The organism is Mycobacterium sp. SMC-18, from assembly GCF_045310895.1.
In the GTDB taxonomy this organism is placed as follows: Bacteria; Actinomycetota; Actinomycetes; order Mycobacteriales; family Mycobacteriaceae; genus Mycobacterium.
On record NZ_JBJIAL010000003.1, the window covers coordinates 170,000 to 226,756 of the forward strand.

Annotated in this window: 50 protein-coding genes and 1 tRNA gene (2 of these 51 only partly in view); 20 read left to right on the forward strand and 31 right to left on the reverse strand. The window is 67.6% G+C overall.

Annotated elements, in window-relative coordinates; all coding sequences use genetic code 11:
* A protein-coding gene (locus tag ACJH6J_RS03955) for a crotonase/enoyl-CoA hydratase family protein (RefSeq protein WP_406803563.1) crosses the window boundary here: on the forward strand, positions 1-520 show its 3' portion. 275 nt of this gene lie to the left of the window's left edge; only the last 520 of its 795 coding nucleotides appear in the window; its start codon lies off the left edge, out of view; it ends in the stop codon at positions 518-520.
* Here ACJH6J_RS03955 and ACJH6J_RS03960 read toward each other — a convergent pair.
* From ACJH6J_RS03960 to ACJH6J_RS03980, 5 genes are read right to left on the reverse strand one after another with little or no spacing between them, the layout of a single operon-like run.
* Positions 454-1,572 (reverse strand): hypothetical protein, encoded by a 1,119-nt coding sequence (locus tag ACJH6J_RS03960; protein WP_406803542.1) that lies wholly within the window; start codon positions 1,570-1,572, stop codon positions 454-456. The two genes, ACJH6J_RS03955 and ACJH6J_RS03960, sit on opposite strands and share 67 nt — an antisense overlap.
* Before the next feature lie 55 nt (positions 1,573-1,627).
* The gene (locus ACJH6J_RS03965; protein WP_406803543.1) at positions 1,628-2,092 is read right to left on the reverse strand and encodes an RrF2 family transcriptional regulator; all 465 of its coding nucleotides are present in this window, start codon (positions 2,090-2,092) and stop codon (positions 1,628-1,630) included.
* Between the two features lie 58 nt (positions 2,093-2,150).
* Complete coding sequence (locus ACJH6J_RS03970) at positions 2,151-3,371, reverse strand: acyl-CoA dehydrogenase family protein (protein WP_318984158.1); 1,221 nt, start codon at positions 3,369-3,371, stop codon at positions 2,151-2,153.
* A 1-nt stretch (position 3,372) separates the two neighbouring features.
* A complete protein-coding gene (locus tag ACJH6J_RS03975; protein WP_406803544.1) occupies positions 3,373-4,401 on the reverse strand; it encodes a phosphotransferase family protein in 1,029 nt (342 codons plus the stop codon).
* On the reverse strand, positions 4,401-5,156 hold the full coding sequence (locus ACJH6J_RS03980) for an SDR family oxidoreductase (protein ID WP_212806520.1): 756 nt from the start codon (positions 5,154-5,156) through the stop codon (positions 4,401-4,403). The genes ACJH6J_RS03975 and ACJH6J_RS03980 overlap by 1 nt, the downstream gene beginning before the upstream one ends.
* 110 nt (positions 5,157-5,266) lie before the next feature.
* Between ACJH6J_RS03980 and ACJH6J_RS03985 the strand changes: the two genes are divergently transcribed.
* Positions 5,267-5,899: a QsdR family transcriptional regulator gene (locus ACJH6J_RS03985; RefSeq protein WP_406774159.1), complete on the forward strand. Its 633-nt coding sequence runs from the start codon at positions 5,267-5,269 to the stop codon at positions 5,897-5,899.
* Positions 5,900-5,914: 15 nt separating this feature from the next.
* On the opposite strand, the gene ACJH6J_RS03990 is transcribed toward ACJH6J_RS03985, so the two are convergent.
* Together ACJH6J_RS03990 and ACJH6J_RS03995 are read right to left on the reverse strand one after the other, a co-directional pair.
* Positions 5,915-7,054 carry a Rieske 2Fe-2S domain-containing protein gene (locus ACJH6J_RS03990; RefSeq protein ID WP_406803545.1) on the reverse strand — a complete coding sequence of 380 codons (1,140 nt, stop codon included), beginning with the start codon at positions 7,052-7,054 and terminating at the stop codon, positions 5,915-5,917.
* Positions 7,055-7,074: 20 nt separating this feature from the next.
* Positions 7,075-7,719: a TetR family transcriptional regulator gene (locus ACJH6J_RS03995; RefSeq protein WP_406803546.1), complete on the reverse strand. Its 645-nt coding sequence runs from the start codon at positions 7,717-7,719 to the stop codon at positions 7,075-7,077.
* A 119-nt stretch (positions 7,720-7,838) separates the two neighbouring features.
* On the opposite strand from ACJH6J_RS03995, the gene ACJH6J_RS04000 reads away from it, so the two are divergent.
* Genes ACJH6J_RS04000 through ygiD form a run of 3 tightly spaced genes read left to right on the forward strand, consistent with a single transcriptional unit; the run spans position 7,839 to position 10,608 of the window.
* Positions 7,839-8,339: a VOC family protein gene (locus ACJH6J_RS04000; RefSeq protein WP_406803547.1), complete on the forward strand. Its 501-nt coding sequence runs from the start codon at positions 7,839-7,841 to the stop codon at positions 8,337-8,339.
* Positions 8,339-9,793, forward strand: a complete 1,455-nt coding sequence (locus ACJH6J_RS04005; protein WP_406803564.1) for an FAD-binding protein — start codon at positions 8,339-8,341, stop codon at positions 9,791-9,793. Before ACJH6J_RS04000 ends, ACJH6J_RS04005 begins: the two co-directional genes overlap by 1 nt.
* A 20-nt stretch (positions 9,794-9,813) precedes the next feature.
* Positions 9,814-10,608, forward strand: coding sequence for a 4,5-DOPA dioxygenase extradiol (gene ygiD, locus ACJH6J_RS04010; protein WP_406803548.1), 795 nt, complete (start codon positions 9,814-9,816; stop codon positions 10,606-10,608).
* Positions 10,609-10,615: 7 nt separating this feature from the next.
* Here ygiD and ACJH6J_RS04015 read toward each other — a convergent pair whose 3' ends face one another.
* Both ACJH6J_RS04015 and ACJH6J_RS04020 read right to left on the reverse strand, forming a co-directional pair.
* Positions 10,616-11,998 carry an NAD(P)/FAD-dependent oxidoreductase gene (locus tag ACJH6J_RS04015; protein ID WP_406803549.1) on the reverse strand — a complete coding sequence of 461 codons (1,383 nt, stop codon included), beginning with the start codon at positions 11,996-11,998 and terminating at the stop codon, positions 10,616-10,618.
* Between the two features lie 383 nt (positions 11,999-12,381).
* Entirely contained in the window at positions 12,382-13,263 is an 882-nt protein-coding gene (locus ACJH6J_RS04020) for a cutinase family protein (protein WP_406803550.1), read from the reverse strand.
* A gap of 353 nt (positions 13,264-13,616) precedes the next feature.
* Here ACJH6J_RS04020 and ACJH6J_RS04025 point away from each other — a divergent pair, with 353 nt between their 5' ends.
* From ACJH6J_RS04025 to ACJH6J_RS04035, 3 genes are read left to right on the forward strand one after another with little or no spacing between them, the layout of a single operon-like run.
* Positions 13,617-14,951 (forward strand): MFS transporter, encoded by a 1,335-nt coding sequence (locus ACJH6J_RS04025; protein WP_406803551.1) that lies wholly within the window; start codon positions 13,617-13,619, stop codon positions 14,949-14,951.
* Complete coding sequence (locus tag ACJH6J_RS04030) at positions 14,948-16,255, forward strand: ABC transporter substrate-binding protein (protein WP_406803552.1); 1,308 nt, start codon at positions 14,948-14,950, stop codon at positions 16,253-16,255. The genes ACJH6J_RS04025 and ACJH6J_RS04030 overlap by 4 nt, the downstream gene beginning before the upstream one ends.
* Positions 16,256-16,273: 18 nt before the next feature.
* Complete coding sequence (locus ACJH6J_RS04035) at positions 16,274-17,422, forward strand: NAD(P)/FAD-dependent oxidoreductase (RefSeq protein WP_212806530.1); 1,149 nt, start codon at positions 16,274-16,276, stop codon at positions 17,420-17,422.
* 65 nt (positions 17,423-17,487) lie between these two features.
* Here the strand turns inward: ACJH6J_RS04035 and ACJH6J_RS04040 are convergent, their stop codons facing one another.
* The gene (locus tag ACJH6J_RS04040; RefSeq protein ID WP_212806531.1) at positions 17,488-19,920 is read right to left on the reverse strand and encodes an Ig-like domain-containing protein; all 2,433 of its coding nucleotides are present in this window, start codon (positions 19,918-19,920) and stop codon (positions 17,488-17,490) included.
* A gap of 184 nt (positions 19,921-20,104) precedes the next feature.
* Complete coding sequence (locus ACJH6J_RS04045; protein WP_406803553.1) at positions 20,105-20,860, reverse strand: IclR family transcriptional regulator; 756 nt, start codon at positions 20,858-20,860, stop codon at positions 20,105-20,107.
* A 139-nt stretch (positions 20,861-20,999) separates the two neighbouring features.
* On the opposite strand from ACJH6J_RS04045, the gene ACJH6J_RS04050 reads away from it, so the two are divergent.
* Positions 21,000-21,896 carry an IclR family transcriptional regulator gene (locus tag ACJH6J_RS04050; protein ID WP_212806533.1) on the forward strand — a complete coding sequence of 299 codons (897 nt, stop codon included), beginning with the start codon at positions 21,000-21,002 and terminating at the stop codon, positions 21,894-21,896.
* Between the two features lie 6 nt (positions 21,897-21,902).
* Here the strand turns inward: ACJH6J_RS04050 and ACJH6J_RS04055 are convergent, their stop codons facing one another.
* From ACJH6J_RS04055 to ACJH6J_RS04080, 6 genes are all read right to left on the reverse strand, one after another.
* Entirely contained in the window at positions 21,903-23,090 is a 1,188-nt protein-coding gene (locus ACJH6J_RS04055) for a cytochrome P450 (RefSeq protein WP_212806534.1), read from the reverse strand.
* Positions 23,091-23,221: 131 nt separating this feature from the next.
* Positions 23,222-23,689 (reverse strand): hypothetical protein, encoded by a 468-nt coding sequence (locus ACJH6J_RS04060; protein ID WP_212806535.1) that lies wholly within the window; start codon positions 23,687-23,689, stop codon positions 23,222-23,224.
* Positions 23,690-23,693: 4 nt separating this feature from the next.
* A complete protein-coding gene (locus tag ACJH6J_RS04065) occupies positions 23,694-24,941 on the reverse strand; it encodes a DUF58 domain-containing protein (protein ID WP_406803565.1) in 1,248 nt (415 codons plus the stop codon).
* Positions 24,942-24,946: 5 nt separating this feature from the next.
* Positions 24,947-25,915 carry a MoxR family ATPase gene (locus tag ACJH6J_RS04070; RefSeq protein WP_212806536.1) on the reverse strand — a complete coding sequence of 323 codons (969 nt, stop codon included), beginning with the start codon at positions 25,913-25,915 and terminating at the stop codon, positions 24,947-24,949.
* The gene (locus tag ACJH6J_RS04075; protein ID WP_133426860.1) at positions 25,912-26,394 is read right to left on the reverse strand and encodes a hypothetical protein; all 483 of its coding nucleotides are present in this window, start codon (positions 26,392-26,394) and stop codon (positions 25,912-25,914) included. The genes ACJH6J_RS04070 and ACJH6J_RS04075 overlap by 4 nt, the downstream gene beginning before the upstream one ends.
* Positions 26,391-27,359: a DUF4129 domain-containing protein gene (locus tag ACJH6J_RS04080; protein ID WP_212806537.1), complete on the reverse strand. Its 969-nt coding sequence runs from the start codon at positions 27,357-27,359 to the stop codon at positions 26,391-26,393. Before ACJH6J_RS04080 ends, ACJH6J_RS04075 begins: the two co-directional genes overlap by 4 nt.
* A 183-nt stretch (positions 27,360-27,542) precedes the next feature.
* On the opposite strand from ACJH6J_RS04080, the gene ACJH6J_RS04085 reads away from it, so the two are divergent.
* The 4 genes from ACJH6J_RS04085 to ACJH6J_RS04100 are packed head-to-tail and all read left to right on the forward strand — an operon-like array spanning position 27,543 to position 32,738.
* Positions 27,543-29,162, forward strand: coding sequence for an ABC transporter substrate-binding protein (locus tag ACJH6J_RS04085; protein WP_371824473.1), 1,620 nt, complete (start codon positions 27,543-27,545; stop codon positions 29,160-29,162).
* Positions 29,163-29,165: 3 nt separating this feature from the next.
* The gene (locus ACJH6J_RS04090) at positions 29,166-30,092 is read left to right on the forward strand and encodes an ABC transporter permease (protein WP_406774156.1); all 927 of its coding nucleotides are present in this window, start codon (positions 29,166-29,168) and stop codon (positions 30,090-30,092) included.
* Positions 30,085-31,044, forward strand: a complete 960-nt coding sequence (locus ACJH6J_RS04095) for an ABC transporter permease (protein ID WP_212806539.1) — start codon at positions 30,085-30,087, stop codon at positions 31,042-31,044. The genes ACJH6J_RS04090 and ACJH6J_RS04095 overlap by 8 nt, the downstream gene beginning before the upstream one ends.
* On the forward strand, positions 31,044-32,738 hold the full coding sequence (locus tag ACJH6J_RS04100) for a dipeptide ABC transporter ATP-binding protein (RefSeq protein WP_406774155.1): 1,695 nt from the start codon (positions 31,044-31,046) through the stop codon (positions 32,736-32,738). Before ACJH6J_RS04095 ends, ACJH6J_RS04100 begins: the two co-directional genes overlap by 1 nt.
* A 63-nt stretch (positions 32,739-32,801) precedes the next feature.
* Here ACJH6J_RS04100 and ACJH6J_RS04105 read toward each other — a convergent pair whose 3' ends face one another.
* From ACJH6J_RS04105 to ACJH6J_RS04120, 4 genes are all read right to left on the reverse strand, one after another.
* Positions 32,802-33,158 (reverse strand): cupin domain-containing protein, encoded by a 357-nt coding sequence (locus tag ACJH6J_RS04105; protein ID WP_212806541.1) that lies wholly within the window; start codon positions 33,156-33,158, stop codon positions 32,802-32,804.
* 121 nt (positions 33,159-33,279) lie between these two features.
* A tRNA-Met gene (locus tag ACJH6J_RS04110) sits at positions 33,280-33,353 on the reverse strand.
* Positions 33,354-33,497: 144 nt separating this feature from the next.
* On the reverse strand, positions 33,498-36,485 hold the full coding sequence (locus ACJH6J_RS04115; protein WP_212806542.1) for a UPF0182 family protein: 2,988 nt from the start codon (positions 36,483-36,485) through the stop codon (positions 33,498-33,500).
* Positions 36,486-36,575: 90 nt separating this feature from the next.
* Positions 36,576-37,601, reverse strand: coding sequence for a PDZ domain-containing protein (locus tag ACJH6J_RS04120; protein WP_318984135.1), 1,026 nt, complete (start codon positions 37,599-37,601; stop codon positions 36,576-36,578).
* Between the two features lie 89 nt (positions 37,602-37,690).
* Between ACJH6J_RS04120 and ACJH6J_RS04125 the strand changes: the two genes are divergently transcribed.
* From ACJH6J_RS04125 to ACJH6J_RS04135, 3 genes are read left to right on the forward strand one after another with little or no spacing between them, the layout of a single operon-like run.
* Positions 37,691-39,085 (forward strand): zinc-dependent metalloprotease, encoded by a 1,395-nt coding sequence (locus ACJH6J_RS04125; RefSeq protein ID WP_318984134.1) that lies wholly within the window; start codon positions 37,691-37,693, stop codon positions 39,083-39,085.
* A gap of 54 nt (positions 39,086-39,139) precedes the next feature.
* Entirely contained in the window at positions 39,140-39,997 is an 858-nt protein-coding gene (locus tag ACJH6J_RS04130) for a TOMM precursor leader peptide-binding protein (protein ID WP_406803554.1), read from the forward strand.
* 42 nt (positions 39,998-40,039) lie between these two features.
* Positions 40,040-41,365: an ABC1 kinase family protein gene (locus tag ACJH6J_RS04135; protein WP_406803555.1), complete on the forward strand. Its 1,326-nt coding sequence runs from the start codon at positions 40,040-40,042 to the stop codon at positions 41,363-41,365.
* Positions 41,366-41,488: 123 nt separating this feature from the next.
* Here the strand turns inward: ACJH6J_RS04135 and ACJH6J_RS04140 are convergent, their stop codons facing one another.
* The 3 genes from ACJH6J_RS04140 to ACJH6J_RS04150 all read right to left on the reverse strand — a co-directional run bounded on the left by ACJH6J_RS04140 (position 41,489) and on the right by ACJH6J_RS04150 (position 44,439).
* Positions 41,489-41,752, reverse strand: a complete 264-nt coding sequence (locus ACJH6J_RS04140) for a WhiB family transcriptional regulator (protein ID WP_029105582.1) — start codon at positions 41,750-41,752, stop codon at positions 41,489-41,491.
* Between the two features lie 152 nt (positions 41,753-41,904).
* Positions 41,905-42,165, reverse strand: coding sequence for a hypothetical protein (locus ACJH6J_RS04145; protein ID WP_406803556.1), 261 nt, complete (start codon positions 42,163-42,165; stop codon positions 41,905-41,907).
* Between the two features lie 162 nt (positions 42,166-42,327).
* Positions 42,328-44,439, reverse strand: a complete 2,112-nt coding sequence (locus ACJH6J_RS04150; protein ID WP_406803557.1) for an ATP-dependent DNA helicase UvrD2 — start codon at positions 44,437-44,439, stop codon at positions 42,328-42,330.
* Positions 44,440-44,522: 83 nt separating this feature from the next.
* On the opposite strand from ACJH6J_RS04150, the gene mrx1 reads away from it, so the two are divergent.
* A complete protein-coding gene (gene mrx1 / locus ACJH6J_RS04155) occupies positions 44,523-44,759 on the forward strand; it encodes a mycoredoxin (protein ID WP_212806548.1) in 237 nt (78 codons plus the stop codon).
* 48 nt (positions 44,760-44,807) lie between these two features.
* Here mrx1 and nudC read toward each other — a convergent pair whose 3' ends face one another.
* Both nudC and ACJH6J_RS04165 read right to left on the reverse strand, forming a co-directional pair.
* Entirely contained in the window at positions 44,808-45,734 is a 927-nt protein-coding gene (gene nudC / locus ACJH6J_RS04160; protein WP_212806549.1) for an NAD(+) diphosphatase, read from the reverse strand.
* 8 nt (positions 45,735-45,742) lie between these two features.
* A complete protein-coding gene (locus tag ACJH6J_RS04165; protein ID WP_212806550.1) occupies positions 45,743-46,822 on the reverse strand; it encodes a TrkA family potassium uptake protein in 1,080 nt (359 codons plus the stop codon).
* 60 nt (positions 46,823-46,882) lie between these two features.
* Between ACJH6J_RS04165 and ACJH6J_RS04170 the strand changes: the two genes are divergently transcribed.
* Entirely contained in the window at positions 46,883-47,290 is a 408-nt protein-coding gene (locus ACJH6J_RS04170; RefSeq protein ID WP_318984129.1) for a hypothetical protein, read from the forward strand.
* On the opposite strand, the gene ACJH6J_RS04175 is transcribed toward ACJH6J_RS04170, so the two are convergent.
* Both ACJH6J_RS04175 and ACJH6J_RS04180 read right to left on the reverse strand, forming a co-directional pair.
* Positions 47,273-50,530: an ATP-dependent DNA helicase gene (locus tag ACJH6J_RS04175; protein ID WP_318984128.1), complete on the reverse strand. Its 3,258-nt coding sequence runs from the start codon at positions 50,528-50,530 to the stop codon at positions 47,273-47,275. The two genes, ACJH6J_RS04170 and ACJH6J_RS04175, sit on opposite strands and share 18 nt — an antisense overlap.
* Entirely contained in the window at positions 50,521-53,652 is a 3,132-nt protein-coding gene (locus ACJH6J_RS04180; protein WP_318984127.1) for an ATP-dependent DNA helicase, read from the reverse strand. Before ACJH6J_RS04180 ends, ACJH6J_RS04175 begins: the two co-directional genes overlap by 10 nt.
* A gap of 58 nt (positions 53,653-53,710) precedes the next feature.
* Between ACJH6J_RS04180 and ACJH6J_RS04185 the strand changes: the two genes are divergently transcribed.
* Together ACJH6J_RS04185 and ACJH6J_RS04190 are read left to right on the forward strand one after the other, a co-directional pair.
* Complete coding sequence (locus ACJH6J_RS04185) at positions 53,711-54,517, forward strand: alpha/beta hydrolase (RefSeq protein ID WP_318984126.1); 807 nt, start codon at positions 53,711-53,713, stop codon at positions 54,515-54,517.
* Between the two features lie 2 nt (positions 54,518-54,519).
* Positions 54,520-54,816 carry an MGMT family protein gene (locus tag ACJH6J_RS04190; RefSeq protein WP_318984125.1) on the forward strand — a complete coding sequence of 99 codons (297 nt, stop codon included), beginning with the start codon at positions 54,520-54,522 and terminating at the stop codon, positions 54,814-54,816.
* Between the two features lie 7 nt (positions 54,817-54,823).
* Here ACJH6J_RS04190 and ACJH6J_RS04195 read toward each other — a convergent pair whose 3' ends face one another.
* The 3 genes in view from ACJH6J_RS04195 to ACJH6J_RS04205 are tightly spaced (each overlapping or abutting the next) and all read right to left on the reverse strand, a layout consistent with a single transcriptional unit that may run on beyond the window.
* Entirely contained in the window at positions 54,824-55,783 is a 960-nt protein-coding gene (locus tag ACJH6J_RS04195) for a 2-oxoglutarate and iron-dependent oxygenase domain-containing protein (RefSeq protein ID WP_318984124.1), read from the reverse strand.
* Positions 55,780-56,220 (reverse strand): nucleoside deaminase, encoded by a 441-nt coding sequence (locus ACJH6J_RS04200; protein ID WP_318984123.1) that lies wholly within the window; start codon positions 56,218-56,220, stop codon positions 55,780-55,782. The genes ACJH6J_RS04195 and ACJH6J_RS04200 overlap by 4 nt, the downstream gene beginning before the upstream one ends.
* A protein-coding gene (locus tag ACJH6J_RS04205) for a cytosine permease (protein ID WP_318984122.1) crosses the window boundary here: on the reverse strand, positions 56,217-56,757 show its 3' portion. The gene runs 854 nt beyond the window's last position; only the last 541 of its 1,395 coding nucleotides appear in the window; its start codon lies beyond the right edge, outside the window; the stop codon is at positions 56,217-56,219. The genes ACJH6J_RS04200 and ACJH6J_RS04205 overlap by 4 nt, the downstream gene beginning before the upstream one ends.

Genomic DNA, 56,757 nt, shown 5'->3' on the forward strand with positions numbered 1-56,757 from the left:
GGCCTGCTGGGCTTGGCGTGAGTTGCCGGTACCGGTGATCGCGGCCGTGCATGGCCACTGTTACGGCGGCGGACTGCAGGTCGCCCTGGCGGCGGACTTCCGGATCGCGACGCCGGACTGCAAGCTGTCGGTCATGGAGGCGCGGTGGGGCCTGATTCCGGACATGACCGGGTCGGTGACTCTGCGTGAGCTCCTGCCGATGGATGTGGCCAAGCGGCTCACCATGACCGCGGAGGTGTTCTCCGGCACCGACGCGCTGGGCTACGGCCTGGTCACCGCCGTCGCCGACGACCCGCTGCTGGCCGCCGAGGAGCTGGCCGCACAGCTGATCGAACGGTCGCCCGACGCACTGGCCGCAACCAAGAAGCTGTTCGACTCGACCTGGACGTCGACGCCGCGGTGGGCATTCTGGTCCGAGTCGCTGTTGCAGCTACGACTGCTGCGGGGGCGCAATCACCGGTTGGCACGCAAGGCCGGCCGTGACGGCAGTCCGGCCTGGGCGCCGCGTTCGCTGGGCTGACTTCCGGACTTGTCGTCTCGCTTCGGCTTGGCGTTGGGCTTGGGCGTCAGCGCCTTCGTCGCTTTCGTCAGCTCCTTTGCCACACTGGACAGCGGGTTGGGCAACTGCCCGACTGTCTGCGCCGGCAACGTCTTCTTCGGTTTCTTCGGCGTCGTCTGGGTGACGCTGACACCGGGGGCGACCGCCGCGGTCGTGACGGACTTCGGCGCCGCCACCGGTGTCGAGGCACCGGGCTGCATCGCCGCGGCGCGGACCTTGTTCGCCTCGGTGACGACGGCGTTGGCCACGACGTTCACGGCGTTGGTCACCACGCCCCCCGCGGTCTGGACGCCCGCCAGGAACGCGCGCAGCGGATTGCCGCTCTTCGCCAGTTCCTGAGCCACGGCATCGGGCACGTGGAACGCGCCGGCGAGGAAGAAGTTGAAGCCCGGGAAGATCACTGCCGCAACCACATTGATGACGCCGATCACCGCGACCTGGAACACGCCGCGCGGCATGACCGTCGGCTCCGGGTTCCGGACGACGGGCGCGTTGAGCGCGTCGTAGGTCTGCTGGCGGAACTGCTGGAACGCGTCGACCACCGCGCCCGGGCCGGCGGGGATCGCGGGAGGAATGTTGAGCAGGCCCACCACGCCGACCTCGAAGGCGTTGAGCGCCCGCTTCGCCGGAATGGCGGCGTCGGCGTCGATCGCCTTGTCCATGGCGGCGGCCGTGGGTCCCGTCATCGACGCGGCGGCGATGCCGAGGGCCTTGAGCGGTCCGTTGGCCGGCAGCGCGGCGAGGAAGACGCCCGGCTCCTGCAGCGTGGTGGTGACACCTGTCGTGACGGTCTGCGCCAGCAGTGGACAGATGATGGAGCAGTAGATGCCCTGGTTCTTCACGAAGCTGGTGAGCAGTCCGCCCGGCGGAACCGTTGCGGTCAAACGGATTTCCCGTGTCACAGTCGGCGAAGGATGGCCGGCGGCCGGAACAGTGGCCGCCGGTGGCGCGATGACGGCCGCGGCAACGGCGGTCGCGGCGAGAGCGGCGGGCAGGCGTGCGGACAGTTGCATCGTGATCCCCTTGCGCAGCGGTGTACGGGTACCACGATCCGGCGGGCCGTTCGGTTCAATCGGCGCGGGAATCGATCTGCGCGGTCAGTGCGCCGAGGCTGATGAGCAGGTTCCTCGTCGGCGGTTGCGCGAGGTCAGCGACCGTGGTGGTGTTCAGCGACGCATAGAACGCCGCTTTGGCCTGCGCCAACGCCGAGCGGAGCCGGCATGCCGACTGCAGCGGGCAATCCAGCCCGCTGCAGTCGACCAGCTCGGTGTCACCGTCGTCTTCCAGCGACCGCACCACATCGCCCAGGCGGGCGGTACGGCCGGTGGCGGTGAGGGCAAGCCCGCCGCCGCGACCGCGGTCCGCGTCCAGCCACCCGGCCGCCGCCAGATGCGCGCACGCTTTGGTCGCGTGCGTGTAGGAGATCTGCATGTCTTCGGCGATCTGCCGCGTCGAAATCCGCTGTCGGCCGTCTTCGGCGGCGAGCCGGATCAAGATCCGCAGCCCGACGTCACTGAAACCGGTCAACCGCACACGGCCACGCTATTTAATCGCCATTTCCGATGCAAATAAAGCGTGGCCGCATGCCCGATCAGCTCACCAGGTGCTTCTTGAGCTCCGTGCGAGCCAGGGCGTTCTTGTGCACCTCGTCGGGCCCGTCGGCGAAGCGCAGGGTGCGGATGCCCGCGTACATGGCCGCGAGCGGGAAGTCCTGCGACACCCCGCCGGCGCCGTGCACCTGGATGGCCTTGTCCAGAATCCACTGCACGGTGAGGGGCGTGGCGATCTTGATGGACTGAATCTCGGTGTGCGCGCCGCGATTTCCGACGGTATCCATCAGCCAGGCGGTCTTGAGCACCAGCAGGCGCAGCTGCTCGATGCGGACACGGGATTCGGCGATCCAGTCGCGGATCACGCCCTGCTCGGCCAGCGACTTGCCGAACGCGACCCGGCTCGCGGCCCGCTGACACATCATCTCGACGGCGCGCTCGGCGACGCCGATCGCCCGCATGCAGTGGTGGATGCGGCCCGGCCCGAGACGGGCCTGGGCGATGGCGAACCCGCCGCCCTCCTCACCGATCAGGTTGGACACCGGCACCCGCACGTCGGTGAACCGCAGTTCGGCGTGCCCGCCATGGTCGTGGTCGTCGTACCCGAACACCTCCATGCCGCGCAGCACCTCGAGGCCCGGGGTGTCGCGAGGAACGAGGATCTGCGACTGCTGGCGGTGACGTTCCGAGCTGGGATCCGTCTTGCCCATGACGATGAACACCTTGCAGTTGGGATTCATCGCGCCGGTGATCCACCACTTGCGACCGTTGATGACGTACTCGTCGCCGTCACGGACGATGGACAGCTCGACGTTGGTGGCGTCCGAGCTTGCCACGTCGGGTTCGGTCATGGCGAAGGCCGACCGAATCTCGCCGTCCAACAACGGTTCCAGCCACCGGCGCTGCTGCTCCTCGGTGCCGAACTCGTTGAGCACCTCCATGTTTCCGGTGTCCGGGGCCGCGCAGTTGAACACCGCGGGTGCCAATTGGATACTGCGGCCGGTGATCTCGGCCAGCGGGGCGTACTGCAGGTTGGTCAGACCCGCACCTTTCTGCCCCGGCAGGAACAGATTCCACAAACCGCGACGACGGGCCTCGGAGCGCAACTCGGTGAGCACCGGGACGCTGTCCCACGCCCACCGGTTGTCCAGCGCGGCAAGCTGCTCGTGGAACGTCTTCTCGGCGGGATAGACGTGGCTCTCCATGAACGCCGTGAGTTCGGCGACCATCTCGTTGGTCTTGGCGTCGTAGGCGAATTCCATATCAGTGCTCCTTGAGTGCGTTGAGGCCGGCGTCCAGCAGGAAGTGCACCGCGTCACCGGCGAACGAGAACCCGTCACCGACGGTCTGTCCGTTGACGTAGCGGTAGTGGATACCCTCGAAGATGCCCGCCATCTTGAAGAAGGCGAGGCCCAGGTAGAACCCGAAATCGCCGAGCGGGCGGTCGATTCCGGCGCGGTAGCGGTCGATGATCTCTTGTTCGGTGAGGAAGCCGGGGGCTTCGCTGACATCGGAGACCTCCCCGTTGCCCGATGCGGCCAACCGCCCGTAGGCCACCATCAAGGCCAGGTCGGTGAGCGAGTCGCCGATGGTGGCCAGTTCCCAGTCGATCACCGCGGCAGGACGGTCCCCGGCGTCGAAGAGCACGTTGTCCAGCCGGTAGTCACCGTGCACGATGCCCGGTGCCGAGTCGGCCGGAACCCGCCCCGCCAGAGCCTGATAGAGCTGCTCCATGACGGGCAGGTCCCGGGTGTGCGCGGCGAGGAACTGCTTGTGCCACCGGCCGACCTGGCGCCCGAGGAAGCCTTCGGGCCGGCCGAAGTCGGCCAGCCCCACCGAGGCGGGGTCGACGGAATGCACCGCGACCAGCGTGTCGATGAGCCGCTCAGAGATGCGCCGCGTGCGCTCGGCTCCCAGGTCCTTCAGTTCGGCGGCTTGCCGGTATGGCGTGCCGTCGATTTCGGCCATCACGTAGAACGGGGCGCCGAGCACGGATGCGTCGTCGCAGAAGCCGTACATGACGGGCACGGGTACCGCGGTGGGCGCCAGTGCCGACATCATCCGGTATTCGCGGCTCATGTCGTGCGCCGTGGCGAGCAGTTCGCCGACCGGGGGCCGACGGACGATCCAGGACGAATCACCGTCTGTGACACGGTAAGTCAGATTGGACTTGCCGCCGGCGATCAACGTCGCCGACAGCGTGGCGCCGGCGCCGGGCACGGTGGACGACAGCCACGCGCCGAGGCGATCCAGGTCCAGCCCCGGCAGTTCGACATGTGCACCGGCAGCCATCAGACGCCACCGCCGAGGAGCACGCCGCCGTCGATCGTCAGGGTCTGGCCGGTCATCCAGCCGGCGTCATCCGACAGCAGGAACGCCACCACCGAACCGATATCCTCCGGCACGCCAAGACGTTTGAGCGCATAGTGCGCGCTGACCTCTTCTTCACGGCCTTCGTAGAGCGCGGTCGCGAAGCGGGTCTTGACGACGGCGGGCGCAACCGCGTTGACGCGGATGTTCGGACCCAGCTCGACGGCCAGCTCCTCGGTGAGGTGAATGACCGCGGCTTTCGACACTCCGTAGAAGGCGATGCCCGGCGCGGGCCGCAGCCCGGCGATCGATGCGACGTTGACGATCGCGCCGCCGTGTTCGCCCTGCCAGGCCCGGTTCACCTTCTGCACCCACGAGAGCGCCGACAACACGTTGACTTCGAGAATCTTGCGCGCGGCGTCCATGTCGATGTCCATGAGCGGTCCGTACACCGGGTTGATGCCGGTGTTGTTGACGAAAAGGTCGGCACTGCCGAAGGTTTCGATCGCCTTGGCCACCACGGCATCCTGATGCTCGGTGTCGTCGCCGCGGCCGGCGACGGCCAGCGCGACATCCGGTCCACCGAGGGTCTCGACGGCGGCGTCCAACGCTTCCTGCTTGCGGGCCGTGATCACCACCTTGGCGCCTTCGTCCACCAGACGCTGGGCGATGGCGAATCCGATGCCACGACTGGCACCCGTGACGATCGCGGTCTTTCCTTCGAATCGCGTGCTCATGTCAACTTCCTCGTGGGGGGGGGGTTGCGGTACTGGGCCCCACAACGTGGGACACATAGGCGAAGTGTGCCACACTGGCACACAGCGGCGCAATGTCCCATAATGGGTAAATGTCCGGAGCAGAATCGACGACCCACTCCCCGCGACTGGGGACGGCATTGAGCCGTCAGGCCGCGGTCGACGCTGCAACTCGCCTGTATCTGGCGGGCGAACCGGTCGACATGTCGGCGCTCGCCACCGAACTCGGGATCGGCCGCTCGACTCTCTACCGGCTCGTCGGAAATCGCGAAGACCTTCTCGCGACCGTGCTGGCCGAGGCCACCGAACGCACGTTTCGCCGAGCCCATGCGGAGGTCGTCGCGGAGGCGGAAGCCAAGGGCGAATCGCGCGGTGGTACCGGATTTCTCCTCGCGGTGATGGACCGCTTCCTGAACGCCGTTGTCGACGCGAAACCGCTGCAGGACGTGTCACACCGTGAGCCGCTCCTGATCGTGCGGCTCATGCTGCTGCCCGGACTCGTCGAGCAGACCGCAGGTCGTCTGGTCGGCGAACTCCTCGACGCGGAGGTCGCGGCCGGCCGAATGGAATTGCCGCTACCCACCGCCACTTTCGGCCTGGCACTCATTCGCATGTGCGACGCGCATCTCTACGCGCCACTCCTCGGTGGCGGCGCCCCCGAGATCGGCACCGCACTCGACCTGGTGGCCGCGCTACTCGGCCACAGCCGATCCGACGAAGACTGAATCCTGTTGCGGCAGTCAGTTCGACGTTGCAGCAGCCAGATTGTCCGCGACTTCCGCTTCCCAACTCTCGATGGAATGCGTGGTGTCGATCTCGAACTCGAAGCGGTCCGTCATATCCGGCGTCACATCTTCGACGTCGACATAGAACTGCTCGTACCAGCGGCGCTGCTGATACACCGGCCCGTCTTCCTCGGTGAGCAGCGGGTTGTCGATGCGGGCCTTGTGCTTCCAGATCTCGACGTCCTGTTCGAAGCCGGTCTGTACGCCTTCGATGAAAGTTCTTGCGAGGTCGGCGTTTTCCTCTTCGGTCAGGCCCGGGAGCTTCTTGACGATGGCACCGTACTGCAAAACGAACGAGTTCGGGCTGACCGGGTAATGCGAGTTGATCAGGATGGTATCGACGGTCATGCCGTTGGCCACGCTGCGCAGCCGGTCGATCATGTAGGAAGGCCCGAAATACGAAGCCTCTGAATAGAGGATGGACGTCGGGTCATGGAAGGTGCTGACAACCATGTCGTCCCGCGGCGTCGAATCCATCACCTGGGTGGCGACATGACCTTCGAAGATGTTCTTGAAGTTCCGGGGAAATGCGTAGTGCACGTAGAAGAAATGCGCCATGTCGACGTTGTTGTCGATGATCTCGCGGCAGTGCGAACCTTCGATCAACTGGATGTTCCAGCTCCAATCGGTCCAGGCGTCCGTGCCGTACCCCTCGATCTCGGGGATGTCGACTTCCGGCGGCGGGGTGCTGCCCTGCGGGTCATTCCACACGAACAGTTGTCCGTTGCGTTCGAGTGTCAGCCAGGAGCGGGTCCGCGCCAGCCGCGGCGTCCGTTTGGCGTAGGGCACCAATGTGCACTTGCCGTCTCCGCCCCAGCGCCAGTCGTGGAACGGGCACGCGATCGAGTCACCTTTGACAGTGCCGTACGCCAGGTTGCCGCCCATGTGCCGGCAGTACGCATCGAGCACGTTGAGCCGGCCCTGGCTGTCGGCGAACACCACCAATGACGTGCCGAACGCGTCGATCTGATGGGGCGCACCGTCGTTGAAGTCGCGGATCAGGCCGAGGCAGTGCCAGCCGCGGGCGAACCTCGTCGGGTTCTCCCCCGCCTCGATCTGCCGGATTTCCGTCAGCTCTTGATCCGTGACCGACATGCGCTCCTCCATCGTTGTTTTCAGCGGCGGTCAGCCAGCGCGGGCATCGGCGCGGTGAGCAGACCGACGACCATCGCGACGATGTTGTCCCTGGCCTCGGCCTCACCGAGAGCACCACGGGCCGCGTCGCGATGCTCATCCAGTTGGCGTTCATGGTCGGCGAGCAGGGTGTACATGACCGAGGCCATCGCCGCCATGCGTTGGCGCCGAAGCGCTTCCGGTAGGTGATCGAGGGCGCGCAGCAGCCGGGTGGTGAGGATTCGGGTGGCCGGCCACTGCTCCGACGTGAGCGTGAGTTCAGCCATGACGGGGTGATGGCGCACGCGTTCGAGGAAGCGCGCGTAGTGGCTCGACCCATCGGAGTACGGGGTGTCGAACAGCGGCTCAACCAGAATGGTCACCAGGGCGGTGATGCTGTCGTCAGGCTCCCCGGCACTTTCATGCTCGGCCAGCAGCGCCAGCCGCGCCTGTTCCAGTGGCGCCTGACGATGGCCAATGATGGCCTTGATCAAGCCATCTCGCGATCCGAAATGATAGTGGACAGCCGAATTGTTCCGCTGCCCGGCAGCCACCGCGACGTCACGGAGCGACACTTCCGGGCCGGATTCCGCGATCAGGCGCTCACCGGCGAGGAGCAGCTCGGTGCGGGCATCAGACCGACTCACAGGCTTCAGTGTAGTTCTCTGGCTTCAGATTGCAATCACTGACGCTTGACCAATTAAGCGACGACGCTTATTTTGAGGTGGTTCGTCCTGCCATGCGCTGGCTCCCCGGAAGGAAACCCATGACCGTCTCTTATGGACCGATCTGCCAAATCGCCTGGGTCACCGAGGACATCGAGGCGACCGGGCAGTTGCTGAGCAAGCAGTTCGGGATCGGTTCATGGGTCCGGATGCCCGACATCGAGTTCGGGCCGGAGAGCTGCCGCCTGCACGGCGAGCCCGCCGACTTCACGGCCCACATCTCCTTGTCCTACTCGGGCGACATGCAGTTGGAGCTGATCGAACCGGTGCGCGGCAACAGCATCTACACCGAATTCCTGGCTCACAGTGGCCCGGGCCTGCACCACGTGTGTTTCGAGCCGGCCGATTTCGACGCCGCCGTGGCGTCGGCGCAAGAGCAGGGTCTGGCCATCGTCCAGGAGGGTGAGATGTCCGGCGGGTTGATGCGTTTCGCCTATGTCGACGGCGCGTCGGCCGGGGTGCCGTATATCGAGCTCGGCAAGTTCAGCCCCGAGATTCGCGCGATGTTCGAGTACATCAAGACCGCCGCGGCGGGCGCGTGATGATTCCGGAAACAGTATCAGCACAAAGTTTTTCGTCATTCTCCGACGAGGTCGACGTTCTCGTCGTCGGGCTCGGCATGGCAGGCGGATGCGCGGCCGTCGAAGCTGCTGCCTCGGGCGCGCGTGTGCTCGTACTTGAGCGGGCCGCGGTGGCCGGCGGCACCACGGCGATGGCCGGCGGCCACTTCTACCTGGGCGGCGGCACCGCGGTCCAGGAGGCAACCAGCCAGGACGACTCCGCCGCCGAGATGGCCAAGTATCTGACCGCGGTCTCCAAAGAGCCTGTGCCGGAACTGATCAACGCCTACTGCGAGGGCAGTGCTGAACATCTCCGGTGGCTGGAGGCCCTGGGCTTCGAGTTCGAGCGCAGTTACTACCCGTACAAGGCCGTCATCCAGCCGGAGACGCAGGGCCTGATGTACACCGGCAACGAGCAGGTGTGGCCGTACCGCGAGCAAGCGGTTCCGGCACCGCGAGGTCACAAGGTCCCGGTGCCCGGCGATACCGGCGGCGCGGGCATGGTGGTCAAGCTTCTCGTCGAGCGACTGGGCGAACTCGGCGTGGAAATCCGTTACGAAACAGGCATATCCGCTCTCGTCGTCGACGATGACCGGGTCGTCGGCGCAACCTGGAAGCACTTCGGCGAGACGGGCGCCGTGCGGGCGAAGTCCGTCGTCCTGGCCACCGGCGGATTCGTGATGAACCGCGAGATGCTGGCGCAGCATGTGCCTCGACTGGCCGATGAGCGCGTTTTCGCCTTGGGCAGCACCTATGACGACGGCATCGGAATCCGGCTCGGTCAATCCGTCGGCGCCGCGACCAGATACCTGGACCAGGCATTCATGACCGCCCCGGTATATCCGCCCGCCACCCTCCTCACCGGCCTGATCGTGAACCGCAACGGGGACCGGTTCGTCGCCGAAGACTCTTATCACGCACGAACTTCCGCCTTCGTCCTCGAACAGCCCGACAGCGTCGCCTACCTCGTCGTCGACTCACGACATGTCGAGATGCCGATGATGCCGTTGGTTCAGTTGATCGACGGCTGGGAAGCTGTCGCCGAGATGGAGGCGGCACTCGGCATTCCGGCCGGCCGGTTACAGTCCTCGCTCGACAGGTACAACGCGAATGCGGCACGCGGCGAGGACCCCGACTTCCACAAGGCGGCAACGTATCTCGAGCCGCAGGACGTCGGCCCATGGGCGGTGTTCGATCTGAGTCTCGGCAAGGCGTTCTACAGCGGTTTCACCCTCGGCGGTCTGGCGATCTCGGTCGACGGGGAGGTGCTCCGCGACGACGGCACCGCCATTGCCGGGCTCTACGCCGCCGGCGCCTGCGCCTCCACCATCGCGCAGGACGCCAAGGGATACTCCAGCGGCACCCAGCTCGGTGCCGGTTCATTCTTCGGCCGTCGGGCAGGGCGCGCCGCCGCCGTAGCGGCGACGGGAGCCTGACCCCGGTAGCGTTGCAGATGATGACCGGACAAGCCGACCTGCCCACGATCATGCCCGCCGCGTTCATCGGCCACGGCAGTCCGATGAACGCCGTGGAACACAACCGGTACACGGCCGCCTGGACGGAGTTCGGCCGGTCGGTACCACGGCCCCGGGCGATCCTGGTGGTCAGTGCGCACTGGTACATCAACGCCACCGCGGTCACCGCCATGGCCCATCCCCGCACCATCCACGACTTCTACGGCTTCCCGCAGGAGCTGTTCGATGTGCAGTACCCCGCGCCGGGACTTCCCGAGCTGGCCGACGAGATCGCCGACACCGTCAAACCGACGTGGGTCGGGTCCGACCGGGACAGCTGGGGCATCGACCACGGCACCTGGTCGGTGTTGGTGCATGCCTTCCCCGATGCCTCGATCCCGGTGGTGCAGTTGTCGATCAACGCCGAGAAGCCGTTGGAGGAGCACGTCGCGCTCGGCGCGCAACTGGCCGAATTGCGCAGCCGCGGAGTGCTGATCGTCGGTAGCGGCAACATCGTGCACAACCTGCGGGCCATGAACGCCCGGCTACCCGACAGTGGATTCGATTGGGCCACAAGGTTCGACGACGCCGCAGCCAATCTACTGACCGCGGCACCGGCCGACATTCTGCGGCTTCGGGAACATCCCGACTTCGCCGCCGCCGCGCCGACGCCGGATCATTTCATCCCGATGCTCTATTTCGCCGGGCTGTGCGCAGCCGCCGACACCCCGGCGCACGTGCTCGTCGACGGCTACACCTACGGGTCGCTGTCCATGACGTCGTACACCCTCACCTGACACACGCTCACGCAGTGCTGGTGGCGTCGACCTCCGTCGCACCGGCGGGTTTCAGGGTCTCGGCCGGAGTTGCGTACGCGTGGCGACGGTTGAGGAACTGGTGACGCGCATTCTCGCCGACCAGCGTGCGCACCTCGTTCAGCAGGGCACGTCTGCCCCGGTGCTGCTGCCGCAGCAGCCGGCCGGCCGAGCCGAACAGCCGAGCCGGACTAAGCACCTGCGAGGGCTTCTCCCGGTGCGTGAAGAGATCGAGGAACCGCCCGATCTGCCCCTTGTCATGCAGGTCCGCAACCATCTGCGGGAACACTGCCGGCACCCGCCCCGCCTTACCCAGATCGTTGGCGAACCAGTAGTGATCGGAGAACTCGCGATCGCGCCACCGGCCCCAGCGTGCCAGTGCCGCGTCCTGCGCTTCCGGTGAACCGCCCAGTCCCGCAACGATTGCCGGCACCGCCGCGTCGACCTGCGCGAATGCGTCACCGATCCCCCGCCCAGGCGACGGATCCTTGAAATGACCGGCGTCGCCGACCAGCATCCACCCGGGTCCGCACGGGTCCCGGAAGAAACCGTTGTAGTGGACCATCCCGAACAACTTGCCGACTCGCTGAGCGCCCTCGAGCGCCTCGGCCACCGGTTCACAGCTCAGGGCGTGGTCCATGAAGCTGCGTTCGAGGTTGGTGCGGAATCGCGGTAGCTCACTCAGCTCGGGGATCACGATGACCTGATACAGCCCGTTGTCGGCCGCCGCGCCGATCACGAACTTGTCGGCCCACCGATGGAAGACGTTGGTCGGCTCGGCCGGCATGTTCGCGCCCTCGAAGAACGCCCAGTACGCAAAACGTTGATTCGGTACGACGTTGTACTTACGCGCCGCAACAAGATTCGCAACGGTCGAGTTGCGGCCGTCTGCGCCGACGACGAGCCTGGCACGGAGTTCGTCCTCGTGGCCACCGTTCCTGACGCGCACGCCGGTGACCCGGCCGCCGTCCTGCAGCAGTCCGGTGACGTCGGCGGCCATCCGTACCTCTGCCCCCGCCTGCTCGGCGGCGCCGACCAGAATCGGATCGAGCAGGCTGCGCCGGACGGAGGCACTACCGCCGACGTCGCCTGCACGTTGCGGCCATCTGACATTGAACTGGAAGTCCTCGGCGCGGGAATTTGACCGCATCATGAACGGCGCACCGGTGGCGTGCAGTTGGTCCGTCACGCCGAGGCGATCGAGAAATGCCAACCCGTCGGCCTCGAAGATGTGGGTCGACAGGGTGTCCCGTGGAAACGTCGCGCGTTCGACTACCGCAACGTTCACACCCTGCCGTGCCAGCATCGCGGCCAGCGGCGAGCCGGCACACCGAGCACCGACGATGACGACGTCAAATCCTTGGGCCAACATGGTTGCTCCCGAAGTTCGCACTGCGCCGAGGCGGGCCGCACCCGGCGCAGCTGGAAAAAGCGTACGCCGCACAATGCGTGACGTACAGCAATTCTTCAGGACTTTGCCGTGCTTACCTGAAACGGAATTTCGCCGGTTTTATCACAGCACCGTCAATGCCACGACGCGCTAGACCCGTTGTTCCACAGCAGTTCTGACGTAACTGTGGTTGCGCGCGACGATGGCGTACTCACGCCGCCGACAGGCCGGCGTGCCATGAATTGCATCAAAACTGTTCGCTTGCAACTGGATTCGTCACCGTAGCGCTCAAGATGCCGGTCGTGGAGTCCGCCGAAAACTGCGAAACCTGTTGTGCGCACGTACTGCTGCGCACAGCAGCGGCGCTACGACAAAGCGGGTCCGGGAGTCGGCGACGTCGTAGTGGAGGTCGACGGAACCGAACTGGGAGGCTGCAATCCGTAGCCGGCCTGCGGGCCCGGCGGCGTGCCGTACGTCTGCGGAGGTCCGGGCAATGCGCCGTAGCCCATTTGCGGGTTGGTACCGGGCTGCGGGCCATACGCCGGGAACTGCGAGCCGTACCCGGGCGGTGTCAGATGCGAGCCGGCAAGGAGCTTCGACGCCACGAAAGCCGCTGCCTGGTCCGTGTAAGCGGGAACATAACCCTGCGTGTGTCCACTCCAGGAATTGCCCGCACCGGCGTGGCAGATCGGGTCGGCGGGATTACAGAGGTCGATCGCCTTGGGACTGAGCGGTGAGTTCTGGGTCGGCGGCGCTCCGTCGGTGCGGTCTGCCTGGTTGCCGAAAGTAGCGACGGCCGCGATGTTCTTGTTGTACTCAGGCGGCAACGGATCACCCCAGTTGACACCGGAGAAGCCGGCCACGATGTTGACGACGCTCGCGCCTTGCGAGTAGCCACCCAGAACGATCTTTGTATCGGGGCAAGCCGACGCCGTGGACTTGATGTGAGCGATCGCGTCCTTGGCCCCCTCGCCACTGTGCCGCTGCGTGATGGTGGCCTTGTAGTCCACCGCATACGACCTGATGGTCAAGCCGCCGGCCTGCTTGCGCAGCGCATCAACGAGGGCATCCCCGACCCGGCCCATACCTGCCGGCTCGTCGGTGCCGCGCGCGAAGATGACTTCGGCGTCGGGACAGTCGTCGGCAGCAGCCACCGGCGCCACGCCCGTGATGACGAGTGGGGCCGCAACCGTGAGCAGGGCGACCGTGCCAGCAACGACCGCGCGATGTACGTGGCGAAACAGCATCTCCGCATCTTACCCGCAGACAGGAAAGTAAGACAAAACCCTGACCAGCAAATATTCATTCCACAGCAATTAGGAACGCGTTCACATGCGCAATCCAGTCAGGTTTCCGGCAAACTCGGCGACCGGGATTCCACATTCCAGCAGCGCGGGTACCGACCGCGCCGGACGGTATAGTCGCCGGCGTGGGTGCTCGTTCCGACCAGGCTTCCGCACCCATGGTGCGGGCGCATTCGTCGTGCGCCCAGTCTTTTCTGTCCTCGATCTGGAACCGCGCCCGCCTGGCGCCCCTGAACAAATTCGCGCGCTGATTTCCGCTGCCCGAACGTTCACCCCTCCAGTTCCTGTGATGAGAAATGAAGCCATCTCTGTACGCCGTTGCGGCGTCGTTGTACCTCGCTGAGTACACCCTCTATTCGAACTCCTCCGCGACCGTTCTCTTGAACGCGTCGATCGCGGATTTCTTTCACGTGCCCTACGGGCTGGCCGCAAACGTCGGCGTGGCCTTTCTCGCCGGGTTCTGTGCGACCCTCCTGCCGGCCGGCCTCCTGCTGCACCGTTGCCGGCCGCTCACCACGTTCTACGTCAGTTCGGCCGCGCTCGCGGTACTCGGCGTCGCCGCGAGCCTCAGCCCGTCGTTCTGGATCCTCATCGTGGTCCGGTTCCTGCAGGGCGCGGCGTCGGCCGTGCTGGCACCGCAGTTGTTCCGGATCGCGCGACAGCAGTTCTATCCCGATTACCACACGGCATTCCTCGGCACCTGGGGGTTCGTGGTGTCGGCGTCAGCGCTGTGTTCACCACTGATCACCGCCGTGCTCAACGACGCGTGGGGGTGGCGGGCCTTCCCGTACGAGACGGTGCTGACGACGGTTGTGTCGATTCCGCTGCTGGCGTGGGGCGTGCGGGCGCAGGCACCCGAACTCGAGACTGCGCCCGAGACCTCCCGCCAAGGTGCGGGTTTGATCATCGGTTTCGGGCTGGCGCAGGTCGTCATCTTCCTGGCGGCCGGGACGACGAGTGAGCTGACGACCAAGGCCGCGTTGGGCGCGCTGGCGACGGTCCTGGGCGTCGTGGTCATCGGCGCCTGCCTATCGTCAGCCGGGGACGGAGGTCGCCGGCCGATTCTGTACCGCAGCTTCCTGATCGTCTTCGTGGCGGGCATCGCGACCAACGTCTTCACCTTGGTGGTGATCTATGTCCTCCAACGGGTGCACTCTTTCACCTCGTACCGGGCGGCGCTCGTTCTCGTGCCCATGGCGGTGGTCGCTGGTCTGCTGCCGATCTCGAGGTTCGGCCGCCCCGGCGATGCCGCGAAGAACACCCGGTTGGTGGCTCACGGAGCGGCTTGTCTGGCACTGGCCGGCTGCTGGGTCGCGGTCAGCGCCGAGCATGTGGGTTCGTCGCTGATCAGTGCCACCGTGATGGGCGGCGCCATGGGCTTCCTCTGGAGTTCACTGGCCGCCAACGTGCTGACGAGTTCCGGCCGGGTGACGTTCGATTCCGCGGTGTACCACTACCTGCGGGCGTTGGGCGCCGCCATCGGCGTGTCGGTAGGGGCAACGGCGATCGGCGGTTTCGCGGATCCGCAGCGCCTGCTCATCTTCGCCGGGGTGCTGATCGCCGTCGTCGGGGTCATCGCGTCCGTCGCGGCACGGCCGGTCGTCACTACTCGTGTGGAGGTCCAACGGTGAGGCGCGACATCGTCTTCGCCTGGCCGCCCGGGCAACTCACCACGGACCCGCGCCTGGCCTACAACGGCATCTCGAAAACCTATGTGCGACAGGTGTTCGAGAGCCTCGTCGACATCGACCCGGTCACCGCCCAGCTGCGACCGTGGCTGGCTTCGTCGTGGCGTCGCCCCGATCCGCTCACCGTGGAGGTGACGGTCCCGCCCGGCCGGCACTTCTCCGATGGCAGGCCGCTCACCGCAGAGCTGGTCCGAAACAGCTTCCGCGACATCATGACCGACCTTGCGGACGCCACTCCCCTGCCGGCGGCGGTTGCCGCGCTCACCGGACTGTCAGCCGTCGAATCACGCGGCGAGACGGTCACGTTCCGGTTCGAGCGGCACAACGCCGCATTCCTGCACAGTCTGGCGGGTGTGAACTTGGCGGTCAGCAAGCCGTCGACCGGTGACATGCGCCTCGGCACCGGCTCGTGGGTGCCGGCGGAGTCGGGGTGCCTCGTCGATGGCAGGCATCGTCTGGTGTTCGACGCGCGCGACGACGGATCCGCCGCGGTGCGCGCCGGTAGCACCGACGGCTTCGTGACGGCCGATATCCACAACCCGGGCATCAGCTACGGCTTGTGCCCCAACGCATCCCGCGGTCCGCTCGCCGATCACCGAATCCGGCGTGCGTTGTCGCTGCTGATCGATCGTGAGCGACTGCGCCCGATCCTGCAGACGTGCGGCTACACCGTCGCCGGCTCGGTGCTCACGCCGACCGCGCTGCACTACCTGGATTGCTCAGACCAGTTGCGGCACGAACCGGCAGCGGCACACCGGTTGCTCGATGCGGCCGCCGCCGACGGGTTGCGATTCGAGGTCGTGTTCAACAGCTCGTTCTCCCCCGTCGACGCCGGACTGTTGTCCGCGGTTGCCGGCCAGTGGGCGGACCATCGCATCGAGCTGGTGCTGCACGACGTCGACTTCGGCGAGCTCCGGTCGCGGCAGCAGACTGGCGACTACGATTTCCGGTTCTTCTATTACACGGCAACCGATCCCGATGCGTTGCGGTACCAGTTCGCGCTCGATCAACGCAACGCGATGTGCCGCGTGGAACGCGATCGGCTCGACGACCTGCTCGACGCTCAGCTGCACTGCCCCGAGCCCGCCGAGCGCCGAAAGCTGGTGCACGACATCCAGTCCCGAATCATCCATGACGGGCTGTGGCTGCCGATCGGCAACGTGCGCACCGTCGTCAGCCACCGACCGGACACCGTGCCCCGACTCGCGCTCGACGCCGAGGGCCTGGCGCGCTTCACTCATCTCTGAAACCGAAAGGCACCCAACGTGTCAGACCACACCACCGCACCCGTCGTCATCGTGGGCGCCGGCCTCGGCGGACTCGCCGCGGCGATCGCACTACAGCAGGGCGGCCACCACGCCATCGTGGTGGACAAGACCCGTGAGCTCGGCGAGGTCGGCGGCCCGCTCGGCATCTCACCACCGACGCTACGACTGTTCGGCGAATGGGGCATGCTCGAGCAGTTCAACCGGATCTCCTCTGCGACGCGCTATTTCGAGACACACGATCAGACCGGTCACGTCGAGTCCGTCGCCGACTACGCGGCAATCCCGGAAATCGGTTCGGAACACGGCCGGTTCGGATACGCCGACGCCGAGGTGTCGCCGCGCACCGTCCACCGGGCCGATCTGCATGCCCTGATGGTGGCGCATCTCGGCCGGGACCGAGTTCGGCTGCGCCACCAGCTGACCGGTCTCGCCGAGCATGACGATCACGTCGAGCTCACGTTCGCCGACGACGCCGTCATCCGGACGCAGTTGGTGATCGGGGCCGACGGGCTGCGTTCCACTGTGCGTGGGCTTTTCAGCGATGACTCGATCAACTACTGCGGTTCGGTGATCTTCCGCGCCGTCAGCCCCGTCGACTGTCTCGGTACCCGCCCGAACGACCGGTTGCGCTCGTGGCATTCGGCCGACTACGCCAAACACGTCATCGCTATGCCGGTGCGCGCGGGCCGGCAGGTAGCGGTCGACGCGACCCTCGGTATCGACGAACCACCACTGCACCTGTGGTCGGCGCGTGCGGATTTGGCAGCACTGGCAAGGCAATTCGATGATTTCGAGACCGTTGTTGGTCAGCTGATCCGCGGCGCCACCGGGCCGGTGTACATGCACCCGGTCTACGACCGGGACCCCATCGCGCGCTGGACCACAGCGCGCGTCGCGCTGCTCGGTGATGCCGCGCATCCGATGACGCCGTTCGGCGGGCAGGGCGCCAATCAGGCCATCCAGGACGGTGCCGAACTCGCACGTCAACTGTCCGATGCGCAGGACGGTGATGTCGCCGCGGCACTCCAGCGCTACCAGGCCGTCCGGACCGAGCAGACAGCGGAGATTCAGCGGTCAGCGCGGCAGCTGGCCTCGCGGCGGGCGACCATCGCGATGCGGCTGACCGACGTGCTGGTCGACGCCTAGCCCCGCGGACGCCGAAACCTGAAGCGGCGGTGACGTTCCATGTACGTCACCGCCGCCGTCAGACCTCAGACTGCCGTCGTGCCACCGATCGACACGTAGGGCGCCGTCCGGAGGGTGTACCCGCTCTGCCGCTCAGCGATCTGCTGGGCGCGCTGCGCCTCGGTGACGTAGACCGTGGTCTTCGGCAGCACGGTCTTCAGCTGGTCGAGCGTGACGACCTGCGCCGAAAGCGTCGGCTGGACCGTGGCATTCGGATCCAGGCCCTGCCAGCGCGCGAAGATCGTGCCCTGGTTCAGGCCGCCGGTGGACACCCAGTTCGCCACGCCCGGATCGGTTTTGGCAACGACGAGGGTGTACGACCCATCCGGGTTGGCGATGGCCTGCGCGTTGTTGAGGCTCGTCGGGTCGCCCGTCGTGTAATCCGGAGAGATGGTCCAGGCGTTGGTCACCGGCACGTTGAAATACTTGGCGGTGCCCGGCGTCAGCGTGATGACGAGCGCCTCGTTGTCGGCCAGGTTGAAGTGCCCGATGCTCTGTTTCTGCGTGGACAACGTCTGAGAGCCCGCGTTGGTCGGCTGCGGCAGCGTGTTGACCGGATGCTGACCCGCCAGCGGCAGCCAGGCGTCCGACGTGACGTTGACGGCCTGCATCACGACGCCGTTGGCGATGTTGGTGATCGCCGCCGACGGCAATGTCGTATTGGTACCGGAGGTCTGCTCGATGGTCAGGCTGAGGCCCTGGTTGGTGTTCCAATCGGTGACGGTGTTGCGCACGAAGATCTGGCCGGCATTGGTCCCCGCGGGGCCGTCGCCCAGGAACAGGTAGTTGGTGGTGCCGGCCAGTGCCGGGTCGCGGCCCGCGACGATGGTGAACGTGCCGTCAGGATTGACCTGCAGTTGGTCGCCGGTGATGATCGCCGATGACTGGCCCGTGGCACCGATCTGCGCCGTGATGTTGACGTCGGGCGGCATCTGGCCGTTGATCTTGCCGTGGATGACGTAGCTCTTGCCATCGCTGATGAACGCCATGCGGTACAAGGTGTCCGGGTTGTCGTAGAGCACCTGGTTGCCCGGCGAGGTCACGCCACCGATGGTGTGCGGTGGCGTGGCGATCCAGTTGAACGACGGATTGCCCGCGGCGTTGTCCGCGATGTTGATCGCGGCCATTGCCGAATACATGGCGTACTGCCGCACCGCCGCATCGAGCATCGCCATGTTCTGGGCGTCGACGCCGCCAGGCACATCGGAGAACGTCACGGCTTGGGTGTTGATCCACTTCTGCTTCAGGGCGGCGATCGCACCATCCATCGCGCCGGAGTTCAGGAGCGCGAGTGCCCTTTGCTCGGTGCTGATTTCGGTCGCGGTCGCCAGCGGGCTGGTCTGCGCCACCGTGCTGACGGTGATCACCTTGGTGGTGGTGTGCGGTCCGGGTGACATCACGTTGAGACCCAGCGGGTCACCTTTGAGATCGCTTGCGGTCACGGTGAAGCTGTCCGTCCCGCCGTGCACCAACGCCTCCGGATTCGGCACGTACTTGAACGAGCCATCCGCGAACAAGGTCACGGTCCCGTCGGCCGGACCCGTCGACACGCGGAGTTTCACGTTGTCGCCGTTGGGATCCGACGTGGTGATCTGGCCGAGGATGGCACCGTTCATCTGCAGCGTATGCGCCGAGTCGTAGCTGATGGTCGGCGGCTTGCTGCGGAACAAGGAGTCCAGCTCGCGACGGACCAATGACAGGAACCCTTCCAGCGAGCCGGGCCGCGCGGGTGCGGTCGGCGAATGGCCGGCGAACGGTGCCAGCAGGTTCGAGACGGCCGTCGTGATGCCGGACACCGCGGCCGTGAGGAAATGCGCCGGCGCGGTGGCCGCCGTGGATACGACCGGCCGGGTGGTGGTGGCCGTCGGCGCGGCCGCCGACAGCGTCGAGAGGTTCGCGGCGCGTGGGGCGACGACCTCGGGCGCTGCCGCGGTCGCGGAAACTACGGCACTCGGTGACCCACTCTTGGCCGTCGCTGAGGTCGAGGGCACCGAGCCGGCCGCCGCCGGCGTCGATGCGGGAGTGTTCGATGAGATCGACTGTTGCGCGCCAGGAGTTTTCGGCTTCGGCTGTGGCTTGGGTGACTTGTTCTTGCTCCGCGGAGCACTTCCGGTCTTCGTGTCATCAGCGGCTGCCGGGGCGGTGTCGCTCTCGGCCGGCGTGGCGGAGGTGCCGCCCGTCTGACCAGAGGCGGTGGACGAACCCGCAGTGTCCGATGTTTTTGAGCCGTTCTTCAGGCCTTTACGCGCTTTACGGCTGGAACCGGCCGAAGCCTTGTCGCCGGAGGTGGCGGCTTTCGGCGCCGCCGAATCCGACGCCGAGCTGGTGCCGGTCTTGCTTCCCGACCCCGTGGAACCGTCGTCGGCCCAGGCCACCCCGTGCCCGGTGAGGACCGCGGTCCCGACGCCGAGCGCAACTGCTAGTCCTCCGACACGACCAATGCTCGTTGCAGCACTCATCGCACTCCTCTCCATTGAGGTTCCGGTTGGGCGGAATCCGTTGATATGTATCGAGAAAGCGGGTCGCGACATTCTCGTCGGCCACCAGCCCATCACATGCGACCACGCCGAGCCGCACCACCGCAGCTACGGTTCCGATGAGCGGAACTACCCACTGCGCCAGCAACATTCGCGCACCGGACGATCAACGCACGGCTCGCAGTCGACGCACTCCGGCCGGTCGGCCCGAATACGCTCGCCAGACGCGTGCGGCAGTCGTCTGAACCAGGGCCACCAGCCGATGGTCAGGTGCCATCCGGCCGGCCGCTCCACTAATCGATACCGCGGCGCAGATCTCGGCTCCGCGTCCGATCGGAGCGGCCAAACACGCTATCCCGGTCAATGTTTCGTCTCGGTCTTCCGCGAAGCCCCGAGCCCGCACCAGTGCCAGCTCCTCACGTAGCGCACCCGATGTCGCCGCCTCGACCGCAGCCAGCCGGCCGGCCGGTACGTGCGCGAGCATCGCCCGCCCCATGGCCGAGGACTGCGCCGGATGGCGACGGCCCGCCGCCGGCGTAGCCGTGACCGCAGCCCGGTCACCGACAGCGCCCAGATGCACGACATCGAGACCATCGAGGATGGCCAGGTTCACGGTGTGACCGGTGGCCTGATGCAGGTCCCACAGAAACGGCATGGCTGCGCGATGCAGCCGATCCTGATGTATCGCAAGGTAACCCAATTCGGCCAGCCGAAATCCAAGTTCGTAATCGCGTCCATTTCGCCGGAGCCAGCCGAGCTCGACCAGATGCTCGAGGATGCGGTGGACCGACGTTCTGGGTAGGCCCGTGCGCCGGACGATCTGGGTGAAGGTCTGCCGGCCAGGCCCGTCAAATGTGCCGAGCACCAGGGATGCCCGCTCGAGAACTGCACTGGGCGGGCAGCTTTCGACCTCGACGCTCATGCTTGTTGCTCCTGATTTTTGCGGTGTCCTGATGTCAAGTGATGTCAGCCTGAAGCAGACGACGGCATATCGCCAGAGAAATTGATAAAGTGACGAATATGCGCCATTTCTCGCCAGCTGGCTCCGTCCAGGACCACGTGTGACGGCCGCGGACGCGCCTGCACGCGTCGATTCACCACCGACCGACCGCGTCGTGGCGGTATTGGAGTTCATCGCCACCGAAGCGGAGCCGGTATCGGTGGCCGCCATGGCATCTCGCCTCGAACTGAGCCGGTCGACGGTGACGTCGATTCTGGCGGCACTTTCGAAGGCGGGCTGGGTGTCGCGGCAGCCCGACCGCCGCTACCGGCTGGGCCCCGGTCTGCTGCGGCTCGCCGGTGCGGTGCAGTCGCAGCTGACCCCCTCGGAGGCCTTCTCCCATGTGCTGGCCGAGCTCGCCGACCGGGTCGGGTGCGCCGTCTCCTTGGCGCTCGTCGACCAGACCGAAATGACCATGGTCGGTGTCGCCGCCGGGCCGGGCCAGGTGCCCGCCGGCGTCGACACCGGGGCGCGCCTGCCGATGACCGCGCCGTTGGGTGTGTCGGTCATGGCCTATCGCAACAAGCAGTCACAACACGACTGGATAGATACGGCGCCGGCGGCCCACCGTCCGGTACTGCAGGCGTTGCTACGCCAGGTCCGCCGTAGCGGAGTGGCCGTGTTCGGCGCCGACGGTGCCGCACTCGAGATCCTCGAGGTCGTGGGCGAGGTCGTCGGATTGCTGGCCGAGCACCCCCGCAGCGGCGCCCTCAGGCAGCGGTTGTTCCAGTTCCTGAGCAGATTGAGCGCCCGGCCCTACACCACCGAGGAACTGGCTGCCGATGCCGCACTGTCGATCAGTTACCTGTCCGCTCCGGTGTTCGATCGAGGCGGCAATGCCGTCTACGAATTGCAGATCGGCTGCCTGAGATCACAGGTGAGCCGCGCCGAGCGTGACGAATACGTCCGTGAAATACGCTCGACCGCAGCTACTTTGACCGAACTCACCGGCACCTGACGGAGATCACTGCGGATCGAAGACGACCTGCAGGTGGTCGGGGCCGCGCAACTCGGTTCCGAGTCGTCCGGCGATCCGGACACTGGACGGATCGGCGAGCCGTAGGCCGGGCAGTCGGTTCAGCAGCACCTTCACCGCGATCTCCATCTGCGTGGTGGCCAGCGCCTGGCCGAGGCACACGTGCGGCCCGGTGCCGAAGCTCAGCTGTGCGGTCGCATGCCGGCTGGTGTCGAAGACGTCGGGGTTTGTGTACACGGCGGGGTCCCGGTTGGCTGCCGCGATGGCCAACAGCAGCCACGTGCCCGCGGGAATGTCGATGCCGTGCCAGGTCACGTCAGTGGCCGCGAAGCGCGGAATGATCGACGGCCCGGGTTCCCAGCGCAATCCTTCCTGCACCGCCCACCGGGCCTCGTCCGGATCTCTCCTGACCCGATCGAGCTGGTCTTGGTGAGTGAGCAACGCCCACAACGTATTTCCGAGACTCAGGTAGGTCGTGTCCACCCCCGCCGGAAACAGGAGCCGGACGAACGAATAGATCTCCTCGTCGGTCAGCCGGACGCCGTCGACCTCGGTGGTGACGAGCTTGGACAACAGATCGTCGGACGGGTTCTGCCGTTTGTCCTCGACCAGCGGCCGGAGGTAGTCCGTGAACGACTCCCGGGCTCGCATCGCGGCGTCGGGATCCGTCGGGTAGAAGAACAAGTCGTGGGCCCACTTGGCGAACAGGGCATAGTCGTCCACCGGGAGACCCAACAGCTCGTTGGTGATCCGGAACGGGTACTGCTGGGTGAATTCCGTGACCAGGTCGGCCCGGCCCCTGGCGGCGAACTGGTCGACGAGGTCCTGCGCGATCGGTTCGAGCAGTTCGGCACTGTACGTCTTGATGAGTGCTCGACGGAATGCCGGCGAGACGAGGGCGCGGTTGGTGCGGTGCTCTTGACCGGCCATGCATTGCAGCGTCTTGCCCATGGCGGGGGCGGTCGTCATGCCGTACATCGCCGCGGCCGGGAACGTCTCCTCGTCCTTGAACAGGTCGGTGACCAACTCGTCGCTGAGAATGATCAGCGCGGGCATGCCGTGGAAACGCGCCTCGGCGTACGGCGCGCGGGCCCGTAGGTCGCGCAATACACCGTGCAGGTCGGACAGTTCCTCAGCACCGAAATCCACGAACTCGCCGCTCACAACCGCTGTCACCGTGATCCTCCTTCATGAGCCTGTCGGAAACGGCTCTCGACCAGGAGAATGCTCGGCGGATCATTCGGGCGCACTACGGGTTTCGGTCACCGGAACTTTGGTTTCGGGAAATTCCGCTGATCGGAACTCCTCTAGCGGTTCGACTCGGTGTGCGGTGCCAACGCCAGCCAATAGAGCACGACCACCGCCGGCGGCGCCAGCAGCGGCAGCCACGGTAGGCCCAGATCCACCGCGCCGGCGACCACACCGACGAGCGTGAACCCAAGCATGGCAAGCAATGTCGGCCTGGTCAGGGTGACCACCCCGGCGCCCGCCGCATGCCGCATCAGCAGGTACGCGGCCGCGGACAGTCCCGACAGCGCCGCGACCAGTGCCTGCGAGTCGGACAGAGCCAGCACCACCACCGTGAGCAGCACCGCCCCCGTCGCCGCAGCCCGGAACGCCAGCCCGGCCACCACTGCCGCCAGTGCCGACGCGGCAACAATCACGGCCGTGCCGTGGGCCCCCACACCGGCCACCGCGACCATGAGGACGCCGAAGCCAGCCGAAAGTGCCTGGGCACCAGGCTGACCCAACCGGGTTGCCGCGTCGGCCGTCATCGCGTCACCGCCTCGCGGCCCGCCGGCGTGCCGGCATCAACCGCAGCGCCTGATCCAGAGTGACAGTCGACGGCCACGGCACGACGTCGACGCCGACGATCCCCATGTCGCGGTACATCGCGTGGCGCTGCAGCGCCCACATGCGGGCCAGCGTCGGATCCCGCTCGCCGTCGAACGGAGGCCCTTCCAGTACGTCGACCGCCACCACGGTGTGCCGGCGGTTCCGCAACTCGGTGAGTGCCAACGCGAATGCGGTGTCGAGCAACGTCGAGAAGGCGAACACGATCGCGCCCGGCGGGACGGCCGCGCGCGGCGCCAATGTGCCTGTCGTGGTTTCGTATTCCCGCCCGACGGCCATCGCGGCGTCGAGCACGCGGTAGAACTGCCTCTGACCGATGTCGGCGCCGATCCACCGCGGCCGCGCGCTACCGAGCGCGACGATGCCGGCGCGGTCACCATTCCGCAGCGCGCTCTGCACCACCTGCGCGGCGCCGAGCACGACCCGCTCCATCGCGGCAGAGGCCGGGCCGAGAGGCTGCATGCTCGTGTCGATGAGCACGACCACGTCCGCGGCGCGGTGGGTCAACCGTTCGGTGCCATGAAGCCGGCCCCGGCGGGCGCTCACCGGCCAGTTGATGGTGCGCAACTGGTCGCCGGGAAGATAGGCACGGACGTCCGCATACTCGACGCCCGGTCCGACGTGCCGGGTGAGATGCGTGCCGAGCCTGTCAGGTAGTTCGATACGCGGTATGGGTGTCGATTGGGGCGGGGCAACGGGAAAGACGAAGACTTCGGCGGTTTCGACAGTGCCCGTCCCGGCCAGCAGTCCCCCGCCCGCCACCGCGTCGACGACGGCCCGGATCGGATAGCGTCCCCAGCGCTCGGCCCGCACCGCGACGGTCTGCAGCGGTGCGGCACTGCCCTCGAGAACCTCGATGTCCATGCCTGATTCGACCGACACCGTCACCTCGGCCGCGATGGTCGGCGCGTCCGTCGTCACCCACACCGTCAGCCGCGTCTCGTCGTCCTCGAAACAGCGGGTCAGCCCCGGCCGCCCCTGCACGTACACCTTGGCAGACGGGCGCTGCCAACTGATCGAGCACAACACACCGAGCAGCGGCGCCGCGAAGGCGACGAGCTGCCACCGCGGACCCAGCACGGCGGCGGCGAGGGCCACGCCGGCACAGGTGGCGATGGCCTTCGTGAGCGATGAGGCACGCCAGCGTAATTCGACTTCACGGGGCTCGGTCATATGCGTCACGACGGCCCACCACGGGTCCGCGGCACGGGCAGGCGTTGCAGTAGCTGTGCCACGATGTCGCTGCCGTGGACACTGCGGACCCACATCTCCGGCTTGAGGCTGATCCGGTGCGAAATCACCGGAATGGCAAGTGCTTTGACGTCCTCAGGGATCACGTAGTCCCGGCCGAACAACAGCGCACGCGCACGGGCCAGTTGCACGAGATCGAGCTCGGCCCGGGGGCTGGCTCCGACGACCACCTGCGGGTGACTGCGACTGGCCGCCGCCAGTGACACCACGTAGTGCAGGACGTCGTCGTGCACCGTCACCTGCTCGACCGACTCGCGCATGGCGAGCAGATCATGGGCATCGACAATCTGTTTCACCATCGGCTCGGCGGAACCACGTTCGAGGCGGCGGCGCAGCATCACCGTTTCGTCGGTACCCGACAGGTACTTCAGTTCGACTCGGACCGCGAACCTGTCGAGCTGTGCCTCCGGCAGTGGATAGGTGCCCTCGTACTCGATGGGGTTGTCCGTGGCAAGGACGATGAACGGTGCCGGCAACCGGTGGGTTTCGCCGTCGATGCTCACCTGGCTTTCCGCCATGGCCTCCAGCAGTGCGGCCTGCGTCTTGGGCGGCGTCCGGTTGATCTCGTCGCCCAGCAGCAGGTTGGTGAAGATCGGCCCGCGCCGGAACTCGAACCGCCCGGACTGCATGTCGTAGATGGTCGAACCGAGCAGATCAGCGGGCAGCAGGTCCGGCGTGAACTGCACACGGGTGAAGGCCAGGCCCAGCGCTCGCGCAAAAGACTTGGCGATCAACGTCTTTCCCAGTCCCGGGAGGTCCTCGATGAGCACATGGCCACCCGCGAGCACGGCGGTCAAGATCAGGGTCAACGCGGCTCGCTTGCCCACCACAACGCGTTCGATCTCGTCGAGCACCGCCTCGGAATGGGCCGTCGTCAGCTCCGCCGGCATGGTCATAGCCGCTCCAATCGGTGCAGGATTTCGTCGAGCGTGGCCCGGCCCGGCCCGGGCTCGTCGCGGCTGGACCGACGGACGTCGTGCGGATCCACCCACTGCCACAACTGATCCCCGAAGACCATCCGGCCGGTGGCTTGCATCGCGACCGGGTCCCTGGCCTGCTGTGGGCCGGTCGCCATGAAGAACTCCCGTGCCAATGTGGGCCGCAAGTGTTGATCCCAGTCGCCGCGCGTCGTCTCCGACCACTGGATCAGCGTTTCGGTGCGAACGATCCAGTCCCGCAACGACTCTTCCGCATCGTTCCCGGCCGGTTCGACGAACCGCGGTCCGCGGTCGACGAGCCGGCGCCGGACAGCCCACAGCACGAACACTGCGACAACCGCGGAGACCCACCCGACCGCTCGGCGATCTCCGAGGACGAGCATGAGCAGTTCCGCTCCGATCACCAACGTAATCCCAACGATCACAAGCCTCTTCATGTCAGGCTCCGCAACTCGTCGAGTACCCGGAGCAGCGCCCCGGCGGCGGTCTCGCGGTGGTGCTCGGTCATGACGTGCGGGCTGAAGCGCGCCTCGGCGAACAAGGCGACCAGCTCGGTCGCGCTGCCCGCGTGCAGTGCATGGTGTTCGACGGCCCGGGCGAGTACTTCAGACGGCGTGTCCGATTCCTGTGGCGCGGCGCCGGGAGCGTCCGCCAGAGCCCGCTCCATTGCGGCGTAGCAGGCGATGATCGACTCGCGGGGCCCCCGGCTGCGGTCGCCGATCTCGGCCAGGCCGAATTCCGCTGCCCGCGTGAGGGTTTCCGGTGTGGACTCCCCGATCATCGGTTCCGGGCCGTCGACGACCGGCGGCTGCAGTTCGGGAGCACGCCGGCTTCTGCGGACCAGGACACCGCCGACAGCCCACAGCAGCAACATCATCACGGTGGCGGCGAGCAGGTAGCCGAAGACGCTGGGCTCCTGTTGCGGCGGCGACATGGGCGGCCGCACCGGTGCCGGTGACGGCGGCGGCGATGGCACCGGGGTGATCGGCGCTCTGTTCTGCGGGGGTTCCGCGAAGGGCAGAGCAGGTAGTTGCAGCAGCTGCAGATGTGACAGCAGGAGCAGGATCACCAACCAGGCGAGGAACACCGCGCCACCGATCAGCAGCAGACGGCGGACGGGCTTCCACGTGAGCTTGCCGTCGAACGACCCCGGCAACTGGAAGGCCGCCGACGCATCGGCCGTCCTCGGACGCCGGAGCGATGCGATCAAGGCGATCGCGACGATGAGCACCGAGACGACCAGCAGGGTGTCGATGCCCACCTGGCTCGCGGTGCCGCTTGGCCGCTTGTCGGGCTGCGGGTGACCGCTGCCGGGCAGATGGCCGCGCAGGGCGAGGGAAACGACGAACAGCAGTGCGAGCAGCGCGACCACACGCCCCAACGCCTTGTCGCTACCGTTCATCGGTACACCGCTCGATCGTTTGCCCTGTTTCCATCGTGGCACGTCATCGCCGCCGAAACTGCCGAAAGAGCGCGATGCGCTCGTCGCCTGATGTTCCTCGTCTGGCCGACGGAATCGACCTGTGGAAATGTGAAGCCACTCGATCGGAGGTCGGAAGTGAAATGGGCGGCAAGGTCATTGTCTGTGGCGGTGACGGGCGTGGTGCTGGCCGCGTCGGGATGCAGCCTGGAAGGCGCGCGCGGTAACTACGGCACCGGCCCGGACGCGATCATCACCGTCAACGGCGGTGAGCCACAGAACGGTCTGGTGCCCACCAACACGAACGAGAACATGGGTGGCCGCATCGTCGATTCGTTGTTCACGGGGCTGTACAGCTACACCGCTGACGGTAAGCCGGTACTGGCGAATGCGGAGTCGGTGGACACCACCGACAATCAGAACTACACCGTTCACCTCAGACGGGACTGGACCTTCACCGACGGCACCCCGGTGCGCGCCGAAAACTACGTCCGCGCATGGAATTTCGGTGCGGCGACCGTCAACGGACAACTGCAACAGAGCTTCTTCTCACCGATCGAGGGGTACGACGCCGTCGCCGCCGAGGGTTCCTCGCTGACCGAGATGGCGGGCCTGAAGGTGGTGGACGACTACACCTTCACGGTGCGCCTCACCAGCCCCAACATCGACTTCAAACTGGGGCTCGGATTCACGCCGTTCAAGCCATTGCCCGATGTGTTCTTCGCCGAGGGCGCAGCCAAGTTCGGCGAGCATCCCGTCGGGAACGGCCCCTACATGCTGAAGGGCCCGGACGCCTGGCTGCACAACGTCAAGCTCGATGTGGTGCGCAACCCGAATTACCAGGGTCCGGACAAGCCGAAGAACGGTGGCCTGAGCTTCATCTTCTACAGCAGCTTCGACACCGCGTACACCGACCTCGAGTCCGGCAACCTCGACGTGCTCGACACGGTCCCGGTGAGCGCATTGGGCACCTACAAGAAGGTGCTCGGGAAAAGGGCGCTGACCAAACCGACCGCCCAGAACCTGCAGCTCGGAATCCCCTATTTCCTCCCGCATTTCAGCGGCGAGGAGGGTCGCCTGCGACGCGCGGCGATCTCGATGGCGATCAACCGGCCCGAGATCATCAAGGCGATCTTCCGCGGCGCCCGCGGCGCGGCGGAAGACTTCACCGCCCGGTCGCTACCGGGCTGGGACGCGAATATCCCGGGCAATGACGTGCTGAAGTTCGATCCGGTCAAAGCCAAGCAACTGTGGGCGCAGGCTGACGCGATCGCGCCATGGTCGGGATCGTTCGCGGTCGCGTACAACTCCGACGGCGATCACCAGGTGTGGGTGGACGCGCTGTCGAACCAGTTGAAGAACGCGCTCGGCATCGACGCGCACGGCGCTCCGCAGCCGACGTTCAAGCAGGTCCGGGACGAAATCACTAAGCGGACCATCCGGACCGCGTTCCGCAGCGGGTGGCAAGGCGACTATCCGTCGATGATCGAATTCCTGCAGCCGCAGTTCGTGACCGGCGCCGGCTCCAATGATCCGGTCTACAGTTCACCGGCGTTCGACGCGAAGCTGATCGAGGCTGAACGGGCGCTCGATCCGAACCAGTCGTATGCGCTGGTCAATCAGGCCCAGGCGATCCTGCTGCACGACCTCCCGGTGATCCCGCTCTGGGACTACATCGCGGCCGGCGGCGTCGGACCAGGTGTGACGGCCCAGCTGACCTGGAACGGTCTGGCCGATTTCACCCAGATCACCAAGGGCGACGACGCCGAGAACACCAAGGGATAACCGATGCTGAGATACGGATTGAGCCGGCTCGGGCAGGTGGTGATCGTGTTCTTCGGCGCCACCTTCCTGATCTATGCGCTCGTCTTCCTACTGCCCGCCGACCCGATCTCCGCGCTGGGCGGCGGTAAGCCCATGTCGCCCGCGCTGATCGCGACGCTGCGCGCGCAGTACCACCTGGACCAGCCGTTCTACTCGCAGTACTGGCACTACATCAGCGGGGTGTTCCGGTTGGACTTCGGCACCTCCTTCTCGGGCCAGCCGGTGTTCGACGTGATGAAACGGGCCTTCCCCGTCACCGTCGATCTCGCGCTCATCGCGCTCGCCGTCGAGGCGGTGTTCGGTGTGACGTTCGGCGTGCTCGCGGGTCTGAACAAGGGCAAGTGGTTCGACACCACGATCCTGATCGTGACGCTCCTGATCGTCGCCGTCCCGATCTTCGTGATCGGCTTTGCGGCGCAGTACCTGTTCGGTGTGCGCTGGCAGCTCTTGCCCGTCACCGTTGGCGGCCATCTCGACGTCTATCACCTGCTGCTGCCCGGATTCGTGCTCGGTGCGGTGTCGTTCGCATACGTTGTCCGGCTGACCCGCTCGTCGGTCGCGCAGAACCTCTCGGCGGACTACGTGCGGACCGCGACGGCGAAGGGGCTGTCCCGCCCGCGGGTGATCCTGGTGCACGTCCTGCGCAACTCGCTGATCCCGGTGGTGACGTTTCTCGGCGCCGACCTCGGTGTGCTGATGGGCGGCGCGATCGTGACGGAAGGCATCTTCAACATTCCGGGAGTGGGCGGAACCATCTATCAGGCGGTGATCCGGGGCGAGTCGTCGACCGTCGTGTCCTTCGTGACCGTGCTCGTGCTCATCTACCTGGCGTCCAACGTGGTGGTCGACCTGCTCTATGCCGCCCTCGACCCGAGGATCCGCTATGCCTGAGCCCCAGACGCAACCCACCCGCTACCCCGGCCAGGAGCGTTTCGTCGCGGGCCCGGACGTGGTCAGCGTCGCCGCGATCGACGCGGTCGCCGCCGATGTGGATCCCGCCGGCTTCTGGAAGTCGGCATGGCTGGAGCTGCGCACCAAGCCGGAGTTCATCGTGTCGATGGTGTTGCTGGCCGTGATCGTGGTCGTCGTGCTCTTCCCGGGACTGTTCACCAGCCAGGACCCGCATTACGGTTCGCTCGAGCAGTCGCTGCTGCCGCCCAGTTCCGCGCACTGGTTCGGGACCGACCGGCAGGGCTACGACATCTACACCCGGACGATCTACGGCGCCCGCGCCTCGGTGGCGGTGGGCGTGCTGACCACGATCGTCGTGGTCCTGATCGGCGGCCTGCTCGGCGCCGTAGCCGGGTTCTTCGGCGGCTGGATCGACTCGGTGATCGCGCGGCTGTCGGACGTCTTCTTCGGTATCCCGCTGATTCTCGCGGCGGTGGTCACGATGCAGATGATCAGTTCTCGCACCGTGTTCACCGTGGTGATCGTGCTCGCGATCTTCAGCTGGCCGCAGATCGCGCGCATCGCCCGATCGGCCGCGATCGCGGTCCGCAACGAGGAGTTCATCACCGCGTCGCGGTCGCTGGGCGCGTCCCGGGTGCGCACCCTGTTCACCCACGTCATACCCAACGCGCTGGGCCCGGTGATCGTCGTCGGCACCATCTCGCTGGGCATCTTCATCGTCACCGAGGCGACGCTGTCGTATCTCGGTATCGGACTACCGTCCACGGCAGTGTCGTGGGGCATCGACATCGCGGCCGGGCAGCAATTGCTCCGCGAGGGCACGCCCATCCTGTTCTACCCGGCGGCGGCGCTGGCGATCACTGTGCTCACCTTCATGATGCTCGGTGACGTGCTGCGCGACGCGCTGGACCCGAAGGCGAGGACCCGCTGATGACCCAGACACCGAACGAGGGCGCCGCGCCGCTGCTCGACATCCGCGACCTGCAGGTCGACTTCCGCGCGCAGGGCAAGTCGGTGCCGGCGGTGCGAGGCGTGAGCCTGACCGTCTATCCAGGGCAGACGGTGGCCATCGTCGGCGAGTCCGGGTCGGGTAAATCGACCACGGCCGCCGCGGTGCTCGGACTGTTGCCGGGGACCGGCAAGGTGACCGGCGGTCAGATCCTGTTCGACGGCCAGGACCTGGCCACCGCGTCGCGCCGCGACTTCGAGAAGATCCGGGGCAGCGGCGTGGGTCTGGTCCCGCAGGACCCCAACACGAACCTGAACCCGGTGTGGCGCGTCGGATTTCAGATCCGCGAAACCTTGCAGGCCAATGGCGCGGCGAAGCGGGGTGACGCGCGCAAACGCGCCATCGCGCTGCTCAGCGAGGCCGGCATGCGCGACGCCGACAAACGGGTCAATCAGTTCCCGCATGAGTACTCGGGCGGCATGCGCCAGCGGGCGCTGATCGCGATCGGGCTCGCCTGCCGGCCGAAGCTGCTGATCGCCGATGAGCCGACCTCGGCCCTGGACGTGACGGTGCAACGGCAGATTCTGGACCATCTCGAGGAGTTGACCACCGAGCTCGGCACCGCGGTCCTACTCATCACGCACGATCTCGGCCTGGCCGCGGAACGCGCCAGCCACCTTGTCGTCATGTACAAGGGCCGGGTGGTCGAGTCGGGACCCGCCCTGCAGATCCTGCAGGACCCCCACCACGAGTACACCAAGCGGCTGGTGCGCGCGGCGCCCTCCTTGGCCGCGCGGCGCACCGACGGCGAGCTCGTGGGCGACCAGGCGCTGCCGCTCAAGGTCGGGACCACCCAGCACGCGTCGTCGGGCCCTCAGGACGTGCTGGTCGCGACCAACTTGATCAAAGACTTCCCGATCCGCGGTGCCGTCCCGTTCCGCGGCGGCTCGACCTTTCGTGCCGTGAACGATGTCAGTTTCACGCTGCGACGCGGGACGACCACCGCGGTGGTCGGCGAGTCCGGCTCGGGAAAGTCGACGGTGGCGCGCATGGTGCTGGGACTGTTGGAGGCGACCTCGGGCACAGTGCATTTCGACGGTAAGGACGTCACATCGCTGCGGGGCGCCGACGCGAAGGAGTTCCGCCGCCGGGTACAGCCGGTGTTCCAGAACCCGTACGGGTCACTGGATCCGATGTACTCCATCTACCGGGCGATCGCCGAGCCGCTGAACATCCACGGCATCGGAGACAAGTCCTCCCGCACCGCTCGCGTGAAGGAGCTGCTGGACCTGGTCGCACTGCCGCAGTCGGTCATGCAGCGCTTCCCCAACGAGCTGTCCGGCGGGCAGCGGCAGCGCGTCGCGATCGCCCGTGCCCTCGCGCTCAACCCCGAGGTGGTGGTGTGCGACGAGGCGGTGTCGGCGTTGGACGTGCTTGTGCAGGCACAGATCCTGACGCTCCTGCGCGATCTGCAGAACGAGCTCGGCCTGAGCTACCTGTTCATCACCCACGATCTGGCAGTGGTGAAGGAGATCGCCCACAACGTGATCGTGATGTCACGCGGCGAGGTGGTGGATTCCGGGCCCACCGACCAGGTGTACGAGAACCCGACGTCGGACTACACCCGGATGTTGATCGACGCGATCCCAGGCGGGACGATCGAGCTCGCCGGCTGATGCTGTGGCCGTGCGGCGCAGTGACTTTCGGGGATTGCCCAGCTGCCGGCTTTGCGGGCGCGGCTAACCCTGCGGGTAGAAGAGAAACAACACACAGCCCGACGCCGACTGCGGAATGTGCCATGATCCCGCCGGTGCGTGCAGGAAAGTCCCTGCGGGATAGTCGTTTACGCCGTCGTTGAACACGCCGGAGACGACGTACACTTCCTCTGGCCCTGGACTGTGATGGTCTTCGTCACCCCATACCGCGCCGGGGGCGATGGTCGTCACCGCCGCCTTGGCGCCATCTTCGCCCCGCCACAGCAGCCGGGCTGTGATGCCCGGGAAGATTTCGACCGGGTCGACGTCTGCCACTGACTTCCAGGCATACCCGGGGGCGTTGGGGCCGAACCAGGCTGCATCTCCTGCGACTGAGTCCACGGAATGCAAAACCAGGGCTCCCGTTGCGCTATTCCGACGACCCCACATTCCTGCTCGACGCCCCGATCCACCTGGACATGAAGAAGGCCCCCGGAGAGTTCTCCGGGGGCCTTCTCGCTAGTAGCGGGGACAGGATTCGAACCTGCGACCTCTGGGTTATGAGCCCAGCGAGCTACCGAGCTGCTCCACCCCGCGTCGGTGAATACAACGTTACCCAACGCTGCCGAATGAACCAAATCGTATGGTCAGACAGGGTTTTTGGGACCACCTGGTGAACCTGCGCCAGATGCAGAACTGCCCAACTCCCGAAGGAGTTGGGCAGTTTCTGACTCATGCGGACTACTTGGCGTCGCGGTACCTCGCCATGGCGTCGTCGAGCTTCTGCAGCGCGGCGCCGTACTGGGCGAAATTGCCGCTCTGCTGGGCCGCACGCATGCCGTCGAGGGCCGCGTTGACGTCTTGCAGGGCAGCCGCTTTCGCGGGCGACAGCGTCAGCGGCACGCCAGGTGACTGCACCGCGACCGGCGGGGGCTGCGGTCCCGCGGCAGGCGGCTGGACGGCCCCCGGAACGGCCGCCGGAGGCGGCGTGCCGGCCGGCACATCGGTCGGAGCCGGACCGGTCGCGGTGGCACCGGCGCCGGGCCCGAAGATGCCGTTGAGGGCGTCACGGACCGTCGGGCCGTAGCCGACCTTGTCGTTGTACATCATCGCCACGCGGATCAGTCGCGGGTACGACGAGGCCGCGTCACTGGCGCCCGGCGAGGCGTAAACCGGTGCGACATAGAGCAACCCGCCCTGCCCGACCGGCAGCGTCAAGAGATTGCCCCACCGGATCCGGTTCTGGTTGTCCCGGCCGATGACGCCGAGATCCTGGCTGACCGCGGTGTCGGTGCTGATCGCGTTGAACGCCAGCTTGGGACCGTTGACCTGACCCGGGATGGTCAGCACGGTGATCTTGCCGTACGTTGCCGGATCGGAGCTGGCGCTGATGTACGCGGCCAGGAAGTCCCGCCGAAACCGGTTCATCGCCGTGGTCAGCTGGAACGACGACGAATCACCACCCGTGGCAAGGTCTTTCGCGACGATGTAGTACGGCGGCTGGAAGCTGCTGGCCGTCGGGTTGGGATCGAGCGGCACGTCCCAGAAGTCCGATGTCGAGAAGAACGTCACCGGATCGTTGACGTGGTACTTGGCCAGCAGCATGCGCTGGACCTTGAACAGGTCCTCCGGGTAGCGCAGGTGCTCGGCGAGTTCCTTGCTGATGGCCGACTTCGGCTTCACGGTGTCCGGGAACACCTTCATCCACGCCTGCAGCACCGGGTCGTGCTCGTCCTGCTCGTACAGCGTGACGGTGCCGTCGTAGGCGTCGACGGTGGCCTTCACCGAGTTGCGGATGTACGAGACCTGCTTGTCCGGCAACATCCGGTTGACCGCAACCTCATTCGAGTCGGCGGTCGCACTCGACAGCGACGTCAGCTCCGAGTACGGGTAGTTGTCCAGGGTGGTGTAGCCGTCGACGATCCACACCATGCGCTTGTTGACGATCGCCGGGTAGACCGTCGAGTCGGTGGTCAGCCACGGCGCCACTGCCTCGACCCGGTGGGCCGGGTCACGGTTGAACAGAATCTTGCTGTTCGGCCCGATGACGCTGGAGAACAAGAAGTTCCGCTCGGCGAACTTGGCGGCGAAGACCGACCGGGCCAGCCAGTTGCCGATGTCCACACCACCGGTACCGCCGTAGGTGTAGTTCTTCGTCTCGGTGTTGGTCTCGTAGTCGTACTCGCGGTCGGCGCCGTTCTTGCCGACGATGGCGTAATCCGATGGCGCGCTGGCGATCACCGGACCGAAGTAGATGCGCGGCTGATCCAGCGGTGCCGGACCGGGCGACACGGCCGCGCCATTGGCGCCGACCACGCTGGCCAGGAACTCCGGGTAGCCGCCGTTCTGGTTGGGGTCATTGGCGATACCGCGCACGGTGTTGGCGGGCGAGGCGATGAAGCCGTTGCCGTGGGTGTAGACCGAGTGCTTGTTGATCCAGTCGCGCTGGTTGTCGATCAGCCGGTCCGGGTTCAATTCCCGTGCCGCGACGACGAAGTCGCGCAGCTTGCCGTCCGGCCCGTTGTAACGGTCGATGGACAGCTGGTCCGGGAAGCTGTAGAAGTTCTTGCCCTGCTGGAACTGCGTGAAGGCCGGCCCGACGATGGTCGGGTCGAGCAGGCGGATGTTCGACGTCGTCGCCCGGTCGGCCGCCACCTGCTCGGCGGTGGCGGGCGCGTTGCCGCTGTAGTCACGGTAGGTCACCGAATCGCCGGTCAACCCGTACGCGTCGCGCGTCGCTGTGATACTGCGACTGATGTAGTCGCGTTCCTTCTGCGCCGCATTGGGTTTGACGCTGAACTGCTCGACCAGCATGGGCCAGCCGGCCCCGACGATCACCGAGCTCAGCAGCAGCAGGACCAAGCCGATCGCCGGAATCCGCAAGTCCCGCAGCACCAGCGCCGAGAACACGGCCACCGCGCAGATCACCGCGATCGCCAGCAGGATCAGCTTCGCCGGCAGCACCGCGTTGATGTCCGTGTAGCCGGCGCCGGTGAACGGCTTGCCGGCCCGGGTGTGGCTGAGCAGCTCGTACCGGTCGAACCAGTAGGCAACGGCCTTGAGCAGCACCAGGATTCCCACCAGCGACACCAGCTGCATGCGCGCCGCACGGCTGAGCGCGCCCTGACGGCCCGACAGGCGGATGCCGCCGAACACGTAGTGGCCCAACAGGTTCCCGACCAGCATCAGGAAGACGCCGACGAACAGGTAGCCGAGCACCAGCCGGTAGAACGGCAGGTCGAACGCGTAGAAGCCCAGATCCTTGCCGAATTCGGGATCCGTGATGCCGAACGAGCCGCCGTGCAGGAACAGCTGCACCCGCACCCAGTAGGTCTGCGCCACGAAGCCGCCCAGCAGCCCGATGAACGCCGGGACACCGATGGCGAACAACCGCAGACGCGACAGGACGGTGGCGCGGTAGCGGGCCACCGGGTCATTGGGTCCGGACGCCGGCACGAACACCGGCCGGGACCGGTACGCCAGTGCCATTCCACCGAACGCCACGGCGCCGATGAAGACGCCGGCCACCAGGAAGACCACCAGGCGCGTCACCAGGACGGTGCTGAACACCGAACGGAAGCCGACCTCACCGAACCACAGCCAGTCCACGTAGGCGTCGACCAGTCGCGGGCCGACCATCAACAAACCGACGATCAGCAGCGCGATCCCGACCAGGATTCGGCTTCGTCGCGTCAGCTTCGGCATCCTCGCCGCAGGCCGCATCCCCACTCGTCAGCTCCAGTCTGTTGAAAAGTCTGTATGAAATCTGAAAAGGCCAGCTTGTCCTACGACTCTACGCAACCAGGGGTGATCGCGAGTTCAGCAGCGGGGAGGTTCGCCACCAGCGGACACGGCGTGCAGCGCGTCGACGGCACCACTGAGGTTCTCGACCTTGATCAGCCCGAGTCCGTCCAGGTGGGCCGAGACCGCTTCGGCGCAGTTCTCGGCGGGCACCATGAACACCGTCGCGCCGGCCTCGCGGGCGGCCAGCATCTTGTGCGTGATGCCGCCGATCGGGCCCACTTTGCCGTCGTCGCCGATGGTGCCGGTACCCGCAACGAACTTGCCGCCGTTCAGGTTTCCGTCGGTCAGCTTGTCCACCACGGCCAGGCTGAACATCAGACCGGCCGACGGGCCACCGATGTTGGCGAGGTTGAAGTCGATGACGAACGGCGCCCACGGCGCGTTGAGCACCGTCGTACCGAGGTAGCCGTAGTCACGGTCCTTGTTGGTGCCCAACGTGATGGTCGTGACGCCGATCCCGGCGTTCTTGCGCCGGTAGTCGAGCACGACGTGGTCGCCGGGCTTGGTCTTCTTCAGCAGTCCGGTGAACTCTTCGACGGTGGCCACCGGAATGCCGTTGACCGCATCGATGGCATCGCCGGGGCGCAATTGACCGGCCGAGGGCCCGGGATCGGCGACGGCCTGGACCGTCACCGCCTTCGGGTACTTCAGGTAACTCAACGCCGCGTACTCGGCGTCTTCCTCGGAGTTCTTGAAGTCGGCGTTGTTGGCCTTGTCGACCTGCTCCTTGGACTTGTCCGGCGGGTACACCAGGTCGCGCGGCACCAGCTGCTCGCGGCCCGACATCCACAGCGCCAGCGCCTGGCCCAGCGTCAGCCCGTCGCTCTGCGACACCGTCGTCATGTTCAGGTGTCCGGAGGTCGGGTGCACCTTGACGTCGCCCTTGATGTCGACGACCTTCTTGCCGTCGACCTCACCGAGCGTGTCGAACGTCGGGCCGGGACCCAGCGAGACGAAGGGCACGGTCACCACCGACACCAGTACGACGAACACGATGATCGGCACCAGAGCGACCACGAGCGTAGAAATCCGCCTGTTCACGCCGCCAACAGTAAAGCTCGTGGCTCGGTTCGCTGACAGCATGACCCGCGAAGCCACCCGCCGGCGATGCGGGCAGTACCGTTGACGGTATGGCTGACCTGCCTTTCGGCTTCTCCAGCGGCGAAGACCCCGACCGCGACAAGTCCAAGAAAGAACCTGGACCAGGCTCTTCCGGTGGCTCCTCGGACCCGTTCGGGTTCGGCAACGCGTTCGGCGGTCCCGGCGGCGCCGGCATGCCCGACCTCGGGCAGATCTTCACGCAGCTCGGCGCGATGTTCAGCGGCGCGGGCGCGTCGATGAACAATCCCCAGTCCGGCCCGGTCAACTACGACCTGGCCCGCAAGCTGGCGTCGAACTCCATCGGCTTCGTCAAGCCGGTGCCCGAGCAGACCGCGACGGCCATCTCCGACGCCGTGCATCTGGCGGAGACCTGGCTCGACGGCGTCACCGCCCTGCCGGCCGGCACCACCCGCGCCGTGGCGTGGACGCCGAGCGACTGGCTCGACAACACCCTCAACACCTGGAAGCGGCTGTGCGACCCGGTCGCCGAGCAGCTGTCGACGGTCTGGGTGTCGGCGTTGCCCGAAGAGGCCAAGGCGATGGCCGGACCGCTGCTGGCGATGATGTCGCAGATGGGTGGCATGGCCTTCGGCTCGCAGCTGGGCCAGGCGCTGGGGACGCTGTCCAAGGAGGTGCTGACGTCCACCGACATCGGCCTGCCGCTGGGGCCGTCGGGCGTCGCCGCGCTGATGCCCGAGGCCGTCGAGGCGTTCGGCGAAGGTCTCGAGCAGCCGCGCAGCGAGGTGCTGACATTCCTCGCGGCGCGCGAGGCTGCCCACCACCGGCTGTTCAGTCACGTGCCGTGGCTGGCCAGCCAGCTGCTCAGCGCCGTCGAAGCCTTTGCCAAGGGCATGAAGATCGATATGAGCGGCTTCGAGGAGATGGCCTCCGGCCTGGACCCGGCGTCGCTGATGGGCGACCCGGGCGCCATGGAGAAGCTGCTGAGCCAGGGCATGTTCGAACCGAAGGCCACCCCCGAGCAGGCCGCGGCGCTGGAACGACTGGAGACGCTGCTGGCGCTCATCGAGGGCTGGGTGCAGACCGTCGTCACCGCCGCACTCGGTGAGCGGCTGCCCGGCACGTCGGCGCTGAGCGAGACGCTGCGGCGTCGTCGCGCCACCGGCGGGCCCGCCGAGCAGACCTTCGCGACCCTCGTGGGCCTGGAACTGCGGCCGCGCAAGATGCGCGAGGCCGCCACGCTGTGGGAGAAGCTGACCGACGCCGTCGGCGCCGACAAGCGCGACGCCGTCTGGCAACACCCCGATCTGCTGCCCAGCGCCGCCGATCTCGACGAGCCCGCGGCCTTCATCGACCAGGCGCTCGGCGGCGACACCTCGGATCTCGACCAGGCGCTGGCCGATCTGGAGAAGGACCTCAAGCGGTCCGCCGACGAGGACGCTGGAGACGACCCAGCCGAGGGCTGAGTGCCTGTGGATAACTGATTCGCCGAATCGGCGTGCTGTTGGCACAGTTGGGCCATGATCACGTCCCGTCAGACCTTGAACCCGGCCATGCCGGTGTTGCAGCGGCCCGACGGGACGGTGCAGCTCGGCTGGGACCCGCGGCGCGCCATCGGCATTCGGCCACCGGACGGGTTGACGGTCGGTGACCTGGCGGACTTGCTGCGCGGCATGCAGAGCGGCGTCGACGCCGAGAGCAGCCAGGCGCTCGCGCTGGCGGCCGGGCTGACCGACGTCGACGGCTGGACCGGCTTGGTCGACGCTCTGAACTCAGCGGGACTGTTGCAGACGGCGCCGGATACCGGCCGGCGACCGGTGTCGGTACGCATTCACGGCAGCGGTCCCCTCTCGGACCTGTTGGCCGGCGCCTTGAATTGTTCCGGAACCCGGGTGCGCACCAGCCGATTCGGCCACGTGGCCGTCACGCGGGACGCCGCCGATCTGGTGGTGCTGTCCGATTTCCTGGTCGCCGACCGCCGTCTGGTGCGCGACCTGCACCGTGCCGGGGTCCCGCATCTGCCGGTGCGGATCCGGGACGGCACCGGGCTGATCGGTCCCCTCGTTCTGCCCGGGGCGACGAGCTGCCTGAACTGTGCCGACCTCCACCGCAGCGACCGCGACGCGTCGTGGCCGGTGCTGGCCGCCCAATTGGAGGGCACCGTCGGCAGCGCCGACCGGGCGACGGTACTGGCCACCGCGGCGGTGGCGCTCAACCAGGTGGACCGGGTGATCGACGCGATCCGCGGCGGCGGGGCCCGCGCAGAACCACCGCCGACGCTCGATGCCACCCTCGAATTCGACATCGGCTCGCGGACCACGGTGGTGCGCCGGTGGTCGCGTCATCCGCTGTGTGACTGGTGCGATCGACTGTCGTGACAACACGCGTTGCCATGTCGCTGCCGTGCACTCAGCAACGTCATGGATGATGTGAATGTGGCTGATATCAAACGGGGCAGTGTGGCACGCAACGCGAAGCTCGCCGGTCTGGCCGGCGGCATGGCGGGACGGGCGGCGCTGGGGTTGGGCAAGCGTCTGGCGGGCAGGTCCAAGGACGAGGTGACCGCCGAGCTGATGGACAAGGCGGCCAACCAGCTGTTCACCGTGCTGGGTGAACTCAAGGGCGGTGCGATGAAGGTCGGCCAGGCCCTGTCGGTGATGGAGGCGGCGATTCCCGAGCAGTACGGCAAGCCGTACCGCGAGGCGCTGACCAAGCTGCAGCGTGAAGCCCCGCCCCTGCCGGCCGCCAAGGTACACCGCGTGCTCGACGCGCAGCTGGGCACCAAGTGGCGCGACCGCTTCCAGTCGTTCGACGACACCCCGGTCGCGTCGGCCAGCATCGGCCAGGTACACAAGGCCGTCTGGTCCGACGGCCGCGAGGTCGCGGTCAAAATCCAGTACCCCGGCGCCGACGAGGCGCTGCGTGCTGACCTGAAGACCATCCAGCGTCTGGTCGGCGTCTTCAAGCAGCTGGCGCCCGGCGCCGATGTCCAGGGCGTCGTCGACGAGCTGATCGACCGCACCGAGATGGAACTGGACTACCGGCTGGAGGCCGACAACCAGCGGGCGTTCGCCAAGGCCTACGCCGGGCACCCGCACTTCAAGGTGCCGGCGATCGTGGCCAGCGCGCCGAAGGTCGTCATCGCCGAATGGATGGACGGCATCCCGATGTCGGTCATCATCCGGGAGGGCACCGTCGAGCAGCGCGACCTGATGGGTACCCGGCTGTCGGAGCTGACATTCGACGCGCCGGCGCGCCTGGAGATCATGCACGGGGACACCCACCCCGGGAACTTCATGCTGCTGCCCGACGGTCGCATGGGCGTCATCGACTTCGGCGCGGTGGCGCCACTGCCCGGTGGGCTGCCGACCGCGATCGGCGAGATGATCAGCCTGGCGCGGGACAAGAACTACGACAAACTGCTGCCGGTGATGGAGGAAGCCGGGTTCATCCAGCCGGGCGAAGAGGTCCCGATCTTCGAGGTCGACAACATGCTGCGGCAGTACGTCGAGCCGATCCAGACCGATGTCTTCCACTACACGCGGCGCTGGATCATGAAAATGGCTGCGGGCCAGTTGGACAACGGCGTGAACCAGATCAAGATGGCCCGTCAGCTCGACATGCCGCGGAATCTGGTCATCCCGCTGCGCGTGATCGCGTCGACCGTGGCGATCTGCTGTCAGCTGGACGCCCACGTCCCCGTGAAAGCCATTGCCACGGAACTAGTTCCGGGCTTCACGCCTTAGTCAACGGCGATTACGCGGCCGCTCGGCGCCGGCGAGCGGCCGCGTAATGCACGCCAAACACGGTGTGTCGGTGTACAAACACGGCCGCTCGCGGTTGGTGCCCCCCGATGTTGGGCCGCGGGGTCATGCCGCGACGACGTCCTTGCGCGGACGACCGCGCGGACGCTTGCGTGCGATGACGGCGCCGCGCTCGAGGATCTCCCCACCCCAAACACCCCACGGCTCTTCACGTTCCAGCGCCTCGTTGAGGCACTGGAGTCGGATCGGGCAGTCGGCGCACAGCGCCTTGGCCTGTTCCAGCTGAGTGGGGTTGTCAGCGAACCACATATCGGGGTCGCCGACATGACATGGCACCGCCAGCCTTTGTCGGCAAGTCTGGCTAGTCATGTCCTCATCACCTACTTCCTGGTCGTCTTGCGTCTCATCTGTCTGATGGATCGGTGACCAGGTGGTGGTTTTGAGGTTGTGCCCCAAAAACTTTGGCCACGGATCCGGTGGTTTCGGGTCCGTGGCCAGGTTTTGGCTGTTGTGGGCGCTACCTAAGTAGTGCCTCGCTTCACGGACGCGAAGGTCTTGGCGTTGCGCTTGCGCTGCGGGATGTCGGCGACATGTCCAGCCGTCGCGAGACGTGCCGCCGGCATAGCGGCGGCTGCAGCGACAGCAGGCATGGCGGGGACGTCAACGATCTGATGCCAACCGGCGCCGACGCGCGATACCGCCTCATAGGCGGCAGCGGTCAACGGCGCACGGGAACCAGAGACAGCGAGGACAGCGCCACGGGACGCATCAAAGCTGATCATCGGGGCCACCTCCTCAGCGGTCGACTGCGGATTCACAGGGTGCGAATTCGCGGGATTTCGTTGCGGCTTCGAGGCTAGACGTTACCACCAAAATCAGGCAAGCGATTTTTTGACCAGCAGTTTTGGCGCAATTTGCGCCATGTTTGGCGCAATTTAGCGGGGCTAACGGGACGCGTTCACCAATGCCAGCACATCCGGCCCGTATTGCTCCAGCTTGCGCGCACCGATGCCGGGAATGGCCACCAGCGCGGCATTGTCGGCCGGCAGGGCCTCGGCGATCGCGATCAAGGTGTTGTCGGTGAACACCACGTAGGCGGGCACCTTCATCTCCTGCGCGGTACGCAGGCGCCACTCCTTGAGCCGGCCGAGCAGCTCCTCGTCGAGGTTCGACGGGCACGATTCGCAGCGCCGCAACAGGATCGCGGTCGACGACGTCAACGCCGCATTGCAGACCCGGCAGCGCGGCGCCGGACCCCGTTTACGTTGCGGCTGTTGGGGTTCCCGGCGGCTCTGCGGTGTCAGCCCGTTGAGGAACCGCGAGGGCTTGCGGTTCTGCCGCCCGCCGGCGGCCCGGGCTAGCGCCCACGAAATCGTCAAATGCACTCTGGCCCTGGTGATTCCGACGTAGAAGAGGCGGCGCTCCTCTTCGACCGGTTCGCTGTCCGCGCCATGTGACAGTGCGTGCGAGATGGGCAGCGTGCCGTCGACCAGACCGACCAGGAACACCGCATCCCACTCGAGGCCCTTGGCGGCGTGCAGCGACGCCAGCGTGACGCCCTGCACCACCGGTGGGTGCCGCGAATCGGCACGCTGGCGCAGCTCGACCAGCAGGCCCTGCAGGTCCAGGTTGGGACGCACCGCGACTTCCTGCTCGACCAATTCGACCAAGGCCAACAACGCATCCCAGCGTTCCCGGGCCTTGGTACCCGCCGGCGGCTCGGCCGTCAGGCCCAGCGGTTCCAGCAGATCCCGGACCAACTGGGGCAGCTCGACACCGGCGACGTCACCCTGGTGTCCCGCGGCGCGCTGCAGCGCCAGCAACGACTGCCGAATCTCCTGGCGGCTGAAGAAGCCCTCACCCCCGCGCACCTGGAACGCCACCCCGGCCGCGGTGAGCGCCTCCTCGTACACCTCGGACTGCGCGTTGATGCGGTACAGCACCGCGATTTCCGAAGGGGCAGTACCGGATTGGATGAGCTTCTTGATGGCGGCGGCGACCGCGTTGGCCTCGGCGACCTCGTCGGGATGTTCCCGGAACACCGGCTTGGGCCCCGGATCGCGCTGACCGATGAGCTGCAACCGGCTGGCGGCCATCCGGCCGGACGCCGCCGAGATCACCTGGTTCGCCAGCGACACCACCTGCGGCGTGCTGCGGTAGTCGCGCTCCAGCCGGATCAGCGCCGCATCGGGGAACCGCCGCGAGAAGTCGAGGAGGTATTGCGGGGTGGCGCCGGTGAACGAGTAGATGGTCTGGTTGGCGTCACCGACCACCGTCAGGTCGTCGCGCTCCCCCACCCAGGCGTTGAGCACCCGCTGCTGCAGCGGGGTGACGTCCTGGTACTCGTCGACGACGAAGCAGCGGTAGCGGTCGCGGAATTCGCCGGCGACGGCGGCGTCGTTCTCGATGGCCGCGGCGGTGTGCAACAGCAGGTCGTCGAAGTCCAGCAGCGCCGATCCGTCGCGCCGGGCCTTGAGGCCCTCGTAACCGGCGTACACCGCGGCGACCTTGGCGGCGTCGAACGGGATGTCCCGCTCGATCTTGGCGACCTGCTCCGGGTACAGCTCGGGACTGATGAGGGACGACTTGGCCCATTCGATCTCACCGGCCAGGTCGCGCACGTCGTCGGTACTGGCCTGAATACCCGCGCGGTTCGCCGCCTGTGCGACCACCGCGAACTTGCTGTCGAGCAACTCCCAGCCGGTGTCGCCGACCACCCGCGGCCAGAAGTACCGCAGCTGCCGCAGCGCCGCGGCGTGGAACGTCATGGCCTGGACGGCCCCGGTGCCTTGTGCTCCGTCGATCTCGTTTTCCAGGCTGCGGAGGCGGCCGCGCATCTCTCCGGCGGCGCGCTGGGTGAACGTCACGGCCAGCACCTGACTCGGCGCGACGTGTCCGGCGGCGACGAGATAGGCGATGCGGCGGGTGATGGTGCGGGTCTTGCCCGTGCCGGCACCGGCCAGCACGCACACCGGGCCGCGCGGCGCGAGGACGGCCTCACGCTGTTCGTCGTCGAGGTCCTCGAGGAGTGTGGACGGCGGGGCCTCGGCTGGCATGGCCTCCATCATGGCAGGCGGGTGTGACACACGAGGCACCGCTGGGCGGCATGATGCGACGATCGGATACGTTGAGGTGCGTTATGAGTGCACTGATCATGTACAGCACGACCTGGTGCGGCTACTGCAAGCGGCTCAAGACCGCGCTGAAGGCCGAAGGCATCTCCTACACCGAGATCGATATCGAGCAGGACCCGGCGGCCGCCGAGTTCGTCGGTTCGGTCAACAACGGCAACCACGTGGTTCCGACGGTCAAGTTCCCCGACGGCTCGACGCTGACCAACCCCAGCATCAAGGACGTCAAAGCCAAGCTGAGTTAGGGATTTGTGCACGATTTTCCGCGCTGGCCGCGGATTTTCGTGCACAAATCACTGGGCCGCCCAGGATTCGATGATCTCCCGGGCGATGGAGATCGAGCCGGGCAGCAGCAGCCGGGTGTCCGCCGTGCTGTTCCAGTCGCCGTGCTCGAGGGCTTCGCGCACCTCGGCCCGGGTGAACCAGTCGGCCTCGGCGATCTCGCCGTCGTTGAACGAGAACGGCTGCTCCGGATCACCGATGGCGTGGAAGCCGACCATCAGCGAACGCGGGAACGGCCAGGGCTGACTGCCCAGGTACTTGACGTCGGTGACGGTCAGACCGATCTCCTCGGCGATCTCGCGCACCACGCAGCTCTCGAACGATTCGCCGGCCTCGACGAACCCGGCCAGCAGTGAGAACAGCCGCTCGGGCCAGTTGGTCTGCCGGGCCAGCACCGCGCGGTCGTGCCCGTCGTGCACGAGGCAGATGATCGCCGGGTCGATGCGCGGGAATTCCTCGTGGCCGCCGATGCTGTTGACCCGCGCCCAGCCGCCCTTGATCGGCTTGGTGGGCGCGCCGTCGATGGCGCTGAAGCGGGCGCTGTCATGCCAGTTCAGCAGGGCCGTCGCCGTCGAGACGAGCTGCGCGCTGATGTCGTCGAAGATGGGCCCGGCCCGGCGCAGGTCGAGGACCTCGACCGGCGCGTCCGTCCCGCCCGTCGGCTCCTCCAGTGCGGCGCGCACGCCCCACACGTGGCGGCCATCGGGCATCCGGCCCAGGAACACCGCGTGCTCGTCGGGCTTGTCGCCGAGTTCCGCGGCACGCCCGAGCACCACCCGGCCACCGGAGATCAACACCTGATTGCGGCGGTCCACGCGCAGCAGCAGCGCGTCCTTCCAGCCGGCGATCGCGGCGTCGACGTCGGTGCGCAGCGTGTCGGCCCGGTCGGCACCGACCCGGGACAGCAGCGGGACGTTACGCAGGGTGAAATCGCTCATCGCGGGGCTTACCGTTCGACTTCGGCGTTGCGGATGTAGAGCAGCCGGTCCCCGGCCGCCAGGGCGTCGACCTCAGGCGAGTCGACCCGCAGCAGCTGCCCGTCGCGCACCACCCCGAGCACGATGTCGGTCAAGTGCCGCGGCGAACCGCCGAGCTCCTTGGCCTCGACCTCGCGCTCGGAGATCGCGAAGCCGGCGTCGGGGGTGAGCAGGTCTTCGACCATCTCGACGACGCTCGGCGTCTGGGTCGCGATGCCCAGCAGCCGGCCGGCGGTCTCCGAGGACACGACCGTCGAGTCGGCGCCGGACTGCCGTAGCAGGTGCTGGTTCTCGGCCTCGCGGGCCGAGGCGACGATCTTGGCCTTGGGCGCCACCTCGCGCGCGGTCAGCGTGACGAGCACGGCGGTGGCGTCTTTGTCGGTCGCGACGACGATGGACTTCGCGTGCTGGGCGCCGGCGAGGCGCAGCACCTCCGACTTGGTGGCGTCGCCGACCACGGTGACCAGTCCGGCGGCACGCGCCCGGTCCAGGGCCGCCGGGTTCTCGTCGACGACGACGATGTCTCCGGGGGCGACCTCGTCACCGACCATGGCCTGGACCGCGGTGCGGCCCTTGGTCCCGTAACCGACGACGATGGTGTGGTTGCGCACGGTGCTCCTCCATCGCTGAATCTTCAAGGCTTGACGAGACTGCGTGGTCAGCGTCTCGACGGTCGTACCGATGAGCACGATCAGGAACGCGATCCGCATGGGCGTGATCACCAGGACGTTCACCAGGCGCGCGCTCGGCGTGAGCGGTGTGATGTCGCCATAGCCGGTGGTCGACAGCGACACCGTCGCGTAGTAGATGCAGTCCAGGAGCGACATCTCGTTCTCCTGGGCGTCGCGGTAGCCGTCGCGGTCGAGGTACACGACGAGCACCGCGGCGGCGAGCACCAGCAGCGCGTAGATGACACGGCGCACGATCCGGCGGATGGGACTGACGAACGCTTCCGGAATCTGCAGCACATCAACCAGATCCGCGTTCTGGCGGCTCGTGAGGTTCTGTTCCATCGCGGCCATGCGCCGCGACAACCTAACGCGAGCCATGCGGCTCCATTATCTGGCGGAGACTCACCACGAGACGGCTCGGCACAGCACTATGTAACCATGACCGCCGCCAACAGCACTGCCAACACCACCCCCAGCCAGGCGCCCGCGTACCGAATGGGCGCGCTGCTCGTCGGAATGGGCGCCCTGCACTTCGTCGCACCGAAGCCTTTCGACGGCATCGTCCCGGCGGAACTCCCCGGCACGGCACGGTTCTACACCTACGCGTCGGGCGTCGGCGAAGTCGCCACCGGCGCCGCGCTGCTCCTGCCCCGTACCCGCAAGCTGGGCGCGCTGGCCGCGGTCGCACTTTTCCTCAGCGTCTTCCCGGCGAACGTCAACATGGTCCGGCTGTGGTGGCCCAAGGGGTGGCCGGCCCGCATCGCGGCACTGGCCCGGCTGCCGTTGCAAGTGCCGATGGTGACCCAGGCACTCAAGATCTACCGCAACTCACCCGAGGTGAACTAGCGCCGCCAGCTCGTCGGCGCCGGGCAGGTCGGTGGGTGCCACCGTCTGCCCCGCGCGCACGTAGTGGAAGACCGCCCGCACCGCATCGACGGGTACGCCCTGGATGGACGACCAGGCCAGGCGGTACACCGCCAGCTGAATGGCCTTGTTGCGCAGCGTTTCCGGAGTGGTGGGCGGATCGCCGGTTTTCCAGTCGAGCACGGTGTAGCCACCGTCGGCGTCGGCGAACACCGCGTCGATACGGCCGCGGATCACCCGGTCACCGATCACCATGTCGAACGGCACCTCGATGTCGATCGGGGTACGGGCCGCCCACTCCGAGAGGGCGAACGCGGCCTGCAGGTCTGCCAGTTCCTCGGCGACGGCCTGCCCCAGCTCGGCGTCGACCGCACCGGGCAGGTCGTCGAGGTCGAACAACCGCTCGGCGGAGAAGTACCGCTGCACCCAGTCGTGGAACGCGGTGCCCAGCAGCGCCTGCGGGTCCGGCCGGGCCGGCAGCCGTCGCTGCAGCCGCTGCAGTGCACCCGACCGGTCGCTGCCCAGGTCGACCAACGTGCTCACCGACAACTGCGGCGGCAGGTCGAGCGGACCGCGCTCCTGGGCCCGCTCGCGCTCGGCCAGCAGGGCGTCCACGTCGGCAGCCCAGCCGTGCCGGTCCTCGAGGTCCTCGGCCCCTGCGGCGAGCGCCTGGGCCACCAGGGCCGCGCCCCGGTCGACGTCCCCGCGCCGGGAACCAGCCGGGTCGACGGGCCAGGAGCACTCGACGACGTTGTCCCGCAACGGGTTGACGGCCTTTTCCGCGGGTGCCGGGGCCCACTGCTCGATTTCGCCGCAGGGGTCGCCCTCCTGCGCTGCCCGTTCGATGATGTCGCGCATCTCGATCAGGAAGTCAGAAGGTCCCGCCGGTTTCCCGGCCGTCGTCCCCCAGTGATATCCGGACAACAGCAGGGTGTCCTCGGCCCGGGTGAGGGCCACGTAGAGCAGTCGGCGTTCCTCATCGGTGCGCCGCTGATCGAGCAGCGCCTTGTGCGCGGCGATCTTGTCCGCCAACATCTTCCGGTCGTAGACGTCGGACGTGTCGAGCACCGGCACGCCATGCTCGGACAGCTCGGCACGGTCCCCACGCAACAACGGCGGCAGGTCCCCCGCGTCGGTCAGCCAGGTGCGCTGCGACGCCGTCGACGGGAACACCCGGGCAACCAGGTGCGGAACCGCGACGATCTGCCATTCCAGGCCCTTGGCCGCGTGCACCGTCAGGATCTGCACGCGGTCCGAGGCCACCGTCACCTGTGCCGGGGCCAGCCCGTTCTCCACCTCCGCGGCCGCGGTCAGGTACGCCAGCAGTCCGGCGATGGATGCTGCGCCGTCCGGTTCTGCGGCCGGCCGGGCGGCGTATCCCGCGACCACATCGGCGAAGGCATCGAGATGTTCGGTGCCGCGCCAGCCCTCGGAAACCCCACTGGCCGCGCGGGTTTCGGCGTCGATACCCAGGACCCGACGCACTTCGGCGACCAGATCCGGCAGCGGCTGGTGCAGGTGCGCACGCAGCTGGCTCAGTTCGGCGGCCAGGGCGAGCAGCCGGCGGTGTCCTTCGGGTGAGTAGCGGTCGGCCGGGCCCGGATCACTGATCGCGTCGGCCAGGCAGGCGTGGTCGGCGTCGGGGGCGACCTGTGCGACGGCCTGCTCGGCGGCCGACCCGGACGTCCGCGCCGGGTCGGGCGCATCCAGTTCCGAGGCGCGGCGCCACAGCGCGGCCAGGTCGGCTGCGCCGAACCGCCACCGCGCGCTGGTGAGCACCCGCATCGCGGCGACCCCGGCGGTCGGTTCGGCGACCAGGCGCAGCATCGCGACGACGTCAGCGACCTCGGGGATGGCCAGCAGCCCGGCCAGACCGACCACCTCGACGGGCACCCCGCGGGCAGTCAGCGCCTCGGCGATGGGCGCGGCGTCGGCGTTGCGGCGCACCAGGACGGCGGCCGTCGGCACCGGCTCTCCTGCGGCCACCGCGCCGTGGTACCGGCGGGCCAGGTGGTCGGCCACCCAATCACGTTCGGCGACAACATCGTCCAGCAACGCGCACTGGATGGTCCCCGGCTCGGCGCCCGGGCGCGGCAGCAGTTCGCGCACGCTCACACTGCGGCGCCGTGCCTCGGCGGACACCTCGTTGGCCAGCTTGAGTGCCCGCGGCGGATTGCGCCAGCTGGTCCGCAATTCCAGGGTCGGGGCCGGCGAACCGTCCGACAGGCGGAAGTCGGTGGTGAACCGCGGCAGGTTGGTCGCCGACGCGCCGCGCCAGCCGTAGATCGACTGGATGGGATCCCCGACGGCCGTCAGCGCCAGGCCGTCGTCGACGCCGCCGCCGAACAGCGACGACAGCGCGACCCGCTGAGCGTGCCCGGTGTCCTGGTATTCGTCGAGCAGGACGACGCGATACCGCTCCCGCAGCTGCGCGCCGACCTGCGGGAAACGCTCGGCCAGGCGGGCCGCGGCCGACATCTGGCTGCCGAAGTCCATGACCTGCGCTTCCCCCATGCGCTGGTGCACGGCATCGATCAGCGGCACCAGCTCGGCCCGCTCGGTCTGGGTGGCCAGCAGGTTCAGCAGCGACTGGGTGGGCCCGCCGCGTTGGCCCGGGCCCCCGGGGAGCGTGAGAATGAGCCGCTCCAGCTCGTGATGCGTGTCGCGCACGGCGTCGGTGTCGACGAGATGCTCGGACAGCTGGCCGGCCAGGCGCAGCACCATCTGGGTGACGGCGGCCGGGGACTTGTCGGTGTGCAGCTGCCCCGGGAAGTCGGACACCACCCGAAAAGCCAACTGCCACATCTCGGTTTCGGTGACCAGCCGGGTGGCCGGCTCGATGGGCAGCAGCAGCCCGTACTCGCGCAGCAAGGTGCCCGCGAAGGCGTGGTAGGTGCTGACGGTGGCGTGCTCGTCGGCCAGCGAGACGCCGGGCAGCAGACCCGACCCCGCCAGGCGGGCCAGCCGGGTACGCACACGGCGCAGCAACTGTCCGGCGGCCTTGCGGGTGAAGGTCAACCCCAGCACCTGTGACGGCGTGGCATAGCCGTTGGCCACCAGCCACACCACGCGCGCGGCCATGGTCTCGGTCTTCCCGGCACCGGCCCCCGCGATCACCACCAGCGGTCCCGGCGGCGCGGCGATGACCGCCGCCTGCTCGTCGGTCGGGGTGAACAGCCCGAGCGCCTCGGCAAGTTCGGCGGGGCTGTACGTCACGAGCATGCCCCCTTCGTACCCTGCGCCGGGCACATGTCCCGCACCGGGCACGTCGCACACCCGGAACCGACGCGCGCGACGAAGTGCGGCCCGGCCGTCGCCGCGGCGGCGTCGGTCACCCGCTGCCGCCACTGCGCCTGCGCCGTCTCCCCCATCGGATCCTGTTCGCGTTCGGTGGCGCCGGTCTTGGCAGGTTTGGCCGGATACACCAGCCGACCACCGCCGGGCTGATCACCATGCGGCACAACACCTTCGGCGATCGCCAGCTGGTACAGCGCGAGCTGGGCGTGCTCCTGGGCATCGGCCTTGGTGGCGGGGCTCTTGCCGGTCTTGACATCGACCACCACGAGGCGGCCCTCACGGTCCCGTTCCAGGCGGTCGATACGTCCCTTCACCTGCACCTGCAGCCCCTCGTCGGCGATCGTGCCGGACACCTCGAGTTCGGTACCGACCTCGGTCAGCTCACCGCGGGTCTCCTGCCGCCACGTCGTGAACGTCGCCAGCATGGCGCGGTACCGCTCCAGCTCGTTGTCGGCATACCAGTTCGAATCGAAAGGCAGCTGCTGCCAGACCTTTTCGAGTTCACCCCGCAGCTGCGCCTCGCTGCGACCCGAATCGGCAACCAGGGCGTGCACCAGCGAGCCCAACGCCGACCGCAGATCGCGGCCGTCGCTGCCGCCGTGGCGCTCCAGCATCCAGCGCAGCGGGCAGTCGGTCAGGGTCTGCACGGTCGACGGCGACACCGTGACGACGTGGTCGTCGCCCGACCACAGCGGCTCGGCAGTGGACAGCGCCGTGCTGGCGTACCACTGCGCCGGGTCGGCGCCCGGCACGCCGGCCTCGGCCAGCCGGGCCAATTGCGCTGCCGCACACAGCCGGTCGGTTTCCTCGACCGCGCCGTCGGGAGCACACACCACCGACCGCAACCGGCCGACCACTGCCGACGGCGACAACACGGCGGGCGCATGCACCGGGAGCTCGTCGGCGTCGGGGTCGGTGCCGCCGGCCAGGGCCGCCAGCTCCTCGAAGAACGTCGACGGCAGCAACGCCTCGTCACCGTTGTCGCTGTCCACGGCCGTCACCAGCACGCGGTTGCGGGCCCGTCCCAGCGCGGCGACCAGCAGTCGCCGTTCCTCGGCCAGCAGCGGCGCGGTGGCCGACATGCCGCGCACATCGCCCACCCCGTCGACGATGTCGAGGAGCTGCTGGGTGCCGAGTACGCCCCCACGCGGAACGGTGTTGGGCCACAACCCTTCCTGCAAGCCCGCGATGACCACGAAATCCCACTCCCGCCCCAGCGCGGCATGGGCACTGAGCACGGCCACCTCGTCGGCCTCGGCGCGCTCGGGAGCCGAACCCGCCCAGGAGAGAGCGCGGACGTGGTCGATCAAGCCGGCGAGGGACGCCGCCGCGGTGCGGGCGACGTACTGGTCGGCGGTGTCGAACAGCGCGGTGACGGCATCCAGATCGGCGTTTGCCGCCACCCCGGCCGCACCCGGACGCCCGGCCGCGGCCTGCCACCGGCGCGACAACCCGCTGGCGTGCCAGGCCTGCCACAGCACGAAACGCGGATCCTGGCCCGCGGTCGCCGACCGGCGCGCCGCGTCGAGAACCGCGAGGACGCGCCGCACCGGCCGTGCCAGCTGATCGGACAGCGAATGTTCGGTACTTCCGGTCAGCGCCTCGACGAGCAGGTCACCGAAATCGCGACCGCTGCCGTCCGCGCGGCGCAGCGCGCGCCGCAACTGGCGCAGTGACACCGGGTCCACGCGGCCGATGGGGCCGGTCAGCAGAGCCAGCGCCCGGTCACCGGTCAGTTGGTCGGCGACGCAGTCCAGCACCGTGAGCAGCGCGCCCACCGCCGGATGCTGCGCGGGTGGCGCCATGCCGGCCTGCTGCTGCACCGGCACCCCGGCGGCGCTCAGGGCCCGGGCCAGCGCTGTCCCGGCCCGCGGTACCGAGCGCACGATGACGGCCATCTGCGACCACGGCACGCCGTCGACCAGGTGCGCGCGTCGCAAGGCGTCGGCGATCAACGCGGACTCGGCATGCGGCGATCCGGCGACGCGCACCGCCAGCGAGCCGAGCTGATCCGTCGTCGCCGGCGTCAGGGCCCGGGACGCGTCCACGCCGGGCAGCCGCCGCGCGACGGCCGCGACCGCTCCGGCCACCGCGGGCGAGCACCGGTGGGACTCGGTCAGCACCACCTGCGGCTGGTCATCGGGGCCGTACAGCAGCGTCGGCTCGGCGCCGCGGTAGCCGAACACGGTCTGGCTCGGGTCACCGGCGATGACCGTCAGCTGGGCACCGGCCGCCAGCACCCGCACCAGCAGCGCGGCCTGCGGATCGAGGTGCTGCGCGTCGTCGACGAGCAACAGCTTGATGCGGGCGCGTTCGGCGTCCAGCAGCGCGGGATCGACGGCGAAGGCCTCGAGCGCGGCGCCCACCAGCTCGGCCGCGCCCAGCGCGGGCACCGTCGCCTGCGGGGCCGCCATGCCGACGGCGCTGCGCAGCAGCATGACCTGCTCGTAGACCTGGGCGAACCGGGCCGCCGCCACCCACTCCGGACGGCCGGCCTTGCGGCCGATCCGGCGCAGATCCGCGGGGTCGACGCCGCGTTCGGTGCAGCGGGCCAACAGGTCCCGCAATTCGGTCGCGAACCCCGCGGTGCCCAACGCCGGCCGCAGGTGCAGCGGCCAGTCCACGCTCGCCTCGTCGCCATCCTCCAGATCACCGGCGAGGAGCTCGCGGATGATGCCGTCCTGCTCGGCACTGGTGATCAGGCGCGGCGGCGGGTCACCGGCACGCTGCGCGGCCTGCCGCAGCACGGCGAACGCGTAGGAGTGCAGGGTGCGAACCAGCGGCTCCCGGGTGACCTGGCCGGTATCGCCCAGCAGCGCCGAGGTGATGGCGCCGCGGACCCGGCTGCCCAGCCGCGCCGAACCGGTGAGCAGGAGCACCGACTCCGGATCGGTTCCCGCCGCGATATGTGTTGCCGCCGTGCGGATCAGCAGCTCGGTCTTCCCGGTTCCGGGGCCGCCCAGCACCCGCACGACACCGCGCTGCCCGGGCTCGGTCAGGGCATTAACCGAGCCGGGCGCGGTGAGTGCGGAGTGCGGGGCGGCCATGGCAGGAATGCAACCACGGGGGTACGACAAGTTCGGCCGACGGCGACGTCCGGCCGCGATGTCTGGCAGCATCAACGGGGTGAGCTTGCAGGTGTACCACTACGGACCGGCGCGGCCGGCACAGATCCTGGCCCTGCACGGCCTGACCGGCCACGGAAAGCGCTGGCAGACACTGGCGGACGGGTATCTGGCCGAATATGCCGTGCTGGCGCCCGACCTCCTGGGACATGGCCATTCGTCGTGGGCGGCGCCGTGGAACATCGACGAGAACGTCGCGGCCCTGGCGGCCCTCCTCCAGGACGAGGCCGACGGGCCGGTGGTCGTGGTGGCACATTCATTCGGTGGCGCGATAGCGCTCAATCTCGCTGCCGCCCATCCGAATCTGGTGTCCGGCCTGGTGCTGCTGGACCCGGCGACCGGGCTGGACGGCAGCTGGATGAGCGAGATCGCCGACGCCATGCTCGGCTCCCCCGACTACCCGGACCGCCAGGAGGCCCACGCCGAGAAGGTGAACGGATCGTGGGGCGAGGTCTCGGCGAAGTACCCCGGCGAACTCGAGCGCGACCTGGACGAGCACCTGGTCGCCCTGCCGGGCGGACGCGTCGGCTGGCGCATCAGCCTGCCCGCCATGATGTCCTACTGGAGTGAGCTGGCCCGCCCGATCGTGTTGCCGCCGCAGGGCACACCGACGACGCTGGTGCTGGCCAAACGAACCCATCCGGCCTACGTCACCGGCGAACTCGTGTCGGGTTTGCAGGCCCGGCTCGGCGCCGACTTCGTGCTGACCGAATTCGATTGCGACCACATGGTGCCGCACGCCATGCCCGCCGAAACCGCCGACGTGATCCGGCGTCACCTGGTCTGATCGTGGCGGCTGTCACCGACGAGCAGGTGGAGAAGGTGCGGGGTCTCGTCGCGTCGATACCGTCCGGCCAGGTGTCGACGTACGGCGACATCGCCGATGCCGCAGGGCTTTCCAGCCCGCGGATCGTCGGCTGGATCATGCGGACCGATTCCTCGGACCTGCCCTGGCACCGCGTGATCAGCGCGTCGGGCCGGCCGGCAGCGCATCTGGCGACGCGGCAGCTGGAACGGCTGCGCGCCGAAGGGGTGCTGGCGGTCGACGGCCGGGTTCGGTTGCGGGAGTACCGGCACGAGTTCTGAGGGCCGCTCAGCCGACGGTGATGGCGTCCAGCCGTTCCTTGATGAAATCCGCGGAGACCACCGGCGCGAGCCCGGACACCGCACCGATGGGCGGCTGCAACGGGGTGATCAGCGCGTCGTGGTTGGCTTCGTAGAAGTAGATCAGCGACACCAGGTCCTCTTCCGGTGCGTGCGGTTGCGGCGGCAGCACGCGGTGGCGGCCGGACGGCCAGCGTCGTCCGCTCCAATACTCCAGCAGGTCTCCGATGTTCACCGTCAGCGCGCCCGGTTCCCAGGGCGCGTCCTCCCAGCCCGCTGCCTCGGAATACACCTGCAGCCCACCGGCGCCCGGCTCCCGGTCGAGCACCGTGACGGTGCCGAAATCGGTGTGCGGGCCGATGCGGAACTGCCCCGGCTCGGGTTCGCCCACGACGCTCACCGGCGGGTAGTGGTTGATGTTCATGGTCCACGTCGGCCGATCTGCCAGCGCCGCAAAAGGATTCGCCGCCAGTCCCAGCGCGTGCGCGAACAGGGCCAGCAGATCGTCGGACAATCGGCGCATCTGGGCGGTGTATTCATCCACCAACGTCTGCAATGCGGGCACCTCGGCGGGCCATACGTTGGGGGCGAACCAGATTCGGTCCACCTCCGGATCCCCCGTCGACGTTTCCGCGCCCAGGCTGAAACTCTCCTTGAGATCGGGTGGTGTCTCGGTGCCCTCGGCGTAACCGTTGGCCTCGGCACCCGGGCCGATCCAGCCGTGCCCGCCGACCGGCACCGAGTACCGCTGCTTGACCTCGTCGGGCAACGCGAAGAACTCCCGGCTGGCCGCGCGCACCGCAGCCGCCAACCCCTGGTCCACCCCGTGACCGGTGACCACGATGAAACCGGCGCGCTGCAGCCCCTCGTCGACCTCGGCGGCCAACGCATCGGCCTCGGCTCCGCCGGCATACCAGCGGGAAATATCCACTGTCGCAATGGCACTCATTCGCCGATATCCTCCGCCCACAATTCGGGGTGGGCCGCGATGAAGTCCTCCATCATGGCCACGCACCGCTCGTCGTCCAATACCGTAACCGCCACACCATGTTCGGCCAGCCAGTCATGACCGCCGTGGAACGTGCGGGCCTCCCCGATCACCACCGCGCCGATGCCGAACTGCCGCACCAGCCCGCTGCAATACCAGCACGGCGACAGCGTCGTCACCATGATGGTCGAGCGGTAGCCGCGCTGGCGCCCGGCCGCGCGGAACGCGTCGGTCTCGGCGTGCACCGAGGGATCATCGTTCTGCACCCGGCGGTTGTGCCCGGCGCCCAGGAGTTCACCATCGGCGCGAAACAACGCCGCGCCGATCGGAATGCCGCCTTCGGACAGCCCTTTTCGGGCTTCGGCGACCGCGACGTCGAGCATCTGCTCAGGGGTCATACGGCGGCGCATTCCGCGGCGATCTTCTTTCGACACAACACCAGGTACGCGACACCCGCGATGACGAAGCCGACGAAGAAGGTGATGTCGCCGAGCTTCGGCACCGCACGGGCGATGTAACCGACGAACTTCTCCTGGTTGGAGAACAACAGCACCGACAGGCCCAGTCCCAGCGCGAAGGACAGCAGCCCGGGCCAGTTCGAGTACGAGCGGTCGTAGAGGTACCCGGCAATGTGTTGCCCGCGACGCAGATACTGATCGGCGAAGACCACACCCAGCCACGGTCCGATCCAGTAGGCGATCACCAGCAGGAACGCTTCATAGCTGTGCGCGGCGTCGGGCAACGCCCACCAGGCGATCAGGAAACCGGCGACGCCGAAGAAGACGGTCACCAGCGCCCGCGCGATATGCGGCGGCAACGTGATCCCGATGGTCACGAAAGCCATTGCCCCGGAATAGATATTGAGCGCATTGGCGGCGATCGCGCCGATCGCGATGGCCAGCAGGGTCGCCTTGGCCAGCCACGGCCCGAGCTCG

Excerpts from the sequence above, each read along its gene's own strand:
- ACJH6J_RS03960 (WP_406803542.1), bottom strand. The coding sequence starts at position 1,572 with ATGCAACTGTCCGCACGCCTGCCCGCCGCTCTCGCCGCGACCGCCGTT.
- ACJH6J_RS03970 (WP_318984158.1), bottom strand. The coding sequence starts at position 3,371 with ATGGAATTCGCCTACGACGCCAAGACCAACGAGATGGTCGCCGAACTC.
- ACJH6J_RS03975 (WP_406803544.1), bottom strand. The coding sequence starts at position 4,401 with ATGGCTGCCGGTGCACATGTCGAACTGCCGGGGCTGGACCTGGATCGC.
- ACJH6J_RS03980 (WP_212806520.1), bottom strand. The coding sequence starts at position 5,156 with ATGAGCACGCGATTCGAAGGAAAGACCGCGATCGTCACGGGTGCCAGT.
- ACJH6J_RS03985 (WP_406774159.1), top strand. The coding sequence starts at position 5,267 with ATGTCCGGAGCAGAATCGACGACCCACTCCCCGCGACTGGGGACGGCA.
- ACJH6J_RS03990 (WP_406803545.1), bottom strand. The coding sequence starts at position 7,054 with ATGTCGGTCACGGATCAAGAGCTGACGGAAATCCGGCAGATCGAGGCG.
- ACJH6J_RS04000 (WP_406803547.1), top strand. The coding sequence starts at position 7,839 with ATGACCGTCTCTTATGGACCGATCTGCCAAATCGCCTGGGTCACCGAG.
- ACJH6J_RS04005 (WP_406803564.1), top strand. The coding sequence starts at position 8,339 with ATGATTCCGGAAACAGTATCAGCACAAAGTTTTTCGTCATTCTCCGAC.
- ygiD (WP_406803548.1), top strand. The coding sequence starts at position 9,814 with ATGACCGGACAAGCCGACCTGCCCACGATCATGCCCGCCGCGTTCATC.
- ACJH6J_RS04015 (WP_406803549.1), bottom strand. The coding sequence starts at position 11,998 with ATGTTGGCCCAAGGATTTGACGTCGTCATCGTCGGTGCTCGGTGTGCC.
- ACJH6J_RS04020 (WP_406803550.1), bottom strand. The coding sequence starts at position 13,263 with ATGCTGTTTCGCCACGTACATCGCGCGGTCGTTGCTGGCACGGTCGCC.
- ACJH6J_RS04025 (WP_406803551.1), top strand. The coding sequence starts at position 13,617 with ATGAAGCCATCTCTGTACGCCGTTGCGGCGTCGTTGTACCTCGCTGAG.
- ACJH6J_RS04040 (WP_212806531.1), bottom strand. The coding sequence starts at position 19,920 with ATGAGTGCTGCAACGAGCATTGGTCGTGTCGGAGGACTAGCAGTTGCG.
- ACJH6J_RS04045 (WP_406803553.1), bottom strand. The coding sequence starts at position 20,860 with ATGAGCGTCGAGGTCGAAAGCTGCCCGCCCAGTGCAGTTCTCGAGCGG.
- ACJH6J_RS04060 (WP_212806535.1), bottom strand. The coding sequence starts at position 23,689 with ATGACGGCCGACGCGGCAACCCGGTTGGGTCAGCCTGGTGCCCAGGCA.
- ACJH6J_RS04065 (WP_406803565.1), bottom strand. The coding sequence starts at position 24,941 with ATGACCGAGCCCCGTGAAGTCGAATTACGCTGGCGTGCCTCATCGCTC.
- ACJH6J_RS04070 (WP_212806536.1), bottom strand. The coding sequence starts at position 25,915 with ATGACCATGCCGGCGGAGCTGACGACGGCCCATTCCGAGGCGGTGCTC.
- ACJH6J_RS04075 (WP_133426860.1), bottom strand. The coding sequence starts at position 26,394 with ATGAAGAGGCTTGTGATCGTTGGGATTACGTTGGTGATCGGAGCGGAA.
- ACJH6J_RS04080 (WP_212806537.1), bottom strand. The coding sequence starts at position 27,359 with ATGAACGGTAGCGACAAGGCGTTGGGGCGTGTGGTCGCGCTGCTCGCA.
- ACJH6J_RS04090 (WP_406774156.1), top strand. The coding sequence starts at position 29,166 with ATGCTGAGATACGGATTGAGCCGGCTCGGGCAGGTGGTGATCGTGTTC.
- ACJH6J_RS04095 (WP_212806539.1), top strand. The coding sequence starts at position 30,085 with ATGCCTGAGCCCCAGACGCAACCCACCCGCTACCCCGGCCAGGAGCGT.
- ACJH6J_RS04100 (WP_406774155.1), top strand. The coding sequence starts at position 31,044 with ATGACCCAGACACCGAACGAGGGCGCCGCGCCGCTGCTCGACATCCGC.
- ACJH6J_RS04125 (WP_318984134.1), top strand. The coding sequence starts at position 37,691 with ATGGCTGACCTGCCTTTCGGCTTCTCCAGCGGCGAAGACCCCGACCGC.
- ACJH6J_RS04130 (WP_406803554.1), top strand. The coding sequence starts at position 39,140 with ATGATCACGTCCCGTCAGACCTTGAACCCGGCCATGCCGGTGTTGCAG.
- ACJH6J_RS04135 (WP_406803555.1), top strand. The coding sequence starts at position 40,040 with ATGGATGATGTGAATGTGGCTGATATCAAACGGGGCAGTGTGGCACGC.
- ACJH6J_RS04140 (WP_029105582.1), bottom strand. The coding sequence starts at position 41,752 with ATGACTAGCCAGACTTGCCGACAAAGGCTGGCGGTGCCATGTCATGTC.
- ACJH6J_RS04145 (WP_406803556.1), bottom strand. The coding sequence starts at position 42,165 with ATGATCAGCTTTGATGCGTCCCGTGGCGCTGTCCTCGCTGTCTCTGGT.
- ACJH6J_RS04150 (WP_406803557.1), bottom strand. The coding sequence starts at position 44,439 with ATGCCAGCCGAGGCCCCGCCGTCCACACTCCTCGAGGACCTCGACGAC.
- mrx1 (WP_212806548.1), top strand. The coding sequence starts at position 44,523 with ATGAGTGCACTGATCATGTACAGCACGACCTGGTGCGGCTACTGCAAG.
- nudC (WP_212806549.1), bottom strand. The coding sequence starts at position 45,734 with ATGAGCGATTTCACCCTGCGTAACGTCCCGCTGCTGTCCCGGGTCGGT.
- ACJH6J_RS04165 (WP_212806550.1), bottom strand. The coding sequence starts at position 46,822 with ATGGCTCGCGTTAGGTTGTCGCGGCGCATGGCCGCGATGGAACAGAAC.
- ACJH6J_RS04170 (WP_318984129.1), top strand. The coding sequence starts at position 46,883 with ATGACCGCCGCCAACAGCACTGCCAACACCACCCCCAGCCAGGCGCCC.
- ACJH6J_RS04175 (WP_318984128.1), bottom strand. The coding sequence starts at position 50,530 with ATGCTCGTGACGTACAGCCCCGCCGAACTTGCCGAGGCGCTCGGGCTG.
- ACJH6J_RS04180 (WP_318984127.1), bottom strand. The coding sequence starts at position 53,652 with ATGGCCGCCCCGCACTCCGCACTCACCGCGCCCGGCTCGGTTAATGCC.
- ACJH6J_RS04185 (WP_318984126.1), top strand. The coding sequence starts at position 53,711 with ATGTCTGGCAGCATCAACGGGGTGAGCTTGCAGGTGTACCACTACGGA.
- ACJH6J_RS04195 (WP_318984124.1), bottom strand. The coding sequence starts at position 55,783 with ATGAGTGCCATTGCGACAGTGGATATTTCCCGCTGGTATGCCGGCGGA.
- ACJH6J_RS04200 (WP_318984123.1), bottom strand. The coding sequence starts at position 56,220 with ATGACCCCTGAGCAGATGCTCGACGTCGCGGTCGCCGAAGCCCGAAAA.